The 56,186-nt window shown below is 63.6% G+C and carries 53 protein-coding genes and 1 pseudogene (2 of these 54 only partly in view); 26 read left to right on the top strand and 28 right to left on the bottom strand.

Translation table 11 applies throughout. From position 1 onward, the window contains the following. The 3 genes from AC0NIH_RS01310 to AC0NIH_RS01300 form a co-directional block, all read left to right on the top strand. Positions 1 to 529, top strand: partial view of an SfnB family sulfur acquisition oxidoreductase gene (locus AC0NIH_RS01310; RefSeq protein WP_473466197.1) — the 3' portion only. Its footprint begins 719 nt before the window's first position; only the last 529 of its 1,248 coding nucleotides appear in the window; the start codon falls outside the window, past its left edge; its stop codon occupies positions 527 to 529. Between the two features lie 62 nt (positions 530 to 591). Then, on the top strand, positions 592 to 1,152 hold the full coding sequence (gene msuE / locus AC0NIH_RS01305; RefSeq protein WP_023775863.1) for an FMN reductase: 561 nt from the start codon (positions 592 to 594) through the stop codon (positions 1,150 to 1,152). A 117-nt stretch (positions 1,153 to 1,269) separates the two neighbouring features. After that, positions 1,270 to 1,755 (top strand): hypothetical protein, encoded by a 486-nt coding sequence (locus AC0NIH_RS01300; protein ID WP_473466200.1) that lies wholly within the window; start codon positions 1,270 to 1,272, stop codon positions 1,753 to 1,755. Between the two features lie 106 nt (positions 1,756 to 1,861). On the opposite strand, the pseudogene AC0NIH_RS01295 reads toward AC0NIH_RS01300, so the two are convergent. Together AC0NIH_RS01295 and AC0NIH_RS01290 are read right to left on the bottom strand one after the other, a co-directional pair. Next, a pseudogene (locus tag AC0NIH_RS01295) lies at positions 1,862 to 2,087 on the bottom strand (FAD-dependent oxidoreductase); the annotation flags it as partial. A gap of 92 nt (positions 2,088 to 2,179) precedes the next feature. Continuing rightward, the gene (locus AC0NIH_RS01290) at positions 2,180 to 2,839 is read right to left on the bottom strand and encodes a TetR/AcrR family transcriptional regulator (RefSeq protein ID WP_473466333.1); all 660 of its coding nucleotides are present in this window, start codon (positions 2,837 to 2,839) and stop codon (positions 2,180 to 2,182) included. Positions 2,840 to 3,119: 280 nt separating this feature from the next. On the opposite strand from AC0NIH_RS01290, the gene AC0NIH_RS01285 reads away from it, so the two are divergent. Both AC0NIH_RS01285 and AC0NIH_RS01280 read left to right on the top strand, forming a co-directional pair. Further along, positions 3,120 to 4,559: an aldehyde dehydrogenase family protein gene (locus tag AC0NIH_RS01285; RefSeq protein WP_352702729.1), complete on the top strand. Its 1,440-nt coding sequence runs from the start codon at positions 3,120 to 3,122 to the stop codon at positions 4,557 to 4,559. 78 nt (positions 4,560 to 4,637) lie between these two features. Then, complete coding sequence (locus AC0NIH_RS01280) at positions 4,638 to 5,213, top strand: DUF1349 domain-containing protein (protein ID WP_023775858.1); 576 nt, start codon at positions 4,638 to 4,640, stop codon at positions 5,211 to 5,213. Between the two features lie 69 nt (positions 5,214 to 5,282). On the opposite strand, the gene AC0NIH_RS01275 is transcribed toward AC0NIH_RS01280, so the two are convergent. From AC0NIH_RS01275 to AC0NIH_RS01250, 6 genes are all read right to left on the bottom strand, one after another. Further along, on the bottom strand, positions 5,283 to 6,857 hold the full coding sequence (locus AC0NIH_RS01275; RefSeq protein ID WP_473466204.1) for a glycosyltransferase: 1,575 nt from the start codon (positions 6,855 to 6,857) through the stop codon (positions 5,283 to 5,285). Then, the gene (locus AC0NIH_RS01270) at positions 6,854 to 8,986 is read right to left on the bottom strand and encodes a glycosyltransferase (protein WP_473466207.1); all 2,133 of its coding nucleotides are present in this window, start codon (positions 8,984 to 8,986) and stop codon (positions 6,854 to 6,856) included. Before AC0NIH_RS01270 ends, AC0NIH_RS01275 begins: the two co-directional genes overlap by 4 nt. Further along, positions 8,983 to 9,633 carry a bifunctional DNA primase/polymerase gene (locus AC0NIH_RS01265; RefSeq protein ID WP_473466209.1) on the bottom strand — a complete coding sequence of 217 codons (651 nt, stop codon included), beginning with the start codon at positions 9,631 to 9,633 and terminating at the stop codon, positions 8,983 to 8,985. The genes AC0NIH_RS01270 and AC0NIH_RS01265 overlap by 4 nt, the downstream gene beginning before the upstream one ends. Positions 9,634 to 9,762: 129 nt before the next feature. Beyond that, a complete protein-coding gene (locus AC0NIH_RS01260) occupies positions 9,763 to 11,292 on the bottom strand; it encodes a mercuric reductase (protein WP_473466212.1) in 1,530 nt (509 codons plus the stop codon). After that, positions 11,282 to 12,631, bottom strand: coding sequence for a glucoamylase family protein (locus tag AC0NIH_RS01255; protein WP_473466214.1), 1,350 nt, complete (start codon positions 12,629 to 12,631; stop codon positions 11,282 to 11,284). The genes AC0NIH_RS01260 and AC0NIH_RS01255 overlap by 11 nt, the downstream gene beginning before the upstream one ends. A 235-nt stretch (positions 12,632 to 12,866) precedes the next feature. Then, positions 12,867 to 13,619: an SDR family NAD(P)-dependent oxidoreductase gene (locus tag AC0NIH_RS01250; RefSeq protein ID WP_473466217.1), complete on the bottom strand. Its 753-nt coding sequence runs from the start codon at positions 13,617 to 13,619 to the stop codon at positions 12,867 to 12,869. 348 nt (positions 13,620 to 13,967) lie between these two features. Here AC0NIH_RS01250 and AC0NIH_RS01245 point away from each other — a divergent pair, with 348 nt between their 5' ends. Further along, entirely contained in the window at positions 13,968 to 15,281 is a 1,314-nt protein-coding gene (locus AC0NIH_RS01245; RefSeq protein ID WP_473466219.1) for an O-antigen ligase family protein, read from the top strand. Between the two features lie 279 nt (positions 15,282 to 15,560). Here AC0NIH_RS01245 and AC0NIH_RS01240 read toward each other — a convergent pair whose 3' ends face one another. Then, the gene (locus AC0NIH_RS01240) at positions 15,561 to 16,817 is read right to left on the bottom strand and encodes a polysaccharide biosynthesis/export family protein (protein ID WP_473466221.1); all 1,257 of its coding nucleotides are present in this window, start codon (positions 16,815 to 16,817) and stop codon (positions 15,561 to 15,563) included. 85 nt (positions 16,818 to 16,902) lie between these two features. Then, complete coding sequence (locus AC0NIH_RS01235) at positions 16,903 to 17,580, bottom strand: sugar transferase (RefSeq protein ID WP_023767502.1); 678 nt, start codon at positions 17,578 to 17,580, stop codon at positions 16,903 to 16,905. A gap of 599 nt (positions 17,581 to 18,179) precedes the next feature. On the opposite strand from AC0NIH_RS01235, the gene AC0NIH_RS01230 reads away from it, so the two are divergent. Beyond that, positions 18,180 to 18,452, top strand: coding sequence for a hypothetical protein (locus tag AC0NIH_RS01230; protein WP_031249634.1), 273 nt, complete (start codon positions 18,180 to 18,182; stop codon positions 18,450 to 18,452). A gap of 25 nt (positions 18,453 to 18,477) precedes the next feature. On the opposite strand, the gene AC0NIH_RS01225 is transcribed toward AC0NIH_RS01230, so the two are convergent. The 6 genes from AC0NIH_RS01225 to AC0NIH_RS01200 all read right to left on the bottom strand — a co-directional run bounded on the left by AC0NIH_RS01225 (position 18,478) and on the right by AC0NIH_RS01200 (position 24,348). Beyond that, entirely contained in the window at positions 18,478 to 20,337 is a 1,860-nt protein-coding gene (locus AC0NIH_RS01225; RefSeq protein ID WP_473466225.1) for an ABC transporter ATP-binding protein, read from the bottom strand. Further along, the gene (locus tag AC0NIH_RS01220) at positions 20,330 to 21,307 is read right to left on the bottom strand and encodes a phosphoenolpyruvate carboxykinase (ATP) (protein WP_473466227.1); all 978 of its coding nucleotides are present in this window, start codon (positions 21,305 to 21,307) and stop codon (positions 20,330 to 20,332) included. The genes AC0NIH_RS01225 and AC0NIH_RS01220 overlap by 8 nt, the downstream gene beginning before the upstream one ends. Then, positions 21,304 to 23,244: a lasso peptide isopeptide bond-forming cyclase gene (locus AC0NIH_RS01215; protein ID WP_473466230.1), complete on the bottom strand. Its 1,941-nt coding sequence runs from the start codon at positions 23,242 to 23,244 to the stop codon at positions 21,304 to 21,306. Before AC0NIH_RS01215 ends, AC0NIH_RS01220 begins: the two co-directional genes overlap by 4 nt. Next, a complete protein-coding gene (locus tag AC0NIH_RS01210; RefSeq protein WP_245272619.1) occupies positions 23,241 to 23,594 on the bottom strand; it encodes a lasso peptide biosynthesis B2 protein in 354 nt (117 codons plus the stop codon). The genes AC0NIH_RS01215 and AC0NIH_RS01210 overlap by 4 nt, the downstream gene beginning before the upstream one ends. A 148-nt stretch (positions 23,595 to 23,742) precedes the next feature. Further along, the gene (locus AC0NIH_RS01205; RefSeq protein WP_287272597.1) at positions 23,743 to 24,042 is read right to left on the bottom strand and encodes a PqqD family protein; all 300 of its coding nucleotides are present in this window, start codon (positions 24,040 to 24,042) and stop codon (positions 23,743 to 23,745) included. A gap of 153 nt (positions 24,043 to 24,195) precedes the next feature. Then, positions 24,196 to 24,348, bottom strand: coding sequence for a lasso peptide (locus AC0NIH_RS01200; protein WP_010913078.1), 153 nt, complete (start codon positions 24,346 to 24,348; stop codon positions 24,196 to 24,198). Positions 24,349 to 24,865: 517 nt separating this feature from the next. Here AC0NIH_RS01200 and AC0NIH_RS01195 point away from each other — a divergent pair. From AC0NIH_RS01195 to AC0NIH_RS01160, 8 genes are all read left to right on the top strand, one after another. After that, the gene (locus tag AC0NIH_RS01195) at positions 24,866 to 25,990 is read left to right on the top strand and encodes a nucleotidyltransferase family protein (protein ID WP_473466231.1); all 1,125 of its coding nucleotides are present in this window, start codon (positions 24,866 to 24,868) and stop codon (positions 25,988 to 25,990) included. A 71-nt stretch (positions 25,991 to 26,061) separates the two neighbouring features. Beyond that, complete coding sequence (locus tag AC0NIH_RS01190; RefSeq protein WP_473466233.1) at positions 26,062 to 27,084, top strand: glycosyltransferase family 2 protein; 1,023 nt, start codon at positions 26,062 to 26,064, stop codon at positions 27,082 to 27,084. A gap of 288 nt (positions 27,085 to 27,372) precedes the next feature. Then, entirely contained in the window at positions 27,373 to 27,774 is a 402-nt protein-coding gene (locus AC0NIH_RS01185; protein WP_473466234.1) for a hypothetical protein, read from the top strand. Positions 27,775 to 27,922: 148 nt separating this feature from the next. Then, the gene (gene exoK / locus AC0NIH_RS01180; protein WP_473466236.1) at positions 27,923 to 28,795 is read left to right on the top strand and encodes an endo-1,3-1,4-beta-glycanase ExoK; all 873 of its coding nucleotides are present in this window, start codon (positions 27,923 to 27,925) and stop codon (positions 28,793 to 28,795) included. A 49-nt stretch (positions 28,796 to 28,844) separates the two neighbouring features. Further along, on the top strand, positions 28,845 to 30,176 hold the full coding sequence (locus AC0NIH_RS01175) for a UDP-glucose dehydrogenase family protein (protein WP_023767513.1): 1,332 nt from the start codon (positions 28,845 to 28,847) through the stop codon (positions 30,174 to 30,176). A gap of 76 nt (positions 30,177 to 30,252) precedes the next feature. Further along, entirely contained in the window at positions 30,253 to 31,695 is a 1,443-nt protein-coding gene (locus tag AC0NIH_RS01170; RefSeq protein ID WP_224687780.1) for a GMC oxidoreductase, read from the top strand. 13 nt (positions 31,696 to 31,708) lie between these two features. Further along, a complete protein-coding gene (locus tag AC0NIH_RS01165) occupies positions 31,709 to 32,158 on the top strand; it encodes a hypothetical protein (protein WP_023767515.1) in 450 nt (149 codons plus the stop codon). 66 nt (positions 32,159 to 32,224) lie between these two features. Then, a complete protein-coding gene (locus tag AC0NIH_RS01160; protein WP_473466237.1) occupies positions 32,225 to 33,304 on the top strand; it encodes a glycosyltransferase in 1,080 nt (359 codons plus the stop codon). A gap of 54 nt (positions 33,305 to 33,358) precedes the next feature. Here the strand turns inward: AC0NIH_RS01160 and AC0NIH_RS01155 are convergent, their stop codons facing one another. Together AC0NIH_RS01155 and AC0NIH_RS01150 are read right to left on the bottom strand one after the other, a co-directional pair. After that, complete coding sequence (locus AC0NIH_RS01155; RefSeq protein WP_473466239.1) at positions 33,359 to 34,381, bottom strand: phosphoribosyltransferase family protein; 1,023 nt, start codon at positions 34,379 to 34,381, stop codon at positions 33,359 to 33,361. Between the two features lie 54 nt (positions 34,382 to 34,435). After that, the gene (locus AC0NIH_RS01150; RefSeq protein ID WP_352702564.1) at positions 34,436 to 35,932 is read right to left on the bottom strand and encodes a lipopolysaccharide biosynthesis protein; all 1,497 of its coding nucleotides are present in this window, start codon (positions 35,930 to 35,932) and stop codon (positions 34,436 to 34,438) included. Between the two features lie 184 nt (positions 35,933 to 36,116). On the opposite strand from AC0NIH_RS01150, the gene AC0NIH_RS01145 reads away from it, so the two are divergent. From AC0NIH_RS01145 to AC0NIH_RS01115, 7 genes are all read left to right on the top strand, one after another. Next, positions 36,117 to 37,289 (top strand): glycosyltransferase family protein, encoded by a 1,173-nt coding sequence (locus AC0NIH_RS01145; RefSeq protein ID WP_473466240.1) that lies wholly within the window; start codon positions 36,117 to 36,119, stop codon positions 37,287 to 37,289. 15 nt (positions 37,290 to 37,304) lie between these two features. Further along, on the top strand, positions 37,305 to 38,294 hold the full coding sequence (locus AC0NIH_RS01140) for a glycosyltransferase family 2 protein (protein WP_473466241.1): 990 nt from the start codon (positions 37,305 to 37,307) through the stop codon (positions 38,292 to 38,294). Further along, on the top strand, positions 38,294 to 39,244 hold the full coding sequence (locus AC0NIH_RS01135) for a glycosyltransferase family 2 protein (RefSeq protein ID WP_023775835.1): 951 nt from the start codon (positions 38,294 to 38,296) through the stop codon (positions 39,242 to 39,244). The genes AC0NIH_RS01140 and AC0NIH_RS01135 overlap by 1 nt, the downstream gene beginning before the upstream one ends. Then, complete coding sequence (locus tag AC0NIH_RS01130; protein WP_473466243.1) at positions 39,234 to 40,202, top strand: glycosyltransferase family 2 protein; 969 nt, start codon at positions 39,234 to 39,236, stop codon at positions 40,200 to 40,202. The genes AC0NIH_RS01135 and AC0NIH_RS01130 overlap by 11 nt, the downstream gene beginning before the upstream one ends. Before the next feature lie 74 nt (positions 40,203 to 40,276). Then, the gene (locus AC0NIH_RS01125; RefSeq protein WP_473466244.1) at positions 40,277 to 41,173 is read left to right on the top strand and encodes a UTP--glucose-1-phosphate uridylyltransferase; all 897 of its coding nucleotides are present in this window, start codon (positions 40,277 to 40,279) and stop codon (positions 41,171 to 41,173) included. A 235-nt stretch (positions 41,174 to 41,408) separates the two neighbouring features. Continuing rightward, on the top strand, positions 41,409 to 43,799 hold the full coding sequence (locus tag AC0NIH_RS01120; protein WP_224687772.1) for a polysaccharide biosynthesis tyrosine autokinase: 2,391 nt from the start codon (positions 41,409 to 41,411) through the stop codon (positions 43,797 to 43,799). Positions 43,800 to 43,808: 9 nt separating this feature from the next. Then, positions 43,809 to 44,060 (top strand): hypothetical protein, encoded by a 252-nt coding sequence (locus tag AC0NIH_RS01115; protein WP_224687771.1) that lies wholly within the window; start codon positions 43,809 to 43,811, stop codon positions 44,058 to 44,060. Between the two features lie 193 nt (positions 44,061 to 44,253). Here the strand turns inward: AC0NIH_RS01115 and AC0NIH_RS01110 are convergent, their stop codons facing one another. Together AC0NIH_RS01110 and AC0NIH_RS01105 are read right to left on the bottom strand one after the other, a co-directional pair. Continuing rightward, entirely contained in the window at positions 44,254 to 45,336 is a 1,083-nt protein-coding gene (locus AC0NIH_RS01110) for an acyltransferase family protein (RefSeq protein WP_473466246.1), read from the bottom strand. 134 nt (positions 45,337 to 45,470) lie between these two features. Further along, positions 45,471 to 47,378 carry a propionyl-CoA synthetase gene (locus AC0NIH_RS01105; RefSeq protein ID WP_473466247.1) on the bottom strand — a complete coding sequence of 636 codons (1,908 nt, stop codon included), beginning with the start codon at positions 47,376 to 47,378 and terminating at the stop codon, positions 45,471 to 45,473. Between the two features lie 155 nt (positions 47,379 to 47,533). Between AC0NIH_RS01105 and AC0NIH_RS01100 the strand changes: the two genes are divergently transcribed. From AC0NIH_RS01100 to AC0NIH_RS01085, 4 genes are all read left to right on the top strand, one after another. Further along, entirely contained in the window at positions 47,534 to 48,364 is an 831-nt protein-coding gene (locus AC0NIH_RS01100; protein ID WP_473466249.1) for a DUF2259 domain-containing protein, read from the top strand. A gap of 439 nt (positions 48,365 to 48,803) precedes the next feature. Continuing rightward, positions 48,804 to 49,088: a PqqD family protein gene (locus AC0NIH_RS01095; protein WP_023767531.1), complete on the top strand. Its 285-nt coding sequence runs from the start codon at positions 48,804 to 48,806 to the stop codon at positions 49,086 to 49,088. Positions 49,089 to 49,121: 33 nt separating this feature from the next. Continuing rightward, on the top strand, positions 49,122 to 49,556 hold the full coding sequence (locus tag AC0NIH_RS01090; protein WP_224687766.1) for a lasso peptide biosynthesis B2 protein: 435 nt from the start codon (positions 49,122 to 49,124) through the stop codon (positions 49,554 to 49,556). A gap of 2 nt (positions 49,557 to 49,558) precedes the next feature. Beyond that, positions 49,559 to 50,539, top strand: coding sequence for a serine kinase (locus AC0NIH_RS01085; RefSeq protein WP_473466336.1), 981 nt, complete (start codon positions 49,559 to 49,561; stop codon positions 50,537 to 50,539). Between the two features lie 9 nt (positions 50,540 to 50,548). Here the strand turns inward: AC0NIH_RS01085 and AC0NIH_RS01080 are convergent, their stop codons facing one another. The 8 genes from AC0NIH_RS01080 to AC0NIH_RS01045 all read right to left on the bottom strand — a co-directional run. Next, entirely contained in the window at positions 50,549 to 51,571 is a 1,023-nt protein-coding gene (locus tag AC0NIH_RS01080) for a nucleotidyltransferase family protein (RefSeq protein WP_473466251.1), read from the bottom strand. A gap of 62 nt (positions 51,572 to 51,633) precedes the next feature. Then, positions 51,634 to 52,620 carry a dihydroxyacetone kinase subunit DhaK gene (gene dhaK / locus AC0NIH_RS01075; protein ID WP_473466253.1) on the bottom strand — a complete coding sequence of 329 codons (987 nt, stop codon included), beginning with the start codon at positions 52,618 to 52,620 and terminating at the stop codon, positions 51,634 to 51,636. 31 nt (positions 52,621 to 52,651) lie between these two features. Continuing rightward, positions 52,652 to 53,077: a hypothetical protein gene (locus AC0NIH_RS01070; protein WP_013891462.1), complete on the bottom strand. Its 426-nt coding sequence runs from the start codon at positions 53,075 to 53,077 to the stop codon at positions 52,652 to 52,654. 11 nt (positions 53,078 to 53,088) lie between these two features. Then, complete coding sequence (gene ptsP, locus AC0NIH_RS01065) at positions 53,089 to 54,663, bottom strand: phosphoenolpyruvate--protein phosphotransferase (RefSeq protein WP_473466254.1); 1,575 nt, start codon at positions 54,661 to 54,663, stop codon at positions 53,089 to 53,091. 41 nt (positions 54,664 to 54,704) lie between these two features. After that, on the bottom strand, positions 54,705 to 55,007 hold the full coding sequence (locus tag AC0NIH_RS01060; RefSeq protein WP_023767537.1) for an HPr family phosphocarrier protein: 303 nt from the start codon (positions 55,005 to 55,007) through the stop codon (positions 54,705 to 54,707). A gap of 22 nt (positions 55,008 to 55,029) precedes the next feature. Further along, on the bottom strand, positions 55,030 to 55,419 hold the full coding sequence (dhaM, locus tag AC0NIH_RS01055) for a dihydroxyacetone kinase phosphoryl donor subunit DhaM (RefSeq protein ID WP_352448466.1): 390 nt from the start codon (positions 55,417 to 55,419) through the stop codon (positions 55,030 to 55,032). Next, a complete protein-coding gene (gene dhaL, locus AC0NIH_RS01050) occupies positions 55,416 to 56,018 on the bottom strand; it encodes a dihydroxyacetone kinase subunit DhaL (protein WP_473466257.1) in 603 nt (200 codons plus the stop codon). The genes dhaM and dhaL overlap by 4 nt, the downstream gene beginning before the upstream one ends. A 72-nt stretch (positions 56,019 to 56,090) precedes the next feature. After that, positions 56,091 to 56,186, bottom strand: partial view of a dihydroxyacetone kinase subunit DhaK gene (locus AC0NIH_RS01045; RefSeq protein WP_473466260.1) — the 3' end only. 1,548 nt of this gene lie beyond the right edge of the window; the window shows 96 of its 1,644 coding nt (coding positions 1,549-1,644); its start codon lies beyond the right edge, outside the window; it ends in the stop codon at positions 56,091 to 56,093.

Raw genomic sequence — 56,186 nt, 5'->3', positions numbered from 1 at the left:
CGGCTACAAGGGCTACGACAAGCCGACCGCCGACGGCGCCATCTTCCAGATCATCCAGGTGGCGGTGGACACCGGCATCGCCCAGGCGGCGATCGACGAGACGGTTCACTTCGTCAGGACCAGGAGCCGCGCCTGGATCGACAGCGGCGTCGACAATGCCTGGGACGATCCCTACACTATCCAGGCGATCGGCGACCTGACGCTGCGTCTGCACGCGGCACAGGCGTTGCTCGAAAAAGCCGGCCATGCAATCGACCGGGCCGTGATCGAGCCGACCGCCGAGACGGTCGCGCATGCGCAGATCGTCACCGCCGAGGCCAAGATCCTGTCGACCGAGATCGCCATCGCCGCGACGAACAAGCTGTTCGAACTCGCCGGCACGCGTTCGACGCTGGCCGAGCACAATCTCGACCGGCATTGGCGCAACGCCCGCACGCATACGCTGCACGATCCGGTGCGCTGGAAATATTCGATCCTCGGCAAATATTTTCTCAACGGCGAAAGTCCGCCTCTGCACGCCTGGAGCTGATTTCCATCGGCGGGCGAAAGCTCGCTTTAGTAAAAACTTCGACCATCAAGAGGCCCACCGCCATGTCAAATCCAACAGTCGTCGGCTTTTCCGGCAACATCACCCGGCCGTCAAAGACACGTGCCTTCGTCGATTTCGTCACCAGGGACATTGCCGCGCGCCACGGCCTGTCGGCCAGCACCTATGACATCGAGGATGTCGGCCCATCGCTGGGCACGGCAAGGTGGGCACGCGACCTCGACAGCCAGGCGCAACCGATCCTGGCCCAGATCCTCTCCGCGGATGTGCTGGTGGTCGGTTCGCCGACCTACAAGGGCAGCTATACTGGCCTGTTCAAGCACTTCTTCGACCTCATCGATCCGGCCGCGTTGCGCGGCAAGCCCATCCTTCTGACCGCGACCGGCGGCGGCGAGCGCCACGCCTTGATCGTCGAACACCAGCTGCGGCCGCTGTTCGGCTTCTTCGAGGCCTTCACCCTGCCGACCGCCGTCTACGCCACCGACAAGGATTTCACCGACGGCGTGCTGCGCTCCGAGGCGATCCTGAAGCGCGCCGCGCAGGCCGTGGACGAGATCGGCTTCGTGCTGGCGAACCGGTCGGCGGGCAGGGTCGCCGCCGAATAGCCTCTCGTCATCGGCTTGCGCAGAGGTCGAATCGGCGTCCCGGGTAAGCTCGCTTACCCGCAGTTTACGACCGCCGGCTACAACGTTCCTGTCTGATTCTTCTGGGACAGGAACATCATGAGCAAAGCCCTCATATCCTTCGCGCTGGTCGCTGTGCTGACCGCCTTGCTCATGGCGTTGAGCCTTGCGGTGGCCAGGCACGGCTATCCCTATGGGGCGATCGGCGTCAGGCGCCTCGACGGCATTGCCGATGCCGGGACGTTCATTCCGCTGGCCGCCGTCTACTTCTTCAGCGCGCTGCTGATGATGATCCTGCCGATCCGTGCGGCCAGCATCGTGCTGACCCATGCCGCCGACGCGATCTTCTGGACAGTGATCGTGCTGCTTGCCACCATTGTCGGCGGTCTTCTTGCAAGATGGGCCTTCGGGCAGGGCAGCGCCCCGCTGGCATTATTGAACTGGCGGTTCCTGTTTGCCGTGGTCGTCATCGGCTGTCACTTCGTCATGAACGAGCTGCGCCGCAACGTGCTGCTGCGCAGCCTGTTCTTCGTGGTCTTCGCCGCCGCGACGCTGGCCTGTCTGTTTTGGTCCTTCACGCTGTGAGCGTGATCATGGCTGGCTAGCTTCCGGCCGCGATGTGGCCCGCGGCCTGCTCCATCCACGTCCAGAGGTAGGCGGCAAGACCGCGGTCGACATGGATACGCAGCTTGCTTCGACCGGTGTTGCCGCCGCCGATCCAGCCTTTTTCCAGCACGGCCACTCGGGTGATGTTGTGGTTCTTGGTAATAGGCCGTAGCCAGCCCGTGTCCGCCGCCGCCGATGACGATTGCGTCATAGGCCGGCTTGGGCTCGGGCGAGCGCCAGGCCTGCTTCCAACCGGTCTGGCCGGCCAGACCTTCCTTGAAGAGCGATAATGCGGAATAGCGTCTGGTCATGGTGCTGCGGACAAGCCTGTTGTCTCAGGGAAGCGTATTGGCATTGTACATATATGTCTAGTTCGGTATCACTTTGCGCGCGACGGCTGGTGCTAACCTTTGCGTGCCATCGTCTCCACCACATAGCGCGAGAAATCCTCGACGTCCTTGGTCGTGGGTTCCTGGCCGGTAAAGCTGCGCAGGTACGAAGCGACGTGAGGCAAACGGCTGCTCATCGGCTCGTCGAGTTCGAGCGAGTAATAGCCGATCTGCATGAAGTAGAGGATGCGGGCACGAACGAATGCGTCCTCCTCGTTATAACCATGGCGCATGAACATGTCGCGGATGGCGTTGACGCGTTCTTCGTCGGCTTCGTCGAGCGCGCGCCGGATTGCCGGCGAACGGCGCGCCCAGGCCCGGATCGCGAAATCCAGCCGGGGATCGAACAGCCTTTCGTCGACCCAGCATTCGAAGATGCTCATCACGCCGCGGACCACAGTGTCGGAAGGCCGCCTGGCGCGCTCGACGATGAATTTTGTGTTGGTCTGCCGCCAGTGGTCCAGCAGCTGGTCGAGGAGGTCCTGCCGGCTCCTGAAATACCAGTAGAAGCTCGAGCGCGAGACGTCGAGCTGCTGGCCAAGCGTCAGCACGCGGACGCGCTCGACACCATCCGAGATCAGTGTTTCTAGCGCAAGCTTCAGCCAGTCTTCACGAGTGGCCTTGACGTTGCCGGTGGCGCCGGTGCGCTGGATCGTCGTCTCGATTGCTGCCATCGGCACGACGCATGACACGCCGCATCGGGCAAATCAAGATCGTGGACACTTCTGTACAGAGCCGATTCGTCTTGGCCCGGATGGCGCCCCGCGGATGTTAGCCGTTCGTTGTCGAAAAAGCGCCACACCATCGGCGCAGGCAAGCCTGAGGATTTTTGTCGCGGCGCATCGGCCAGTGCGTGCTTTCCCGCAAGGCAATTGTCTGGCAAATACCAATTCAGACGGATGCCGCCGCGCGGCCAGCAGCCAAGCCAGCAGCCAAGGCAAGGAAGGCAAGATCATGAACGTATTTCGCAAGAACCTCATCGATGGCGAGTGGGTCGGCGACGCCGGTTCCCGCAACATCAACCCCTCGGATACCGGCGACGTCGTCGGCGAATATGCCTCGGCTGGCGTCGAACAGGCCGGCCAGGCAATCGCCGCGGCCAAGGCGGCGTTTCCGGCATGGTCCCGCTCCGGTCCGCTGGCACGCCATGCGGTGCTGAAGAAGACCGCGGACGAGATCATGGTCCGCAAGGACGAGATCGGCCGCAATCTGGCGCGCGAGGAGGGCAAGACGCTGGCCGAAGGCATCGGCGAGACCATTCGCGCCGCCCAGATATTCGATTTCTTCGCCGGCGAGACATTGCGCCTGTCCGGAGAAATGGTGCCAAGCGTGCGCCCGGGCGTCGGCGTCGAGATCACCCGCGAAGCGGTCGGCGTGGTCGGCATCATCACGCCTTGGAATTTCCCGATCGCCATTCCGGCCTGGAAGATCGCGCCCGCTTTGGCCCATGGCAACACCATCGTCTTCAAGCCGGCGGAACTCGTTCCCGAAAGCGCCTGGTCCATCGTCGACATCCTGCATCGCGCCGGCCTGCCCAAGGGCGTGCTCAACCTCGTCATGGGCAAGGGCTCGGTGGTCGGCCAGGCCATGCTCGACAGCCCCGATGTCAACGCCATCACCTTCACCGGCTCGGTCGGCACGGGAAAACGCGTCGCCGCCGCCAGCGTCGAGCACATGCGCAAGTTCCAGCTTGAAATGGGCGGCAAGAACCCGCTGGTCGTGCTCGACGATGCCGATCTCGCGGTCGCCGTCGATTGCGCGCTCAACGGCGCCTTCTTCTCGACCGGCCAGCGCTGCACGGCCTCGTCCAGGCTGATCGTGACCGACGCCATCCACGATCGTTTCGTCGACGCACTCAAGGACCGCATGGGCAAGCTGGTCATCGGCGATGCGCTCGATGCGCAGACCCAGATCGGCCCCGTCGTCGACGCCACTCAGCTGAAGCAGGACGAGGATTACATCGCCATCGGTGTCAGGGAAGGCGCGACCCTCGCCTTCGGCGGCGAACGGCTCGACCGCAAGACGCCGGGCTTCTTCCTGCGCCCGGCGCTGCTGACCGAGGCCACCAATGCCATGCGCTCTTCGCGCGAGGAGATCTTTGGCCCTGTCGCCAGCGTCATCCGCGTCAAGGATTATGACGAGGCGCTTGCCGTCGCCAACGACACGCCTTTCGGGCTGACGTCGGGCATCTGCACGTCGAGCCTGAAGCACGCCACCCACTTCAAGCGCAACTCCGAAGCCGGCATGGTGATGGTCAATCTGCCGACGGCGGGCGTCGACTTCCACGTTCCCTTCGGCGGCCGCAAGGGCTCGAGTTTCGGCCCGCGCGAACAGGGCCGCTATGCCATGGAGTTCTACACCACGGTGAAGACCGCCTACACGTTTGCAGGCTGATCGGGCGCAAGGTGGTCGGCGCCGGCCAGTCGGGCCGCGAGCGGTCACGCAGCTCAAGAAACGGATCGGCGCGTCGCCATGGCATTGCAGGACCTGACCTGGCTCAACCCGCCGCCGCACCACGCCATCGACGGCGATACCGTCCATGCACGCACCGGCAAGGAGACCGATTTCTGGCGTGAGACCTTCTACGGTTTCTGGCGCGACAACGGCCATTTCCTGCATCGGCCGGTCGAGGGCGATTTCACCGCCGAAGTCACCGTCAAGGGCGACTACAAGGTGCTCTACGACCAGGCGGGGCTGATGCTCCGGCTGAGCGAAACGCACTGGATCAAGGCCGGCATCGAATACACGGACGGCCTCGCCTATGTCTCCGTCGTCGTCACCAACGACACGTCGGACTGGTCGCTGGTGGCCATTCATGCCGGCCCGGACGGCGTCAGGATCCGCCTGACCCGCCACGCCGAGGCGATCCGCGTCCAGTATCTCGATGCTTCGGACGGTCACTGGAAGCCGGTGCGGCTCGCCTATTTCCCGGTCTCGAAGACGGTCGATGTCGGCATGATGTGCTGTTCGCCGCAGCGCGAGGGTTTCGAGGTCACATTCTCCGGCTACTCTGTCGGTCCGCCGATATCGCGCGAGTTGCATGACTGACGCCTTGGCGACATCTGCGGCCATCGCCGATCTGGAACCCTTAGGGAAGAAACTTTGGCGGCTGCCGGCTCACCACGGCACGTGCAGTATTTCCAGCTTAGGCAGGCCGACCGGCCTGATGCCGAGATCGTTGGCGAGCACGCCAAAAGCTTCGGTCTCGATCAGGTCGCGGTAGGGATTTTCGGGGAAACGAAGGCCGCCGCGGTGCAAGGCGGCATCGACCAGGAGCATGGTTCCGCCGACCGCATCGAGGCCGATGATGTCGAGATGCCTGACATCGCTGAGATGATACCGGTTTGGTGTTTGCGCGGGAGGCTGGTGGAGACCGCCACGGATGTCGCGGTAGTAGCGATAATCCCTTGTCTGCCGCCTTATGATGAAGCTGTTGAGGTCGAAACTGCCGCCGCCGGCGACCTTCACGCAGTTGGGCACCGCGATGCGATGTCCCGTGGCGATCAGCCGGTTGAGGGCATCGCCGGGAAAGCGCCAGACGTCGATGTCGATCCACAGTGCCCAGTCGTCGTCCTTGCTCAGCCCGTGATCGATCAGGTAATTTCGCACCTTGGCGATCGCGCCCCGCCTCACGCGTTGCATTCTGGGCTTTGCCCGTTTTGCCCGGTCGAGGCTGGTGCCGACCCGCCTTTGCAGCAGGACGATGTCACGATATTTGCCGGCTAATCCCGCCGTCGCGGCCTGCAGCCGCTCCCAGCTCCCATCCAGGCTGTCACCCTCGCAGAAAACCAGCTTGATCCTCTCCTTCGGGTAGTCGAGCCCCTCCAGCGCATCGAGAAATGGCTGGATGAGGTCGGCGGCGTCGCGAAGCGGCACCAGTACGGCGACATTTTTGCCTGAAGGCGGCGGCGCCGACAGGACCGCTTTGTCGACGCCTGCTTTCGCCACGGCCTCATCGAGATACGCGCCACGCGTCAGCTGATACCAAAGCCGGTAGGCTCGATTGCGAAGCTTGGTGGTCCATTTCGGCGGCGGCTCAGGGATCCACCAAGTGCCGGCCCAGTGATGGATCGAAAGCGCTGTCGTGTCGTCGTCGGCCTCGCGCTCGGCGCTGCCGGCCGACGTCACCGGCGTGAACAGGCCGGAGGGATGAATGGCGAAGGCCGACTGATCGCCGTAATTGCGCTGGGCGGAGGTCAGCAGGCAAGGACCCGTGGCGTCGAGCACGTCCTTGGCGCCGGCGAGCCCGGGCATCATCGACAAGAGATGCAGCCAGAACGGATGACCGGGCGGGCTCGCTATCGTCCCGTTGAACAGGAGATAGGGCAGGCCACGAAATTCCATCTGGACGGCCGAATGCGAAGACGGCTCCTTGCACAGCACGATCCGGGTCTCGTTCATGACCGGATCGAAGGGCGCGACGCATTCGCAATCGATGTCGGCGTAGACCCCGCCAAAATGATGCAGAAGCATGTAGCGGGCCGCATCCGACCGCTCCACGCCGTTTGGGTACGTGCAGAACACCGGCAGGAAATCCGGGTAGTGCTCGGCAATGAAGTCGAGCAGCATCCGGTCGCTCCAGAACATCACCGTCCAGTGTGGATTGTGCCGCTTCCAGCTGTCGGCATACGCCTGGAAGCGCGCGGGGACACGGTCGGTCTTCCACGTCTGGTGCAGGATTGCTGGAATCATGCGGCGGGGCCGTTTGGTCCAAGCCCGTCGCGGACGGCGTCGCGGATCGCTTGCAGGCCGAACCTTGCCCATGCCGCCTGATGCGCGCGAAGGCGTTGCCGCGCCCGGCGTTCGGGGTCGAGACAGAGTCCGATGGCCATCTCGGCAAGCGTCTCGTCGGTGTCAGCCAGCAGCACCTCGTCGTTCTCGACCAGGTCCAGGCCCTCGGCCGCGATCGGCGTGGCGATCACCGGCACGCCCGCGGCCATTGCTTCCAGGATCTTGATGCGTGTGCCGCCACCCGCCGTCAGCGGAACGACGGTGAGATGCGCGCTGGACAAGAGTGGCGCCACGTCGGCGGGATCCTCGATGAGCTCCACACCAGGCAATCTGGCCAGTGCCTGCACGGCCGGTCTCGGCGTGCGTCCAGCCAGGACAAGCCTGGCATCCGGCAGGGCGTGTCGGATACGGGGCAATATGACACCGGCCAATCGCTGCGCGGCATCGACGTTTGGCGGGTAGGCGAGATGACCGATGAACACGATCACCGGAAAGCCGTTGCCGGTCGACGGCTCGGCAGCCAGGTGCGTGGGAACATCGCTGGCTTGCGGAATTCCGTTCGGAACCACGTGGATAGGAATCTTGTGCCGGGAAAGCCTCATCAGCTTCTGGCGATCCAGGTTCGAGCAGACCCATACCCTGTCGACAAGGGACAGCGCTTTTCTTTCAAGGAACCTGACGCCGAATGCCGCCGCGGTTCGCTTGGCACTGAGACGCCTGATCTGTGCGGCAAGGTCGGACTCGACATTGTGCATGTCGAGAATGAGCTGCGCCGCCAGCGGGCGCAGCGGCCGCAGCAGCTTGAACAGGCCGACGCCCTCGACAATGATGGTGTCAGGGCGGAATTCACGGGCGAGCGCCTCAAGCCGCGCCAGGGCGGAACGCGGTATGCGATTCTCCGCCCTGGTGCGCCACCACCCGACCGAGGCCGTGCGGGGCTCACCCTCGATCGACAGGGCCTCGACGCGGATCAATGGATCAGCCGCATTCCCCGCGAACTTCGGCTTCACCGAAACCAGGCACACCGGTCCGAACCTGGCGGCTGCGTCGGCATTGCGGTAGTTTCTCAGATCCGAACCTGAAGTTGGCGGAAAGGCCGGGTCGTACGACACGATCAGCGTGCGTCTTTCCCTGTCCCTCCTGGCATCCAACCGATGGCCAGGCCGCTCCACCATGGCCCCGGCATGAATTCGGGTATGATATTGCAATGTCTTCCAACTCCCGCCAAGGGTCTTGTGGGCGCGAACGGCACGCATCATGCGCATCGCAGCCCCGTATCGCTTGTGCTTGAGGAGCTGTCTGGAAATCCGCTGCGCGATCCAGGCTTTCCTCCATTGCAGAACGTCTTTAGCAATGCCTAAACCGGCAAGCTTGTCCAGTTCCAGTGCTATCGCGAGAAATGTAGCTCGGGGGGTCTGGACGAATCGCCGCGCCATTCTCGCTTCGTCATGGTGATAGAGAAGCACCGGTGCGGGGGTCGTCGCCACGTCGGAGCGTGCAAGCAGGGCCGCCCAATAGCAAGTATCCTCATCGAGACCAGCCGTTTCGGGAAAGCTGATGGCGGCCGTCGCCGCAGCTGTGACCAATGCGCTTCCCACGGCGATCGGCCACGCCTCGTTGAGGAGGTAGCGTCGGGCGTTCAGGGCCCGATCGCTTGTATATCCATGTGGAGCCTTGAGCTTATCCGGCCGGCCCGCGGTGCGTCGAATGTTGGATCCGATCGACAGGCCGGCTCCGGGATTGCTCACAAGCGCCTCACGCAACAGCCCCAAGCCTCCCGCGATCACCTCGTCGTCGGCATCGAGGAAGAACAGGAACTTGCCCTTGGCACGCGCCATACCGGCGTTGCGGGCGGCGCCGGCGCTGCCAAGCCGCATGCTGAGGACCTGCAGCGGCAATTCATATTCGCGGGCGCTTTGGATCGAGATAGCCGCGGTCTGATCGTTGGATCCATCGTCGACCAGAAAGATCTCACCGATGAGGTCTCTGTCGGCCACAAGGCTGCGCAGGGTCGCGTCGATCGTCGCGGCCGCATTCCTTGCGGGGATGACGATGCTGATGTCCGGTCGCGCGCCGTCCGGGATACTCATGGGGGCTCGAAGAAGCCACGGTTCAGCATGCGGTCATAGTGGTATTTGAACGGCGAGACTGCGCGAAGCGAGAGACTAGCGAGGCCCTCGATGGGCGACGGATCGACGTCGAATGGTGAATGGTCCTTCAGCCAGCTGTAGGACGAACCATCCTTGAGCATGGACGGGCTGCCAACGACATAGCCCCCAAGCGCCTTCACGTGGCCGATCCGGCGCATGCCGGCATAGAGGCTGGACGAAGCCGTCGGGTCGCGCGTCCTGAGATAGACATGAAACCCGTTCGGCGATCTTGCAATCGGCGTGCGACTTAAAAGGGCCTCGTGCTTGCTCGACCAGCTCAGATAGGTCGCGGCATCATCGAAATCCAAGATAAGAAGGTTGGAGTACCCTCCAAGAATTCCGACATTTCCGGCAAACTTACGAAACCAGCGCCGGATGTCGTCACCGGTTGGCGGCTTCTGCGACAGATGAAAGGCAACCGATTGGAATGCCAACTCTTTCAGGTCCCTTCGACGGGACTGCAAATGTAGGGGATGATACTCCATTGCCTGGAGATCGAGATGCTTGCCCCCGGCACACAACGGCACGCAGATGTAGCCCTTGGCCAAGAGCCGGACTGCATATTCCGTTTCAGCTGCAGGCTGCATCCCCGAGTGTTCCGCGGTCGCACCGTGCGTCCAATCTTCCCTAGTCGTACTGGGTGCCGTCAAGCGCCGGGCGGGATACTTGGTCGTGTTTTTGCGGACATTTCAGAGAAAAGCATGCTTCATGCGCTGTCATCGCCTCGACCAGGCCAGCCAGCGCGCCGCCAGACGCCTGCGCAAGGTTGTGAACCGCGTTCGCCGGTAGGCGTCGCCCGCCATCTTGATGCCTTGGGCCTGCGTCGGGAAGGGGTGGATCACGTCGGCCAGTGCATGCAATCCCATGCCCGACCGGATGGCGAGCGTCACCGCGTTGATCATCTCGCCGGCGTGGGCGGCGACCACCGTCGCGCCGAGGATGCGGTCGGACCCCTCCCTGACATGGATCTTGACGAATCCCTCTTCCTCGCCGTCCATCACGGCACGGGCGACATCGTGCATCAGCACCGTATAGGTCTTGACCGGAATGCCGTTCCGGCGGGCCTCCACCGGATAGAGACCGACATGGGCGATCTCCGGATCGGTATAGGTGCACCAGGGAACGACAAGGTCGCTGAGCCTTTCGCGGCCGCGAAACAGCGCATTGCGCACGACAATGCGGGCGGTCGCTTCGGCGGTATGGGTGAACTTGTATTCGAGGCACACATCGCCCGCCGCGTAGATGTGCGGATTTGTCGTTCTCAGGTGATCGTCCACCTTGATGCCGTTGACGTCATACACCACGCCGGCATTTTCCAGGTCGAGATCGTCGACATTGGGCGAACGGCCGACGCCGGTGATGATCTCGTCGACGGAAATGGTCGTCACGTCGCCGTCCCGCATCAGGTCGGCGAGCTTCTGGCCGCCCTTTGTCCGCACCGCCACCACTTCGGTGTTCAGCCGGACCTCGATCCCCTCGCGCGCCAGCGCATCCGAAAGGATTTGCGCGGCGTCGCGTTCCTCGCCCGGCAGGAACATCGGATCGCTCTGCGCCAGGATGACCTTGGCACCGAGCAGGCAGAAGGCCTGCGCCGTCTCGCAGCCGAGCGGCCCGCCGCCGATGACCAGGAGCCGTGGCGGGCACTTCGTGAGATCGAACATGGTTTCGTTGTTGAGATAGCCGGCCTCGGCAAGCCCCGGAATCGCCGGCCCGCTTGGATGCGCACCTGTCGCGATCAAAGCCTTTCTGAACCGCAGCGTCTTGCCGGCGACCATCACCGTGTCCGTGCCGGCGAAGCGTGCCTCACCGAAATAGAGGTCGATGCCTTGCGAAACGATGGCAGCGGCCGCATCGGCGCGGCTGATCCGCTCCCGGATCTGCCGCATCCGCATCATGGCGCGTTCGAAGTCGACGTGCAGACGCTCCGGCGTGTCGCCGCCGAAATTCTCGGCGTCGCGCATGTCGGCATAGAGCCTGGCCGTGCGGATGATCGACTTCGACGGCACCCCGCCGACATTGACGCACGCACCGCCGATCAGCCCGCGCTCGATCAGCGCAACCTTGGCGCCAAGGCTCGCGGCGTCGCGCGCGGCGGTCAGTCCGGCAGGCCCGGCGCCGATGACGACGAGATTGTACGGACCGTCCGGCTCCGGGTTCTTCCAGCGCGGCGGATGCGCGCCCCGGATCAGCTCGACATCGTTGCGGTCGACCGGGAAAGCGGCGGCTTTGGTCCGTTCATGCGACATCGCGGCCCCCAGGCTCGGGGCTTGCGAGCTGCGACAGCCATCCGCCGGTGAAACCGGCCTTGTCCAGGCCGCGACGGATGTGAGGATTGGACCGCATCAACTCCCAGATCAGGCGCGAGCGGTGGTTCTCGATCATCATGACCACGATGCCCTGGTCCAGCCCATAATGGCCTTCCGAGATCCAACCGTCGCGGCCGAATTTTCGCCGGCTGGCCAATGTCGGATTGAAGCCGCTCGGCAGCCGGAAATTGTCGATCACCTGCGGATAGCGGTCGCCGAGATGGCGCAAGGCAGCCAGGCAAATGTCAGGCGCGAAGGGCAGCGACGCCGGATAGGACCATGGCGCGATCGTCCCGTCATCCGGCCCGAAAGGCGCCCCACGCGCGGCATATCCGGAAAACCGATGACGCCGTCGCTCCACGCTGGCGCGGAAGCCGCCCGGTCCATCCCCGGCCGACAGTCCCCACAGGTTCTCGCCATAGCCGTCGAAGCCATAGGGGTTGTGCCGGGCATAGTCGCGGTGAAGGTAGGTCGAACGGCGGCTGTTCTCGAAATAGTCGGAATTCTTCTCGCGCATGAAGGCATCGCGGATGCCGGCGAAATCGATCCAGGCATGCGAGAACTGATGCATGAACAGCGGTCCGCCATAGAGCACGTCATGGCCATAGATGTTTTCCCACTGGTAGGTCGCCGTCCAGCCTTCGTAGCAGTCGTCGGACGTCGGGCTGTCCGGCGAGGCCATCGACAGCACATAGAGGATCGTCGCCTCGTTGTAGCCTTCCCAGCCATAGTGCAGAAAGCCGCTCCTGGGCTTCCAGCCTTGCCGCAAGGTCGGACTGCTGCCTTGCGCCCAGCGCCAGTCGACGCGCCGGTAGAGCGCCTCGGCCAGCTGGCGGATTTCGGTTTCCTTCTCATCCCTGCCGGCGAAATAGGCGCTCGCCACCAGGAAGCCGGCGATCAGCAAGGCGGTGTCGACCATCGACAGCTCGCAGCGCCACACGCGCAGCCCGGTCCGCATGTCGAGGAAGTGGTAGTAAAAGCCCTTGTGGCCGGTGACCTCGTCGCCGCCGCCCTGCGGGCTGGCCGAGAAGAAACGCAGCGCGGCGAGGGTAAGCTCCACCGCCGCCTCGCGCGTCATCCAGCCGCGCTCGACGCCGATCGGATAGCAGGACAGCGCGAAACCGACGACCGCGATGCTGGCCGGCGAATTCGGCCGTGACGTGTCGGCAACCAGCCCGTTGTCGGGGTTCACATTCTCCAGGAAATAGCCGAAGGCGGCGCGCTGATAGCGATCCAGTAGTTCGTCATCGGACAGCGTGGCGGGATATGCTTCAGGCAAACGATGCAAACTCCGGCCAGATGGTCGTGACTCCCACCGATCGCGCTTCATCGGCACGGCGGCCGTGGGTCATCGCCCCTGTCGGGCTGTCTCGTCGCATCATGGCTTCCCGCAACCCTGTTATGTCATCACCGTCCATCCGGACCTCAGCCACTATACGCCTGTCCAGCTCCGTTCGTTGCTCCGTCACGCGGAATTGTAGTTGGACCTGGCAGAGGCAGGAGCCCCCGGCTGGTCAATAGGTAGCGCGGCCGCCGGACACGTCGAACACCGCGGCCGTCGTGAACGAGCACTCCTCCGAGGCGATCCAGCAGATCAGTGCCGCCACTTCCTCGACCTCGCCGAAGCGCGCCATCGGTATCTTGGACAGCATGAAATCGATGTGCTCCTGGCTCATCTGCTTGAAGATCGCGGTGCGCACGGCCGCCGGCGTCACGCAATTGACCGTTATCTTGGTCTTGGCCAATTCCTTGCCGAGCGACTTGGTCAAGCCGATCACCGCTGCTTTCGACGTGCTGTAGGCGGAGGCGTTGGGATTGCCTTCCTTGCCGGCGATCGAGGCGATGTTGACGATGCGGCCATAGTCGCGTTCGAGCATGTGCGCGACGAGCGCCTTGTTGCAGTAGAAGACACCGTTGATGTTGATGTCGATGACCTTCTGCCAATCCTCCGTCGAATAGGACCAGGTCGTCATGTTGGGTCCGGTGATGGCCGCGCTGGTGACCAGGATGTCGACGCCGCCAAGGGCTTCGATCGTCCGCGCTGTGGCGGCCTCAACACCCTGCGCATCGGCAACGTCCAACGTCACGCCGTGCAGGCCGGCAACAACGGCTTTGGCCTGATCGATCTGGGCCGGATCGCGATCCCAGACGCTGACGCGCCCGCCTTCGCCGACGATCCTTTGCGCCACCGCCAGGCCGATGCCCGAAGCCCCGCCGGTGATGACCGCCGACCGGCCGGCGAAACGTCCCGCAAAATGGATAGGCATCTGATTTTCCTTTGTCAGTGACCGACGCAACCGGCCGCCTCACCCTAGGTGGACTGTGAAGTCGCCGGCAGGCAAGTTCAAGCCGGCATGTGGGGCGATCGTCTAGGCCAATCCCGGAGCTGCGCCGACCCGTCGATCTCTCGGCAATCGCCCGGCTGTAAGACAAGGTGACCGGATTTGCCCCGGATTTGCCATTGAGCAAGGGGTGCGATAGGTTATATTGCACTGCACAATGGAGACGCTGTTTATTGTACGCCCCTGTTTGCGGATATGCCGGCCGGTTTTCGGCCTGCCGGCCTTGGTCGTCTCTGGCTTGCCGGTCTTGGGTCGCGTCGACGGGACTCTGAGATGAAGATTCCCAAATCCTTGCTGGTCGATCCCGAAAAGAACTCCGCCTATGGCGCCTTTGCCGTTGCCGTCTCGATCTGGGCGTTCTCCTATTCCGTCATATTCGGCCAGGTGCTGATCCTGGCCTACTACGCCGTCTGGCTTCCGCTCATCCTGGTCGACTACCGGCGCTTCCTGCGGCAGCTGTCCAGCGCCTGGCTGCCGCTGCTGTTCGCGGCCTATGTCTGCTTCTCCGTCTTCTGGTCGCAGGCGCCCGGCACCACCGCAAGGACGGCGATCCAGTACCTTTCCCACATTGCCTGCGCCTATGTCGCGGCGCGCGCCGTCAGCGCGCGCACCCTGACGCTGGGCGCCCTGATCGGGATATTCTTCGTCCTGCTCTATTCACTCAAGGTCGGGGGCTATTCCGAGGACGTCCTCGACGGCACCTACAATTTCGTCGGCGCCTTCGCGTCCAAGAACCAGATCGGTTTTGTCGGCTCGCTCGGCATCTATTTCTCCGTTGTGTTCCTCGCCTTCCTGCGGCGTGGCCGGCTCAGCTTCATCCTGACGGTGCCGGTCGTGTTGTTGTCGGCCTATGTGCTGGTCGTCTCGCATTCCGCCACCTCGATGGCCTCGATACCGGCGGTCCTGGCGCTGATTGCACTGCTTGCCATGAGCAAACTCTTGTCGCGGCGCTATCGCCGCGTGATCTTCCTGGTCGGTGCCGGCATGATCGTCGTGGTGGCTGTGGTGGCGCTCAATCTGGGGCTCATGGACTTCGTACTTGGCATCTTCGGCAAGGATTCGACGCTCACCGGGCGGACCTATCTCTGGGAACAGGGCTGGGATGCCGCTCAGCGGTCGCCGATCCTCGGCGTCGGTTATGCCGCCTATTGGGTGCAGGGATTTGCCGAGGCCGAACGGCTGTGGAACGAATTCTACATCACCACCCGTACCGGCTTCCATTTCCACAGCACCTATATCGAGGCGCTTGTCGAACTCGGCTTCACCGGTGCGACGATGGTGTCGCTGATCTTGCTGCGCACGCTTTACGGCCACGTCTCGATGGTGATCTTCAAGGCATGGCAGGCCGAATCGGTGGTTCTCTTCGGCGTGATGGTGCTGCTGCTGATCCGCTCCTTCGTCGAGGTCGAGATCCTCAACCCCTACATCATGGGCTCCTTCCTGATGTATTTCAGCTATTTCAAGCTGGCACGGCTGCCCGTTACCGGCACGCGGCGGTCGCCGGCCTTCGAGCCGGCGGATGCGAACAGGGGCGAGGCCGAATGGCCGCGGCACGCCGGCCGTCCGGCGACTGCCGACCCTTCGTGAGCCAACGCACCTTGCCCAAAAGGGCGTAGCGATTTTGGGCAACGATGCATCGAACAAAAAGACAAAAGCGCGTCGCGTGATTTCCTTCGGCTTGATCGTCTCGCCGCCTGAAGATCTCACGGCCCCGAAAATCTGAAGGTCTTGAAAATCTCACGGCCTGGAAATCGCGCTACCAAAGAAAATCGCACCAACAAAAACCTCCGCCAGGCAGGCCTGACGGAGGTTGGATGTCTTTGCGATTGGGGATCGAAGGCGCTGGACGCGCCAAAGGCGGCGTGTCTATTGGCTGGCCAGCGGCGCCAGCTTGACCTTGATCACATCGCCGGGCAGCACTTGCGTTTCTTCCTTCGCCGCGATCTCGCTGGTCTTGCCCTCGACATTGCGCACCAGTGAATAGAGCAGGGTGGGCTGCTGGTCGTTGGTGATGGCCGCCGTCATCGCTGGATCGGTGGCCTGGGCTATCAGGCCTTTCTGCATATTCACCTTCAGCGCGGCCTCGTTCAGGTCGGCTTCGGTCTGCTGCCGGTCGGCGGCGAGGCTCGAACTCAACGTGTTCTGGGCATCGATGGCGTCCTGCGTCGCCTTGCTGATTGCCTGCTTGGCGGTGAGGATGGCTGTCTCGTAGTCGAGGATCTTGCCCTGCAGGTCGGTGACGGACTGCTGCGAATCCAGAAGTCTCGCATTGGCGACCAAGCCCTTCTGGGCCAATGGACCGATGCTGGCGAGCTGCTGCTGCGCAAGGTCGACCTGCTTCTGCTGGTTGACGATCTTCTTTTGCAGCGATTCGATTTCGGCCTGCAGGACACCCTTGAGATCGTCGAGCGCCTCGAGCTTCAGCTTCAGCGCCTTCTGGTCGGCCGTCAGGATCGTCATCTCGTCGGCGACGATGGTCGGCAGCCGTGGATCACCCTCGACCTCCTTCGGTGCCTCGAAGCTCGTCTTGCCCGCAAGGTCGGCATCGATACGGGCGCGCCGGACGAGCAGCCGGACACGCTGGTCGTCGGAGATGTCGAAGTTGCCCTTGGCGGTGACCAGGTCCTTGCCGAGCTGCGGGCCGTAGTCCGCGTTGCGCCGGATGCCGCCGGCGACGCTGATCGCTTTCAGCACCGTCAGATCGGGCACGTAGGGAAACTGACCGGGGTTCTGCACTTCGCCCGAAATGTAGAACGGCCGGAACTGCGCCATTTCGACCGAGGCTTCGGGCTTGTCCGACAGAGCGAGCTTACGCTGCAGCGCCTCGCCGATAGCCGTCGCGACTTCCGCCGTGGTCTTGCCGGCCGCCGGCAATTCGCCGACGAAAGGCACCGACAGCGTGCCGCTCGGGCCGACCGTGTATTGGCCATTGACCGCCGTCCAGTCCCTGAACGTGCCTTCGACGGTCTGCCACTCCGCGATGCGGATGGTGAGCTTGTCCTGGGAGCCGAGATGATATTCGTCGGCGGTTGCGAGTTGGGGAAAAGCGAGCGACAACGCAAGGCATGTGGCCATGAGCCGCGAGCGGCCGAAGAGTGGGCCGCTGCTTAAGGCTTCGAACATGTCTGTCTTCAAGTGAACGTTCCGATCCGTTTTAGCCCCATCGCCCGATGAGCTTGCCGCCGGATGTTTGGTATCGGCCGGCCGGTCAGTAAGAACCGCGTGACATCCAAACGGCCGGCACGGTCCTGATGATGATGCGAACGTCTTCGAACAGCGACCAATTCTCGACATAGTGACGATCGAACGCGACGCGGCTGTCATAGGAGACGTCGTTGCGGCCGCTGACCTGCCACAGGCCGGTCAGGCCGGGCCGCGACTTCAGATAATAAACGGCGGCGCTGCCGTAGATTTCCAGCTCGTCGCGCACAACGGGGCGGGGTCCGACAAGGCTCATGTCGCCCTGCAGGATGTTGATGATCTGCGGCAATTCATCGAGGCTGAGTTTCCTCAACACCGCTCCGACGCGGGTGACGCGCGGATCGTTCTTCAGCTTACGGGTCGCAATCCATTCCGCGTTGGCTTCCGGATTGGTGGCCAGATAGGCGGTCAGCACCTTGTCGCCATCCGGAACCATGGTGCGGAACTTCAGGCACGGGAAAACCCGGCCGCCGCGGCCGATTCGCCGGTGACCGTAGAAAACCGATCCGCCGTCGGATAATTTGACGAGCAGCGCTATCATGACGAACAGCGGGCTGAGAGCGATTAGTCCCGCCAGCGAACCGATAATATCGAAACTTCGCTTCATGAGGCCGCCGATCGGCGGCGGAAAATCGGTGTCAGCCTGCGAAAAGTCCGCCGTGGCCGACTTGGCAATATCCCTCATGCCGTAACTCCATGCGTTGAACGAATGGTTCACCACACGATACCAAAAAAATGTTGCAGCGCAACACACAATTTCCCAGCCCATTGAAATAGTCACGTCATGAATTGACCAAATAATAAGCTCGCAATGCACATTTTTCAGGATGCATAGCACATTTGTGACAATAAATGGGCAAGTGGAAAAAATGCCGACGTTTTTGAGGCGAATTTTGGGCAGGACGTTCTCCGCGGTCCAGAGTGATGCACATGAGTGCTTTAGAAGGCCCCGAAGATCACGACTATTAACATAAAATACTACTTAATATTACGGATTGTACTAAAAAACGTCAACCGCCTCTGGTTGAGTAAAGTGCGATCGTGTGCGTTGCAGCATGGCAGAGTCGAACGCGAAAGCTCAATGAAAAATATGTGCGGTTGCCCTTGCCGCCTTCTGCTCGCCTTAATAGAATTGCAAATTATACCTGTCAGAGTAGCGACAGGTTGAAAGGCCGGAAGCAACCGGTCGACGGCGGGTGGTTTAACAAGCCCGCATAACAAGGGACGGCGCTCGGGTGGGGCAATTGTTGGATATAACCCGAGCCGGTTTATGGGCTGTTGGGTATGTCGCTTCCAAAATTCATCGTTGGGATGATTTTCGCACTTGCGATCGTCGTCGGCTGGTCCTGGATTGACGGCGTTTCGCTGGGCACGACCCTGCTGCGCGTCATCATTTGCGCCGTGGTCATCCAGGCCGGGTATTTCGCCATCATTTATGTCATGGTTGCCAGGAGCGCGCCGACGCCGGCCGACAGGCTACGCGAAGCCGAAAGAAAGCTGAACTCGCCCGAAGTAGAAGGCGAGAAGCTGGGCAGTGCCCGGCGAGGCCTGCATTAATTCCAACGCGCGGCATCGCCCGGCCTCAAGCCACATGGGCCGGTTCGGTCTCCGACTGCTCTCCCGAGAGCATCCTGGACAAACGGCTCGCCGGGTTCGCCTTCAGGCGCTGATACTGCCCGACTTCCACGACACGGCCGTCTTCCAGCGCCACTACCCAGTCGGCGAAGGCGATCATCGACGGCCGGTGGGCGATGGTCAGGATCGTCATCGCGCCGCGCAACCCGTCGATCGACCTGGCGATCAGCGACTGGTTCTGCCAGTCGAGCGCGCTGGTCGCCTCGTCGAGGATGAGCAGTGACGGCTTGCGCAGCAGCGCCCGCGCCAGTGCGATGCGCTGGCGCTCGCCGCCCGAAAGCCGCACGCCCCGGTCGCCGACTACCGTATCAAGCCCATGGTCGAGCCGCTCGACGAACTCGCCGGCATGCGCGGCGCGCAGCGCGGTCCACAGATCGTCGTCGCTGGCCTGCGGCGCGGCAAGACGCAGGTTCGCCGCGATCGTATCGTGCAGCAGGAAAACGTCCTGCGGCACATAAGCCACCTGATCGCGCCATCGGCGTCGATTGGCGGCGTCGATCTCGACGCCGTCGACCAGGATCTTGCCGGCGGTCGGTTCGAGCAGGCCAAGCAGCATGTCGGCGATCGTGCTCTTGCCTGATCCGGAAGGGCCGATCAGGGCGGTGACCTTGCCGGCCGGAAGGCCGAAGGTGATGTCGCTTACCACCGCCTTGCCGGCGCCGTCGTCATAGGCGCCGTCGTCATAGGCGAAGGAAACGCCACGGATGTTCAGCCCCGTATCGAGTGCCAGCTTGCTTGCATCTTCGACCTCGGCATGGCCCGGTTCGCGCTCGGCATCGAAACGTGCCTGCAGGCTGCGCATTGCCGTGTAGGCGGGCAGATTGATCAGCACTTGCTGGGCCTGCGTCTGCATGTCCATGAAGCGTGGCGCGATGCGCATGAAAACCAGCAGCAGCACGACGATCTCGGCGAGCGAGAGGTTGAAGCGGACCAGCGCCACGTAGATGAACAGGCTCAAGCCGACGACGCTCGCCACTTGGAATACGGCGGTGCCGATCGAGCTGTTGCGGACATAGTCGATGTTGTCGGCCTTCATCTTTTCGAGCGTTGCCTGCAGCTGCGCAAAATAGCTGGCTTCGACGTTCAAGCTCTTGGCCACCTTGATGCCGCCGAGGAATTCCGAGACCGTCCGGTACTGATCCTGGCGATTGCTTGTCAGCACGCGCCCAAAGGCGGTGGCGCGCGAGCGAAACGGCTGCAACGCCACGAACATCACGATACCGATAGCGATCGCAAACGCCGTCATGACCGGCGAGATGAACATGGAGATCACGAGGTAGCCCACCAGCAGCACGGCGATCTGCACCAGCATCAGCAGCGAGAAAGCGGCCCCCTGGACACGGTCGATGTCGCCGGTCAGGGCGTGGTCGAGATCTGAGCCGCGCATGCGCGAAAACACGCCCCAGCGCGCCTTGCCGATGCTCTCGAACAGGTTCATGCGCAAGCGGTTGATGAAATCGAACAGAAGCCTGGCCATGTAGACCGACTTGAAGCGGTTGAACACCGCCTGCGCGGCAACAAGCCCGACCAGCGCAACCAGCACCGTCGTCAGCTGCAACGTCCCGCCTGGCACCAGCCAGCGCACGAAATCGATGTTCGGCAACCGCACCGCGAAATCCTGGTCGGCCCGCCCGACCAGATGCAGCAGCGGCACAAGCAGCAGGATGGAGATGCCTTCGGTCAGGCTGCCGAGCACCAGGAACAGCAGCGCCGTCCAGGTCCGCCGTCCGCCGATCTGCGCGATCACGGCGCCGAAGGCGGCGACGTCGCGAAACAGCGACAGACGAAAGACCGATGACCTAGACATCTTCAGCCAGTTCTCTCTCAAGCAGCGCCACAGCCTCGCCGATCCTGTCGAGACCGGCCGGAACTTCCAGCCGGCACACGCCAACATGGTTAGCGATTGCTGAACATTGGCGAAGATGCAGCGCCGCGAAATCCCCGGACAGGGCCGCGCGCCCAAACCGGGTGACGTAGGAGAATTTGATGATGGCCGGCAAGGCGGCGATGGCGGGCAAGGGCGTCATCGCGGCCCTTTGGCCGCGCTCGAGGACATAGATCCCGGCCGCCGGCACCATGCTGCCGGAAAAGGCGCCGTGCAGGCGATGTTGCATCTTGTCGATCGCCGGATGGACTTGCGGCCGCACCTCGGCTTGCCCAAGCGGGATCGCGGCCGCGGCGTCGGCCGCCAGCTTGATCTGCGGAAAGCCCGGCACGATCATCGGCTGCCCCGGGTTGGTGAGGTCGAGCGCCACGACGTCATCGGTAAGCAGTTCATGACCCGCGCGGATCAGCGCGCTTGCCGTCGTCGATTTGCCGGCGCCCTTGTCGCCCATGAAGATGGCGCCCTTGCCGGCCACCGCGATGGCGCTGGCATGCAGGACGAGCAGGCCGCGCCGATGCAGCAGCAGCGCCATCACCGGCCCGAGCAGCGGGAAGGCAAGCAGCGCGTCGTCGACGCCAGGCGCCGGTTCGACATCGATGCGGCGGCCGCCGCTGATCAGGAACGCGCCGACGGCATGCCATGCCAGATATTGCCGGTCCGGCTCGAAGCGGAAGGTGGTCGCGGCCTGCGGCGAAGGCATTGGCATATCGATTGCGCCGACGGCGATCATTATGTCCGCCGCGGCCGGCTCCACCGGCTCCAGTTCGGGCAACGCCACGTCGGACGCGACCGTCAGCCCATAGGCTCGGTAGAAGTGGCGTTGCCTCTCCGGCATGCCCGCTACGGCGGGATAGTATGGGGCGAGGGGAAGTGGCCCTTTGCGAGGCATCATGCCGCACTCCCGCCCTGTTGCACCTGCCGCAGCCACAGCGACAGCGACGCCGAGCGCCAGACATACTGGACGTCGAGCGGTGCCGCCTGATCCGGCTGGCGCAGCAGCCGCGCATAGGCGGCACTCACCTGGGGCAGGTTGACGTAGGGTGCGATGCGATCCGTGTCCGAAACCAGCAACTGCTCCAGGAGATCACGGTGGTTGCGCACCATGCCGTTGACCAGATTGGCGGTGAAATCGATCTTGTCGCGCCGCCACTGGACCGCCGGCGGCAGGATCCCTTCCATGGCGCGGCGCAGCACGGAGCGGCCAAAGCCGTGGCTGAGCTTCTCCTCGCCAGGCAGCCCCAGGCAGAACTCGACCAGCGGCTTGTCCCAGAACGGATAGCGCGGCTCGACGCCGAAATTGGCGGCGGCTTTGTCGAGAACCTCGAAGGAATGCGGGACGTAGCCGTTCGACAGGATCCAGCGGTGGCTCAAGGCGTCGCTGGCCTGGACGCCGCGCGGCATGTACCCGGCCCGGTGAAAACGGTCGATGAGTTCGGTCCGCCGGGCCAAGTCCGGATTGACCAGGTCGCGCCAGCTTCGGCCACGCGTTGGCCTCGGCCGGCGTATATTGTTCAGGGTCCGGTTTGCCAGCTGTCTCAGTTTGGCGATCCGCCAGGCCGGCCCATAGAGGGTCAGGAACTGGAAATACAGGCCGAGCGTGCTATCGCCATAGGTGTTGGAAGCGCTGCGGATCTCGCGCCACAGCTCCAGCCATCTGCCGCCATTGGCCAGCTCGTGCAGGTGGCCATGGCCCTGCGACACGACCTCGTCGCCGCCATGGCCGTCGAGCAGCACCTTGATGCCCTTGGCGCCAGCCGTCCTGTAGATCCCGCGGGTCAGCGTCAGCCCCGGCGCCAGGAAGGTGCCTTCCTGCTCCTCCAGCACCCGTTCGAATTCAGCGAAGGGCGCATAGTCGCCGACCGCGATCAGCGTCGGGTCGACCTTTTGCTGGTCGAGCACGGCGTCGATGAAGGGGCGTTCGTCCATCGACGACCCTTTCTCGAAGAGCAGCGAGAAGGTCGGCAGCCTTGGCTTGCGTTCGGCGGCGTTCCGCAGGCCGGCCACGCAGGCGATCGACGAGGAATCGAGGCCGCCGCTCAGCATCGCGCCGATCGACGATGTCCCCCGCATGCGGTTGCGCACCGATTGCGAGAACAGATGGGCGAATTCCTCCGCCGCATCCGACCGCGGCGGCCGCGAAGACGGCTCGATCTGCCAGTATCGGCGTAGCACCACCTGCCGAGCGCTGACGGTGAGGCTGTGACGGGCCGGCAGGCTGAAAATATCGCTGTAGGGCGTCGACTGTGGGTCGTCGGGAAGCCCGGCCAGGAACCCCGAAATCCGGTGTTCGCTGATGCGCGCGCCGACCTCGTCCAGGCCAAGCATCGGCCCGATCTCGGAGGCAAAGGCAAAGCGCCGGTCCGCCGCGTGGTAGTAGAATGGCTTGACCCCGAAATGGTCACGCGCGCAAAACAACAGCTGCCGTTCGGCATCCCAGATGGCAAAGGCGAAGTCGCCTTGCAGATGCTGGGGGCAGGCTTCGCCCCAGCGCAGGTAGGCCCGCATCAGCAATACAGCGTCGGCGACCAAGCTGTCCCGTATGCCGAGCCTGGCGAGCAACTCGTCGCGGTTGTCCAGCCGGCAATCGGCGGTGATGGCCAGCTTGCCGCCAGCCATGGTCAGCGGGCCGGGGCCGGCTTCATCCAATGTGTTGAGCCAGGCGTGGCCAAGGGCAATGCCGGCGTCCAGCCACCACGAGCTGCCGTCGGGGCCGCGATGGCGCATGCGTGCCAGCATCTGCTGGATGTCGGTCGCCGCGTCCGCCGGCGCGGATCCGCGGGCCGCGAGTGCGTGTTCCTGTCGCAGCAGGATTCCGGCCACGCCGCTCATCGGCTGCCGTGATCGACCAGATGGGCGAAACCATCGACGGATCCGCCGAGCACGATATGGTTGTCGCTGATCAGCCAAGCATGCGCTTTCAACTGCTCGCCCGTGCCGCGTTCGACGCCGATGCGGATATTCGAGGCATTGCCTTGGCGCGCGAGAATGTATTGGCCCGAAAGCGCCTGGGTAAGGCACGTGGCGCGCGGCACGAACCGTGCCGCCGCGGCAACCCCCCAGGCGACGAGCCGCAACTCGCCCATGCTGGCGCACTGGTGCGCGTTGAGCCGGGTCACCATGGCGCGAACGCGGTTGTACGAGAACAATGTCAGCCCCAGCCGGACAACCGCGACCACCACCAGGCATTGGCAAAGGAAAAGCGCTTCCGAGCCGCTCAGTGAGAGAATTCTGGCTAGGCTCCGCCGGCCTGGCCGACTTTTCGCCTGCCTGGGGCTCTTTTCCGTCGCAGGTCTTTGCCGCGAAACCATGGCCTTTTGCGAAACCTGCCTAGACAAGTGCCTCATGCTGCAGCCTCGCAAGCCCGTTTTCGGCCAGCCCCTTCAGCAATGCGTCGACGTCGGCCTTGCAGCGCTCGGCGTCGACATTATAGGACGCAAGCACGGCGCTACGGATATCGGCGATCGACTTCGGCTCCTGGATCAACTCCCAGATGAACGCGCCGACGCCGTTGAGGCTGTAATAAATATTGGATTTCAGATTGAGAAGCGCGAGGCCGTCGCCGAATTCGCAAGCCACGGCATCTTTGGCGGCACTTATGCAATCGTGGTCTGATGGGTTCCAGTTCATCCTAAAACCTCGTTTGCAACACACGGTCTACACATCGTCGCTTCAAAAGCCGAAAGGCTTCAAAAGCGGAAAGTCGGGGATTTTCATCCCCGGCTCCATTTATGGTCTCGAATCCCAGAGGCCCAACGTAACTCCTCCAGGATCAGCCTAGTCTCACGAGAACGTCAGGTCGCCGATCGGGGTGTGCGCGGGAAACGATGCGTCGATCGCCGTGCTGCCCCCGCCGCCCTGAGTGATGGTTTCAATCGAACCATGCACCGTCAAGCTTGGCGTTTCATACTCATGCTTTTCAACATTCTGTTCCATTTTACTCTCCAATGAGGACTGGAAACGGCCTGTCGAGTGCCGTCAGCACTTGCATGCTGCGATGCAATAGCTGCATAGCAACATTTATGAGTCAAGCCTGATTTACCTCTGATTAATCAATTACGGGTTGCGGACGTCACCATGTATGTGTGGGATGCTCAAAATCTCGCCGCATTCGGGGTAAAATCAAGTGCGGTCTGGTCTTGTTGCTGACGATTCTTTAAGCAATTGATTTTGCTTGTATAAAACATCTACGCTGCCGCTGCTTTTTTAGGCGGCGCTAAAAGATGAATTTAATTTAGCCGATCCAGGTTGATGTCGGCTGGAATGCTTAGGCATGAGCGGAATTCCAACCGGGTATTTCCACCATTTTCGCGGGACGCCGGTAAACGTTCTGGTTGCAAAATTCCGCACTGCGAAAGGAAAGACTTTACGGCGCCGAGGTTTTTGAGGATGCTTTGCTTCGCACCTGCAGCATACCTATCGCGCGAACCGCTTTTTGGAGACTGTGCGCTCAATGGCCTTGCCGGAAAGCTCTTATGAACGACTGCGCGCCGCCGATTGCGCCGACGAGGTCGCCTATGTGCAGGCCTGCCTGCGGTTGTATTTCGCGAGGCCGGCCGCCGGCAAAGTCTCGACGCCCGGTCTTTCAGATGCCGTCGTCGCCGACATCGCTAGGCTGAACAAGGTTGCCATCTTTGTCCTGAAGGCGCTGTCGCGTGCGCCGGCCGGCGAAAGGCCGGCTGAGCTCTTCCAGTGGCTCGACACCTATCGCAGGCGCACGGTCTCGATGAACGCCGCCTGCCTGATGGACTCGATGACGATCCATGAGGCGCTGCGCGACAGGCAGATCGATTTCGTCTTTCTGAAGGGGCCGTTCCAGCAGCATCTGCTCTACGACGACCATTTCATGAAGCCTTCGGGCGATGTCGACATCCTGGTTTCTCCCGCCGGCTTTTTTAGGGCGCGCGACGCACTGCGCTCGATCGGCTACGAGGTGTCGGGCAAGTCCCGCTCGGTCTGGTGGGTGCGTTTCCTCGGCGAACAGCACATGATTCGCGGCAACGGGCCAAAATCGTCCACGGTCGACCTTCACTATCGCGTGCAGCAGCCCGGTTCGCCCAGTCCACGCGACGCCGACGGGTTCCTGCGGCGCAAACGGCTGGTCGAGATTGGCGGCACTGAGGTGCCGTTCACATCGGTCGCCGACACGCTGATGCTGTCCTGCATCAGCGTCGCCAAGGCCCTGTTCAACCGCGAACCCTGCGCTGGCTATGTCTGCGATATCAGGGCCAGCGCCAATCGTCTCGACGAGGCCGATCAGCAGCGTCTGCTCGACGCGGCGGTGAGCCAGGGGCTGGACGATACGCTGCTGCTCGGCCTGCGCGCCGCCGACGTTCTGCTGGGCGGCACCGGCACGCTTTTGTCGGAGCGCGCCAAGCCGATCCTGTCGCGCATCGGCAATGAGGCTCTGCTCAGCATGGTCATCGCGCCATGGCTGTCGTCGCTGCGATGGCCGCAACGGCGAACGGTGTTGTGGGAATTATGCGGCCGTGCTCCCGTCCGCTACCTGGCCGAGGCCGGCTGGGCGGCGTCGGCGGACATCAGTCGCCGCATCTTCGAACGGCCGGCCAGTCCGTGATGGTGGTGCTGTCGGAAATCGAATGCGTACAGGGCGAGGGCAGATCGGAACCTGTGCAAGAGGCTAAACCCATGTCGATGACGAAATCCGAGGTCTGCGTGATCATCGCGGCCAAAAATGCGGCACGCACGATCGCGGTCGCCATCGCGTCCGCGTTGCGCGAACCGGAAGTGGTGGAGGTCGTCGTCGTCGACGACGGCTCCACCGACAACACGGCCGAGGTCGCCGTGTCCGCCGATGACGGCAGCGGCCGGCTCATGGTGATGCGCCTCGACGTCAATAGGGGCCCTTCCTTTGCCCGCAACGCCGCGATCGCCGGCTCGAAAGCGCCGTTCATCGCCGTTCTGGACGCCGACGACTTCTTCCTGGAGGGCCGGTTCCGCAACCTGTTTGCCGGCGCCGACTGGGATTTCGCGGCCGACAACATCATGCTGATCAGGGATGACGCGACGAAGGATGCGACGACAATTGTCGCGCCGGATTTCGCGGCGGAGCCGGAATTCCTCGATTTCGAGCGCTTCGTCGAGGGCAACATCTCCAGGCGCCGCGTTCAAAGAGGTGAACTGGGCTTCCTCAAGCCGGTGATCAGCCGTGCCTTCCTCGACCGCCACGGGTTGCGCTATGACGAAACCCTGCGCCTGGGCGAGGACTACGAGCTCTACGCGCGCGCGGTCGCTCACGGCGCACGGTTCAAGGTCATCCGCTCCTGCGGCTACGGCGCCATCGTGCGCGCCGATTCGCTCAGCGGCCGCCACAAGACGCAGGACCTGAAGCGGCTGGCCGACGCCGATCTGGCGTTGCTGGCTATCGACAGCCTGCCGGAAGGCGCCAAAGCGGTGCTGCGGCGGCATGAGCGGCACGTGCGCGACAAATACCGGCTGCGCAATTTCCTCGACGTGAAGGCCGAGCGTGGGCTGGCTTCGGCCGCGGCCTATGCCTTCGCGAGTCAATCCAACCTCGTTCCCATCGTCCAGGGCGTGGCGTCCGACAAGCTCGAGGCGCTGTTTCGCCGCGTCGGCCTCATGTCCGGCCAAAGGCATATGCCGCCGCTGCGTTTCCTGATGGCCGGAACCAGCACGGGCAAGGCGCGGTAAGGTGCGGGAATGTCCGGATTATCCATGGACAGCGGTCTCGTCACGCGAACCATTTCCTTCGGATTTATGAGTTTACGAATTGGGTGGTTGCCTCGCGGCTCCGGGAATGGCAGTCTATGTTGCGCTGCAGCAAATTGGACGACCAGCCGAACTGGCCCCCGATCGGATTGGTCTGAAGTCTCTCTCCTCAGAGGAGCAGGACGATACGGTACGAGTTTTTTTCAGCCCCGGCGCGGCGGATCGGCCAAGAGCCCGACCCGAAAGCCGGCGATGACAGGAATTTAGTTCATGGCCTCGATATTCGGCTTCAGATCAAGGGATCCGGCCCGAGACCGGCAGACCGACATCGCGCGCCTCGATCGCCTGGCGAAACTGTTCGAGCAGATCGCCGCCGAGATCGAGGCCGAGAGGACCGGCCTGGAGATCCGCTATCGCAAGACATCGACCAATGCGACCTTCCTTGTTGAAGCCATGGAGAACGATCCCGCTTCCGATCGTCGCTCCTCCGAAGTCAGCGCGCTGACGACGTCGATCCTGAATTGCGAGCGCCGCATCGCGGCGCTGTCGCGCCAGGACGGCATGATGAAGGATCTCCGCCATGCGCTGGATATGGTTTTCGACGAAAATGGCGCGCCCGATCCGGCCGCCATGGTCGAATTCACCAAGCCGGCGGGCGCCGGCCGAGGGTGAAGGTGAAGGTGCGGGACTATTGCGGAAGACGTGATTCGAGACGGCAAAAGGAGTTGGAGAGGGTCAAGAAGGCCGAGGTTGGCCCGTTTGGAAGTGGTTCGAACGTCGACTTTGGGTTGGGGACGCACAGCACAAAGGTGAGTTTGGTATGAATTCGGATCCGAAGACTACGTCCAAGGCGGCAATTGGTGCGCATCAGGCAGAGCAAGGCGGCTGGGGGCGAATGGCTTGGCTCGGTGCTTCTTTGCTGCTGGTTGCTCTTGGCAGCTTGTCGACAGTTCCTTCCCACGCGCAGGACATCCAGTCCTCGCCGTCGTTCGTCGACGATTTCAAGAGTTTAGATCGCTCGCGCTGGTACGTGTCCGACGGCTGGACGAACGGCAGCCATCAGAATTGCACCTGGTCGAAGGGGCAGGTCAGCCTGTCGGAGGGAACGCTGTCGCTGGGCTTCGAGAAGCAGAAGACCAAGGATCGCGAATTCGCCTGCGGCGAGATCCAGACCAAGCAGCGCTTCGGCTATGGCACCTATGAGGCGCGCATGAAGACCGACGCCGGTCCCGGCCTCAACGCGGCTTTCTTTTCCTATATCGGCCCGTCCGACAAGCAGCCCTGGGACGAGATCGATTTCGAGATCCTGACCAAGGACACCTCCAAGGTGCAGGTCAACGCCTATATCGCCGGCAAGGGCAAGAACGAGAAGCTGGTCGAGGTGCCCGGCGGCACCGACAAGGCTTTCAACGATTACGCCTTCGTCTGGGAGAAGGATAGTTTGCGCTGGTACGTCAACGGCCAGCTGGTGAACACCATCACCGATCCGGCGAAGCTGCCCTCCCACGCGCAGAAGATCTTCTTCAGCCTTTGGGGCAGCGATACCATGAAGGGCTGGATGGGCGCGTTCGCGGATCCTGGCCGTAAACTTTCGCTGCAGATCGAGCGGGTTGCCTTCACCGCGCTCGGCGAACCCTGCCAGTTTCCGGAATCGCTCGTATGCAGCGTAAAAGAGTTGGGAAAGACGAATTGAACCGGCCGGATCGAAAACAGTCCGCCGCCATGGACAGGAATGAAACCGAATGAATTTGACGGTGTTTGGAATTGGCTATGTCGGCCTGGTGCAGGCGGCGGTGCTTGCCGAGGTCGGGCACCAGGTGGTTTGCGTCGACGTCGACGCAAACAAGGTCGAGCGGCTCAACCAGGGCCTGGTCCCGATCTTCGAGCCGGGCCTCGAAAGCATCGTCAAGGAAAACCACGCAGCCGGCCGCATCAAATTCACCACCGATGCCGCCGCCGCCGTCAGGCATGGTGAAATCCAGATGATCGCGGTCGGCACGCCGCCCGGCGAGGATGGCTCGGCCGACCTCAAATATGTGCTGGCGGTCGCCGAGACCATCGGCCGTGAAATGGAGACGCCCAAGATCGTCGTCGGCAAATCGACGGTGCCGGTCGGCACCTGCGAAAAGGTCAAGGCCAGGATCGCCGAGACGCTGAAGAAAAGGGGCCGCGAGGACCTGGCGTTCGACGTCGCTTCCAACCCGGAATTCCTCAAGGAGGGCTCCGCCGTCGCCGACTGCATGAAGCCCGACCGCATCATCGTCGGCACCAATAGCGAGGCCACCGAGGCGGTGATGCGCGAGCTCTACGCACCGTTCAACCGCAACCACGAGAAGATGATCGTGATGGACGTGCGCAGCGCCGAATTCACGAAATACGCCGCCAACTGCATGCTGGCGACCAAGATCAGCTTCATGAACGAGATGGCCAATCTGGCCGAGCAGCTGGGCGCCGACATCGAGGAGGTGCGCAAGGGCATCGGCAGCGATCCGCGCATCGGCTACCACTTCATCTATCCGGGCCTCGGCTATGGCGGCTCGTGTTTCCCCAAGGACGTCCGCGCCCTGATCAAGACCGCCGAAGGCGTCAAGTTCGACGCCAAGCTGCTGCGCGCCGTCGAGGAGCGCAACAACGATCAGAAGTCCGTGCTGTTCGACAAGGTGAACCGCTACTTCAAGGGCAATCTCAAGGGCAAGACCTTTGCCTTGTGGGGCCTGGCCTTCAAGCCCAACACCGACGACATGCGCGAGGCGCCGGCCCGCACGTTGATGGAAGCGCTGTGGCAGGCCGGCGCCAGCGTGCAGGCCTACGACCCGGAAGCGATGCAGGAATGCCAGGCCATCTACGGGCTGCGCGATGATTTGCTTTTGTGCGGTACCAAGGAGGCGGCACTGCGCGGCGCCGATGCGCTCTTGATCGCGACCGAATGGAAGAGTTTTCGCGCGCCGTCCTTCGACGCGGTCAAGGATGCGCTGACCACGCCGGTCATTTTCGACGGCCGCAACCTCTATGACCCCAAGGTCATCGCGCGCCACGGCATCGAATATCACTCGATCGGCAGAATGGCGGCGTGAGAGCGGGCACCGGCAAGCCCGAAACGGATGGGATGGCCATGACGAACGCGACGGACGCGGAAAGGATGAACAGCTGATGGTGCTGGACGTAAAGCCGGAGCAAATCACCAAGGACCATTTCGATCTTGTCGCGATCGGTTCCGGCTTCGGTTCGGCCTTCTTCCTGCATGAGTTCGCCAAGCGCCGCAAGGCACGCATCCTGGTGCTGGAATGGGGCCGCCACAACACTCATGAGTGGCAGCTCAATCAGAACGCCAACACCGACATCGATGACGAGACGACCTACAAGACCAACTCGGACAAGCCGTGGAACTACACCATCGGGCTGGGTGGCGGCACCAACTGCTGGTTCGCGCAGACGCCAAGGTTCCATCCCAACGACTTCAGGCTGAAAAGCACCTACGGCATCGGCAACGACTGGCCGATCAGCTATGACGACGTCGAGCCGTTCTATTGCGACGCCGAAGACATCATGTCGATCTCGGGTGATCCAGACATGGCGGCGATGCTGCCGCGTTCGAAGCCGTTTCCGCAGCCGCCGCATCGCATGTCGACGCCGGACAAGATGATGAAGGCGGCCCAGCCCGGCCAGCACTTCGTCATGCCCACCGCCCGCGCCCGGGTGCCGACGTCGCAACGCACCTCGTGCTGCGCCAATTTGCGCTGCTGGCTGTGCCCGGTCGACGCCAAGTTCACCGCCAACAACGGCCTGATGCATGTCTTCGAGCATCCCGACATTTCGGTCTGCCTCGGCTCCGAGGTGCGCCGGCTCGACCATGTCGGCGGCACGGTCCGTTCGGTGACCTTCGTTCAGGACGGCAAGGAATACCAGGTCAGCGGCGACCTTTTCATTCTCGGCGCCAATGCCATCCAGAGTGCGGCGATCATGCTTCGATCCGGCCTCGGAGACGAATTCGTCGGGCGCGGCCTGCACGAATCCTATGGCTGGAACTTCGAGGTCTATCTCGACGGCGTCGACAATTTCGACGGCAGCACTATCACCACCGGCCTGAATTTCGGCCTCTATGATGGCCCGCACCGATCCGAGCACGCGGCGGCGCTGGTCTATTTCGAGAACCGCTGGCAGCACGGGATGCGCGCCGAAAAGGGGCGGCTGCGGCAGGCGCTGCCACTTGTCGTGGTCACCGAGAACCTGCTCGATCACGAGAATTTCGTCACGCTCGACGAGGACGACAATGCCTTCGTAAGCTTCAAGGCACCGTCGGATTATGCGGTCAAGGGCATGGCGCGGGCGCTGGAGAAATTGCCGGGGCTGCTTGCCCCGCTGCCCGTCGAAGGGCTCTTCGACCGCGGCATCCGGCCGACCGAATCGCATGTCCAGGGCACGTTGAGGATGGGCACCGGCCCGGCCGATTCGGTTGTCGATAGCGGCATGATCCATCACCGGCTGCGGAACCTGGTTGTCGTCGGCACCAGCACCTATCCGAGCTGTTCCTGCGCCAACCCGAGCCTGACCGCGGCGGCGCTGTCCTTGCGGGCGGCGGGCCGGATCGCGTGAGAGGAGCGATCAGATGATTGAAGTATCACGACGTTCGGCGCTGGCAATCATGGCCGGGGGCGTGGTGTCGACAGGTGTCGCCTATGCCGCCGTCTCCTCGTTCTCCGACGAGGACCTGGTTCGTGTCACGCTCGAGAAATACCTCGGCCGGCTGAACATGCGCATCGAACATCTGCAGCAGTTCGCGCTGGAGTTTCGCAACCGCAACCCGTGGATATTCCCGAGTTCGAAGCTCAGTGACGCGGTCACGCTGGTCGAGGAGCTCAAATTGGGTGCCGTCCGCCGCCTGCTGCCCCAGGAGAAGCGGGAAGATCTGACACATTTCGACCGCTGGGTCGTCGCCGAATTCCATATGCTGACAGACTACGCATGGCGCAGTTCGCCTGACGATCCGATCCGGTTTACCGGCTGGCAATCCTGCACCAATCCGTTCGCGAACCTGGAGCCACCGAAGCTTGCATGACGTCGAATGCGAGGCGCCGTCGGTTGCCTCGGAACGAAATACGAAATGCGACAAGGAGCCGATCCCATGAAAGTCCTTTTTGCAGGCGGCAATGGCTACACCCCCGAATTCAGCGGTGGCGTCCAGTCGAGCACGCATCATCTGGCTGAACAGCTGATCGAGAACGGGCACGAGGCCTCGGTGCTTGCCGCACTGTTCGGCGACGGCGTCTTTGGCTTCAAGGCGCGCGCCAAGATGAAGCTCTTGCGCCAGCCCGCCGTCGTCGACAGCTTCCCCGGCTACCCGGTGGTCCGGGCCTGGTTCCCCTGGGAGGCGGCAAGCTTTGCCGTCGACCGGATGAAGCCGGATGTGGCGGTGGTCCAGTGTCACAAGTCGGTGCCGATCGGCAAGGCGCTGCAGGCCAAGGGGGTGCCGCTGGTCGTCTATCTCCGCAATGTCGAGTTCCACGAGCTGGGCGGCGACCTGCGCGAATTGCGCTCCGCGCTCTACATCGCCAATTCCGAATTCACCGCGCGCACCTACCGCAGGGAGTTCGGCATCGAGACGACGGTGATCCCGCCAACCATCAACCCGACGCACTACAGCACGCCGACGACGGGCCAGTTCGTGACCCTGATCAACCCCTATGAGGAAAAGGGGTTCGAGCTTGCGGTGCGTCTTGCCGGCGCTTGCCCCGAAATCCCTTTCCTGTTCGTCGAAAGCTGGAAGCTGGATGATGACCATCGGGTGCGCATCGAAGAGACGATCGCGCCGCTCGGCAACGTCACGCTGGAGAGCCGCACCAGCGACATGAAGACGGTCTATGGCCGCACCCGAATCCTGCTGGCGCCCAGCAAATGGGAAGAGGCCTGGGGTCGCGTCGCCTCGGAGGCCCATTGCAGCGGCATCCCGGTCGTCGGCTCGCGGCGCGGCGGCCTGCCTGAGGCGATCGGACCTGGCGGCGTGGTGCTCGACTACGACTCTCCGCTCGTCGACTGGGTCGCGGCCGTCAGGCGGTTGTGGAACGACAACCAGGAATATGAGCGGGTCTCCAGTCTCGCGCGCAGTTTCGCGGCGCGCCCGGAACTCGATCCCGATCGCCAGTTCGTCACCTTCTTTTCGATATTGGACAAGGCGATCCAGCAGCGCGCGCTCCAAGCCGCCTGACTAAATTAGGCCGCCTGAAAAGGCACTCCGCCGCGCACCAGATGGCGATGCCGGTCAGGCCGGACGCTTGACCCGGCTCTTCAGCGTCTCGTAGCCGCGGGCGCCAAGCAGGGCGCGGGCGAGGGCCTTGGCGACGCCCTTGCGGCCTTCCTGCGAATTGACCTGCCGCAGCCTCGCCGGCAGGTTGCGCGCCGCCTGGCCGAGCGCCGGCAGCGACAGCGTATCGGGAAAGCTCACAATGTGCGTTTCGACGCACAATACCGGCTTGCCTGACAGCTCCGTGATCTTCAGCGCCTGCGCATGCTCGCTTTCGATGAACAGCATGGCGTCGGATTTGCGATAGAAATCGGCCTTGAAACTGCCATGCGCGCCAAGCCGTTGCCGCTCTGCCTTGCTCGGCAGATCGAGCATGATCAACTGGTCGTACTGAATACCGTTCTTCGCCAGCCATGCCTCGGTCAGCGCGCGGTATTTCTCCAGCCGGCTGGTGACCAGCCAGCCGATCCTGTGGGTCGGGGCATGAAGCGGCCGTGCCTCGCTGAGGAATTTCTCGTAGGCCGGCCCGTCGTCGTTTTCCGCTTCCGTCGGGTCGAGGCACAGAACCCCGTCTATGTCGACGCAGCATTGCGCCAGGAATTTGTGGTGCATGAAGTTCCACTGGAACATGCGCGGATGCGGCACCACCTCCAAGACGATATCCGTCTCCTGATGCTGTGGTTGCAGGCCGAACACGGCGGCAAAGGTGTAGTCCGCCTCGATGCCGGCGGCCTGAATACGGGCGCGGGCGTCGCGCATGGCATTGCCGCCGGAAACGCTGTCGTCGATCACCAGCACCTTGCGCATGTCCGAGACCTTGCGGTCGAGCGCGGCGCGGCGCTTGGTGATGCCCGACGTGTAGACGCGGCCGTCCAGAAAGGAATCCAGATCGGTCATAGGAATGTTCGCCGCAAGGCTGACCAGCGTCGCCGCCAGCACGCCGCTTCTTGGAACGCCGACCACCAGGTCGATGTCGCGCGGCAGCCGGTGAAGGTTGCTGACGATGGCGTCGTTCATGTCGGAGATCGAACGGTAGTGCATGGATCGGACCTGATGCTTGGGTGGATATGGAGATAGCGGTCGAAAGCGCCGAAATTATTGCGCTTGGCGTGGCGCCGCCGCTGGCGGCCTTGCCGGCAGCATTTTCACGGCTTCGCGCAAGGCCTCGCGACCGGCTGCGAACGCCAGGGCGACGACGATGGTGATGGCGTAGGCGAGGATGGCGCCGCCGGCCAGGGCAACGACAGGCTGCTGCGGCAGCAGCGGCTTGGCCAGCCAGACCGCCGCCAGCGCCAGATGCGCGCCGAGTACGAAGGGCGTTGCCGCGCGCAGCACATGGCTGGCCCGCAACGGCCCGCTCCTGCCGACATAGAGCCACAGGAACGGCGTGCGCAGATATTCGCTGGCCGCATAGGCGATAGCCACGCCGAGCGCGCCGTAGGGCAGGCCGAGCGCGAAGGCGAGCACCGACGTCACCGCCGTGATGATGCCCCAGCGCATGAAGTCGCCGGAGCGGCCCTGGCTGACGAAAAGCCATCCCGCCGGGTTGTTGAGCGGCTGCAGCAGGCCGGCAAAGCCGAGCGCCAGGAAGATCGAGGCGCTCGCCCGCCACTGCTCGCCGAGCACGAAGGGGATCAGCACGTCAGACATCGCGGTGGCGAAGGCGACGCCGGGCAGCGCCACCAAAAGGATCAGCGGCATGACGCGCAGATAGGCGCTGCGGTAGCGGTCGGGTTCGTCCTTCAGCCTGGAGAGCGCCGGCACCATGACCTTGGACAGCGGATTGGTGATCTGGCTGAGCGGGAACAAAAGCAGCTTGTAGGCGCGGTCGTAAAGGCCGAGCTGGGCCTCGCCCCAGTATTTGCCGATCAGCACGTTGTCGAGGTTGCGGGCGAAGAAATTGGCGAAGTTGAAGCCGGTGATGCCGGCGCCGAAATTGATCAGTTCGCCGATGCCGGCGACCTTGCGCGGCAGGCCCGGCCGCCAGCGTGAGCTTGCCCAATAGCACAGCGTCGGCAGCACGGCGCCGGTCAGCGTGCCGGCAAACAGCGCCCAGTAGGAGCGGTCGATGAAGGTCCAGGCGATCGATACCGCCAGACCCGCGACGGCGCTGGCGACATCGATGATCGCCAGGCGTCCGAACTGCATGCGCCGCGTCAGAAGCGCCAGATGCTGGGCGCCGAGCCCATAGGCCATGATCTGCAGGCCGAGGGCGGCAACCAGGCCAGTCACGCGCGGCTCGCCGTAGAAGGCGGCGACCAGCGGTGCGGCGCCCGCGAGCACGCAGGCCAGGATGGCGCTGACGGCGACGTTGATCCAGAAGAGGTAGTTCACCTCCTCATGCCGGATGCCCGACTTCTGGATCGTCGCCTGGGTCAGGCCGAAATCCTGGAACAGTGCGATGAAGGCCAGCACCGGCGCGCACATCGCCACGACGCCGAAATCCTGCGGCGACAGGAGCCGCGACAGCACGATGACGGATATGATCTGTGTCGCGACCCGCACCGATTGCGACATGGCGGTCACGACCGCGCCACGGCCGACCGATTTGCGCAACGAGCCTTCTGGCGGGTCGAATGGATTGGCTTCCAAATTCAGGATTCCTGATCTTTGCGCGGATTCCGGAGCCCGAAATCCACAACCGCCGCCGACCCCAAACTACGGCAATAATTTTGCAGTGCAACAGAAAATGTCCATCTCCGCGCCAAAAATGTTGCGATGCAGCAAGAGCTGTACTAGCATTCCCTTGGGTGGGTCAAACAGCGGTCGAGTTTTCATGCTGCATGTCTTGTACCTGGTGCACGATGTTTCCGATCCGGCGGTCCGCCGACGGATCACGATGCTCCGGACAGGCGGCGCCCGGGTCACTTTGGCGGGTTTCCGCCGCACCACGACCCCGATCGCCGACATCGAAGGATTGCGGCCAATCGACCTTGGCGCGACGCGCGACGGCCGATTCGCCCAGCGCCTGGCAGCGGTGGCGAAAGCGGCGGTTTCTCTTCGGGCGAAGCTGAGCGGCACGCCGAGACCCGATCTGATCATCGCGCGCAACCTGGAAATGCTGGCGCTTGCCGGCCGTGCCAGATCGGCCTTCGGTGCCACGGTCCCGATCGTCTATGAATGCCTCGACATCCATCGCCTGGTGCTTCGCAACGATGTCCTGGGCAAGGCGTTGCGCGCCACGGAGCGCCATCTGGCGCGGGACGTGAAGCTGCTGGTGACCAGTTCGCCGGCCTTCATCGCCAATTACTTCAAGCCCTTCCGCCAGGTCGCCGCACCTGTCGAACTGGTCGAAAACAAGTATTTCGAGACGGCGGCGATTTTGCCCGGCGCACACCAGGTGGCGGAAACGCCTGCCGCGCCGCCATGGCGAATCGGCTGGTTCGGAGCGCTGCGCTGCCGCCGCTCGCTCGAACTGCTGGCCGATTTCACGCGCCGTATGGACGGACGCTTCGAGGTCGTGCTGCGCGGCCGCCCGGCTCTGTCCGAATTCCCGGATTTCCATGCCTTCGTCGAAGCCGAACCGTATCTGTCGTTTCGCGGGCCTTACCGCAATCCGGAGGACATGGCGTCGATCTACCAGGACGTCCATTTCTCCTGGGCGATCGATTTCTTCGAAGAGGGGCAGAATTCGGAATGGCTGCTGCCCAACCGCCTCTATGAAGGCTGCCGCTTCGGCGCGGTGCCGATTTCGATGGGCCATACCGAAACGGGACGATTCCTCAGCCAGCAAGACATCGGTATCCTTTTGCCGCAAGCCACGCCCGATGCGCTCGAAAGCGCCCTCGGCAAGATGGAGGAGCACCGCTTCGACAGGCTGAAAGCCCGCGTGCTGTCCCAAAATCCGAGGATGTGGAGCTACGATCGCAGCGACTGCAGGGCACTGGTCGAAAAACTGCGCCGCCTGACCATCGTGCGCGAACCCCTCGCGGCCGAAGCCCTGGCATAGGATGGACCTCGCCCGATGACGCAAGCGCTTCCTTCCAGCCTGATCGTGATCCCCTGCCTGAACGAGGCGGCCCATATCGGCGCGCTGCTCGACCAGTTGCGGCCCTCGGCCGAAAGGCTGGGCGCCAGGATTGTCGTTGCCGATGGCGGCAGCACCGATGGCACGCTGGCCATCGTCGAGGATGTCGCCGCCAGGGATGCGCGCGTCATCCTGCTGCACAACCAGCGGCGCATACAGAGCGCGGCGATCAATCTCGCCGTCGGCACTTACGGCGAGGGTGCCCAGTATCTGATCCGGATCGACGCTCATGGCGGCTATCCCGACGATTATTGCGACCGGCTGGTCGAGGAGGCACTGGCCACGGGCGCTGATTCGGTGGTGGTTTCCATGCTGACCAGCGGCAGCGGCCCCGTGCAGATGGCGGCGGCGGCGGCGCAAAATTCAAAACTCGGCACCGGCGGTTCCAAGCACCGCCACCTCTCCGCCGGAGAGTGGATCGACCATGGCCACCATGCGCTGATGCGGATTTCGGCCTTCGGCGCTGTCGGCGGCTATGACGAGACATTCAGCCACAATGAGGACGCCGAACTCGACTACCGGCTGCGGCAAGCCGGCTACAAGATCTGGATGAGCGGCAGGACGCAGATGGTCTACTACCCGCGCACCTCGCTGAAGGGTCTCTATTTCCAGTATCTCGGCTATGGCCGCGGCCGCGCCAAGAACGTGCTGAAGCACCGTGTCATCCCGAAGGTCCGGCAGATGGTGCCGCTGGCGGTCTTCCCGGTGGTTCTTCTCGCGGCCTTCTCGTTCGTGCACTGGATCGCGGCGGTGCCGCTGCTGGTTTGGGCGTCGGTGTGCCTGGGTTATGGCCTGGTGGCGGCCATTCGCCAACGCAAGGCCGATGTCGCGCTGGCCGGGGTCTCGGCGATGGTCATGCATCTCGGCTGGTCCGTCGGTTTCTGGCTGCAGCTTCTCGGCCTCGGCTCGCGGCGCGGGGTGGCTTGATGGCTGTTCAGGCCAAGAACCGCAGCATCGACATTGGCGTGTGCACGTTCCGGCGGCCGGAACTGGCCGACACGCTGCGCTCGCTTGCCGCCATGGATATGCCCGGGGGTTTCGATGTCGGCATCATCGTCGCCGACAATGACGACACGCCGAGCGCCAGGGAATTGGTGATGGCGCTGTCGCGGGAACTGGCGGTGCCGGTCCGCTATCGTCATTGCCCGGCGCGCAACATCTCGATCGCCCGCAACGCTTGCCTCGACGCCAGCGAGGCGGATTTTCTCGCCTTCATCGACGATGACGAGACGGCGACTGCCCGCTGGCTCGCGGAACTGGTCACGACGGCTGAAACGAGCGGTGCCGCCGCCGTGCTCGGCCCGGTGCGGGCGCTTTACCGCCCGGATGCGCCGGACTGGATGCGGCGCGGCGATTTTCACTCCACCTTGCCCGTTTGGGTGCAGGGCGAGATCCGCACCGGCTACACCTGCAACGTGCTGCTGCGCGTGGGAGCGGACAGCCTGCGCGGCCGTCGCTTCAGCCTGGCGCGCGGCCAGACCGGCGGCGAGGACACCGAGTACTTCGACCAGATGCACAAGGCGGGAGGCCGTATCGCTTTTTCCCCAGACGCCTGGGTAAACGAGGTGGTGCCGCGAACCAGGGCTGCGTTCGACTGGCTGGGCCGCCGGCGCTTCCGGGTCGGCCAGACGCACGGCCACCTCCTGGGCCACAACGCCGGTGGCATCGGCCTGGTCAAACAGATCGGCCTGGCTTCGGTAAAGGCGCTTTATTGCTTCGCCGCGGCGCTTCCCGTCGTCGCCAGCCCGGTGCGCCGGAACCGAAGCGTGCTGCGCGGCATTATGCATGTCGGGGTCGTCAGCGGTCTCGTCGGCATTCGAGAGATCCGCCTCTACGGCCAGCCCTCGCCACGGGAAGGAGGCAAGCGTGCAGCCTGACGTTTCCTCCGTCCCCGATGTCTCCTTCATCATTGCCGCCTACAATGCCGAGGCAACGCTCGACCGGGCGATCGCCAGCGCCATCGCCCAGAAGGGTGTCAGCGTCGAAATCATCGTCGTCGACGACAGGTCGCGCGACGCGACGCTCGATGTGGCAAGGGCGTATCCGCAGGACATCGTGCGCGTCGTTGCGCTCCCGCAAAACAGGGGTCCCGGCGGGGCCAGGAATGCCGGGCTCGACGTCGCCCGCGGCAGGTGGGTCGCGGTGCTGGATTCCGACGACGCGGTCTTTCCAGGCCGCATGGCAGCCATGATTGCCCGCGCCGAGAGGGCGGATGCCCAGATCGCCGTCGACAATCTCCAGGTCGTCCGCGAGGACGGTGTCGTCGAGGACGCGATGTTCCCGCGGCAGTATCTGGAGCGCCTGGGCGAGATTTCGCTGGCCACCTACATCGCCGGCAACGTCGTTTTCGAATCGAAGTTCAACCTCGGCTACCTCAAGCCGATCTTCCAGCGCCGGTTCCTGGATGAAAACCGGCTTCGCTATGACGAGAAACTGAGGATCGGCGAGGATTACATCCTGTTTGCCGACGCCCTGGCCAAGGGCGGCAGATGCGTGGTCGAGCCTGATATCGGCTATGCCTACCACATTCTCAGCGGCTCCATCTCGCGTGTGCTCGAGCTTCACCATGTCGAGGCGATGCGCGAGGCGGATGCCAAATTCGCTCAAACCCATCGGATGGATGAGGCGGCCCTGGCCGCCTTCGCCCGGCGCGGCCGCAGCTTGCGCAAGGCGGCCTCCTTCCTGGCGATGGTCCAGCACATCAAGGCGCGGTCCCCGTTCAAGGCGATCCGGACGGCGCTCAGTGACCCGGCGGCGGTCAGGCATATGGGCATGCCGATCGCCGTGCGGTTGCGAAGAGTAGCGGCACAGTTTGCCGTGGGGGTGGGGAGGTGAAGATGCAGGCACATGAAGGGATTTCTCGTGGCCTGTGAATGGACTGAAGTCGATCTCCTCAGAAGGAATTTGCGATGAAGAAAATCAGGAAGGCCGTGATACCGGTGGCGGGGCTTGGAACACGGTTCCTGCCGGCGACCAAGTCGATGCCGAAGGAAATGCTGCCGGTGGTCGACAGGCCGGTCGTGCAATATGCGGTGGACGAGGCCTTCGAGGCCGGCATCGAGCACATCGTGTTCGTGACCGGCCGCAACAAGGCGGTCATCGAGGACTATTTCGACCTGCATCCGGAATTGATCGGAACTCTGGAGCAGACCGGCAAGAAGACCCAGCTGGAGGCGCTCGAAAGCATGCTTCCCGTGGCCGGCGCCACCTCCTTCATCCGCCAGCAGTCGCCGCAGGGCCTCGGCCATGCCGTCTGGTGCGCCCGCGAGGTCATCGGCAACGAGCCCTTCGCCCTGCTTTTGCCCGACATGGTTTCCTTCGGTCGCCGCGGATGTCTCGCCGAAACGGTCGACCTTTATGAGCGCACCGGCGGCAACGTCATCGCCGTCGAGCGCTGCGATCCGAGCGAGACCAACAAATATGGCATCGTCGGCCGCGGTGCCGACATCGGCGGCGGTTTCGAGGTCTCGGCCATGGTCGAGAAGCCGGCCCCGGCCACCGCGCCGTCGAACTTCTACATCAACGGCCGCTACATCCTGCAGCCCGAGATCTTCGCGCTTCTGGGCAATCAGCAGCGCGGCGCCGGCAACGAGATCCAGCTGACGGACGCCATGGTCCGGCTGTCGAAGGATCAGCCGTTCTTCGCCCAGCCTTTCCTCGGCCGCATGTTCGATTGCGGTTCCAAGGAAGGCTTCATCCAGGCCAACATCGCCTTCGCTCTGGCGCGAGACGACATGAAGGGCCCGGTCTTCGAGATGCTTCAGGAGTTCGTCCAGTCGCATGAACGTCAGGAAGAAGCCGCATAATGCCCATCTTTCGGGAGTATTGCCGGATGTCCGGCGGCGAGGGCCGACAGGCCCCCGCCGTCTGGCATGAAGCTTGCGTTGCCTGTGGGCGATGCTTCCGATCTTCGAGGCGCCTGACAGCCAAGGCATGATCCCGGAATGTGGGTTCCGGTTTTCGGAAAAGATCATGCTCAAACAGAGAGATAGAGCCCAGCCCAATGATCGGGATGGAACAGGCTCTGGAATTGGACCGACGATGAATTATGCCAACTTTCCTCTCGACAAGAGGATGCCATTGCCGAATTCGGATGCAGGAGACGGCGAAGACTTCATCGACATCGAGCGGCTGCTTGGCATGGCCGCACGGCAGGCCAAGGTGGTCGCCGTGTGTGCCGTCATCGGCCTTTTTTTGGGCTTGCTCTATATCCAGACCACGCCGCCCAAATATGTGTCGGTCGCCAGCGTGCTGATCGACGAGGGTCTGAACAAGATCGTCGACGACATTTCGGCGGCGTCCACAACCATGCAGACCGATAGCGCCATTCTGAGCCAGATCGAGATCCTGACCTCGACACGGCTTGCCGCGGTGGTCGTCGACAAGCTCAAGCTGGACCAGAACGATGCGTTCATGAACCCGCCCCAGTCGGCGCTTGCCCAGGGCGTCGGCCTCATCCGCGGGCTGATCCAGTATGTCCGCCCCAGCCCGGTCATGCCGGGCGTCGGCGACGTCAGCCAGCTCTCCCCCGCCGCTCGCGATGCGCTGATTGCCACGTCGCGGCGCGACTATGCAATCCTCAAGCTGCAGAATGAAATCCAGGCGGACCGTGTCGGGCGAAGCTACGTCATCGCGCTTGGCTACCAGGCGACGGATCCGGGGCTGGCGACCGCGATCACCAAGGCCTATGCCGACGCCTATCTTGCCGATCAGCTCGATGCCAGCTTCGACGCCACCGAGCGCGCGGCGGTTTGGCTGCAGGGCCGGCTGACGGAACTGCGCGAAAGTTCGCAACAGGCATCGCTCGCGGTCGAAAAATTCAGGGCCGAGCACGGCCTGTCGGCCAACAGCGATGGCCAGTTGATGAGCGACAAGCAACTCGCCGACCTCAACGCCCAGCTCATCGTGGCCCAGGCCGACACGGCGCGCGCCAGCGCCCGCTACCAGCAGTACAAGTCGATCGTCGACAGCGGCTCCGAAAACGCCTTCAAGGATGCCGCCATATCGTCCGACCAGCCAAGCGGTGCGCTCATCTCGGCACTCAAGACCCGCTATCTCGCGGTCTCCAAGCGGCAGCAGGATGTCGAGGCGAATTTCGGCGCCCAGCACCCGCAAGCGGTGGCGCTCGCCAAGGAAAAGGCCGACATCTCGGCGCAGATCTTCGGCGAGCTGAAGCAGCTGACCCAAAACTATCGCAACGAATATGAGGTTGCGCAGGCGCGCGAGACCGCGCTCAGGGCCAACGTCGCGGCAGCACAGGGCAAGAGTTCCATCGACAACCAGTCGCAGGTCAAACTGCGCGACCTCGACCAGAAGGCGACGGCGCTCTCGACGCTCTACCAGACCTTTCTTGGCCGTTACGAGGAAGCCGCGCAGCAGCAATCCTTCCCGGTCGGCAAGATCCGCATCATCTCGGACGCGTCGACGCCGCTCTCCGCCTCGAGCCCACGCACCATCATCGTGCTTGGACTTTCGCTCGTGCTCGGCATGCTGATGGGCGCCGGTTTCGGCGGTCTCAACGAATTCAACGAGCGGTTCTTCCGGACCGGCGAGGAAGTGCGCGACCGCGTCGGCCTCAAGTTCCTCGGCTACCTGCCGACCATCGGCAGCAAGGCCGTCGCCAAGGAGGACAAGGCGGTCGACGGTCAATTGGATGCCAAGGTCGCCAGATCGCCGGCCGCCATCGAAAGGCGCGCGCGCATGCGGGTGAGCATCGATGCTCCGGCATCGATGTTCTCCGAAACGCTGCGCAGCGCCAAGATCGCGTTCGATGTCGTGATGGAAGGGCAAGGCAGCCGCGTCATCGGCGTCATCTCGGTGCTTCCCGGCGAAGGCAAGTCGACGGTCGCGGCCAATCTCGCCGGGCTTCTTGCCGCCAATGGCGCCAAGACATTGCTGGTCGACGGGGATCTGCGCAATCCGGGCCTCAGCCGCAGCCTCGGCATGGAGGCCGAGCAGGGCTTGATGGAAGCGGTGGTGAATGGCCAGACCTGGCAGTCCGTCGGCAAGATCGACCGGCAGACCAAGCTGGCGATCATCCCGGCCGTATCGCGCGGGCATTTCTCGCACACTAGCGAGCTGCTCTCCTCGGCGGGAATGCGGCGCTTCATCGAGAACGCCAAGGAGACCTTCGAATACATCGTCGTCGACCTGCCCCCGCTCGGGCCGGTGGTCGATGCCAAGGCCTTCGCGCCGCTTGTCGATGGCTTCGTGCTGGTCACCGAATGGGGCCGCACGCCGCGCGCCATGGTGCGATCGATGCTGGAATCCGAACCCTATGTCGCCAACAAGATCGTCGGCGCGGTGCTGAACAAGGTCGACCTGAAGAAGCTGGCCAAATACGGATCGTTCGGGGCGTCGGAAAAATTCTTCGACAAGTACTCGGCCTACTATCTCGACAAGTCGGAAGTGCGCAGCAAGGCGCGGGTCTGAGGTAGGCCATTGCTTGAAGCCAGCATGTTCGCCGAGCATCGAGTATGCCAGGAACGTTTTGGTGGACAAGCGAAGGAACTCGTCGGCGGCAAGTTGATGGAGCGTGCGGGAGGCGCGACGGTAGCTCGTCGCCTTCAATCAATCGAAGATGGTTTCCATCTCGACCTCAAAACCCTGACCGGTGCGATCCTTCGCGGACGGATTGCTGGCCGGTTTCAAAGGCTTTCTGGAGAGCCGCGCGCTCATCCCATTCTGGGTTGACGATCAATTTATAGCGTTCTGCCGTCGGCGGGTGCGTCGGTCCGTGACGGAAGCGATGCTGGGCGCGGGCGAGCGTGAGCGCAAAGCTGCGTTTGGATTCGAAGCTTTGCCAGTGACGCTGCCCGACGCCATCATTGATTTCTTAAGCAGTGGCGGCAGGGCCGAGCATTATGCCCCGCCGTTGTGCCGGTGCCTACGCGGCCCTGATCCGGTAGCGGAAAACAGTGTGGTCGAGCAGCAGCCTCACACGCGGCTCCGCCTCGGTCGCCACCAGCCAGCTTGCCGCGATCATGGTCGCGGCGACCGCCGCCATCGACAGGAGATAGGGCAATCCGGCGCGCACCATGGCGCCAAGCATCGCCGCGCCGATGACATCGTGGATCAGATAGAGCGGATAGGTCATCAGGCCGATGCGGCGCCAGCCACTCCAGGAGAGCTGAAGCCGCAGCGACAGCGCCATCAGGGCGATGGCGACAAGGAAGATCAGGATCGGTGGCGCATAGGGCATCACGGCCCCGACCTTGATGCTGTGAACGTCGACCGAACTGGCGATCTGCAGCACGCCGCCGCCAAGGAACAGCAGGCAGAAGCCAAGGCGCGACGGCGTCAGCGCCTTGAACCGCATCAGCCAGAGCAGCACGCCGACCGCGAAGAAGCAGCCATGATGCACCAGGACGAGCTGCAGCCAGCGCGTTTCGGCGAAGTCGGACCAGCCGAGCGGGTAGTAGAGGCACCAGAACAGCGTGCTGACAAGGCCGATGGCGACGGCGACCGCCTCCATAAGGTGGAAGCGGCCGAGCCGCAGCAGCACCCAGACGATGGCGTAGAAGGCGATCTCGATGCCGAGCGTCCAGTAGACGCTGTCCACCCACGGGCCATAAGGCGCGAACAGGCCGGTGCGGACCAGCCTGACCACCGCATCGGTTGGCCAGCTCAGGCCGATGGCGAGCAGCAGCACGGCGGTGATCGGCGCGCAGATCCAGACCGCCGGCGCCAGCCTTTTGACCCTTGCCTCGAAGAACCGCAGCGGCGTCGAATTCTCCGCGCTGAAGGCGATGACGAAGCCGCTGATGACGAAGAATATCTCGACGCCGACCCAGCCGGACTCGACCCAGGCGCCTATTGCCGGCTGCTGGGGAACGCCGCCCGTGGCCTGCGCCGAGATGCCGTCGGGATAGGCCCACACCCAGAAGCCATAGTGGTAGACCATGACCAGCACGGCGGCGAGAAACCGCAGGATGTCGACGCCGCCAAATGTAATTTTCTGCTGAGCCATACCGAACCGCCGGATGGCCCCCCATTTGCCACTGTAGGGAGGGTTGCTGCATTGCACAATAAAAGTATTGCTTGCCGATCGGCATAGGCTTGTTGGCAAGCAAGGCTGCGCGGGATCGCTCCCGGCCGGCGGCCTCAGACCCCGATCCCGCGCTCCTTCATGGCGGCGGCGATCTCGTCGAGGATGACCGGGTCGTCGATGGTCGCCGGCATGGTCCATTCCTCCTTGTCGGCGATCTTCTGCATTGTGCCGCGCAGGATCTTGCCTGACCGCGTCTTGGGCAAGCGCTTGATCGTTACCACGGTCTTGAAGGCGGCGACCGGGCCGATGCGCTCGCGCACCAGCGCGACGACCTCCTTCTCGATGGTGCCGCCATCCCGCGCGACACCGGCATTCAGCACCACGAAGCCGAGCGGAATTTGGCCCTTCATCGCGTCGGCAATGCCGACGACAGCGCATTCGGCGACATCGGGATGGGCGGCCAGCACCTCTTCCATGGCGCCGGTCGATAGCCTGTGGCCGGCGACATTGATGATGTCGTCGGTGCGGGCCATGACATAGAGATAGCCGTCCTCGTCGATCATGCCGGCATCGGCCGTCTTGTAGAAGCCGGGGAATTCGTCGAGATAGGCTTGGCGGAACCGCTGGTCGGCGTGCCACAGTGTCGGCAGGCAGCCCGCCGGCAGCGGCAGCTTGACCACCACATTGCCCAGCGTGCCGCGCGCCACCTCGTGGCCGGCATCGTCGAGCACGCGTATGTCATAGCCGGGCATCGGCACGCCGGGCGAGCCGTATTTCACCGGCAGCAGCCCGAGGCCTGCCGGGTTCATCGTCATTGGCGAGCCGGTCTCGGTCTGCCACCAATGGTCGACCACCGGCACGTTGAGCTTTTGCTCCGCCCATTTGATGGTTTCGGGGTCGGCGCGCTCGCCCGCGAGGAACAGCGTGCGGAATTTGGAGAGGTCGTATTTGGCAACGAACTCGCCCTTGGGATCCTGGCCCTTGATCGCCCGAAAGGCGGTCGGCGCGGTGAACAGCGCCACCACGCCGTGTTCCGCGATCACCCGCCAATAGGTGCCGGCATCGGGCGTGCCGATCGGCTTGCCTTCGAACAGGATGCTGGTGCAGCCATGCAGCAGCGGTCCGTAGACGATGTAGGAATGGCCGACGACCCAGCCGACATCGGATGCCGCCCAGAACACTTCGCCCGGCTTGACGCCGAACTCGTTTTCCATCGTCCATTTCAGTGCGACCATGTGGCCGCCATTGTCGCGCACGATGCCCTTGGGTTGGCCGGTCGTGCCGGACGTGTAGATGATGTAGAGCGGGTCGGTGGCGAGCACCGCCACGCAGTCGACATTGGCGCCGGCCGCCCGCTCGCGGGCAACGGCATCGGCATAGTCGATATCGAAATGGTCCTTCAGTTCGCAACGCAACTGGTCGCGCTGCAGGATCAGGCAGGCGTCCGGCTTGTGGCGGGACATCTCGATCGCCTTGTCGAGCAGCGGCTTGTAGGCGACGATGCGGCCCGGCTCCAGCCCGCAAGAGGCCGATATGATCAGTTTGGGCCTGGCGTCGTCGATGCGGGTCGCCAATTCATGCGAGGCAAAGCCGCCGAACACGACCGAATGCACCGCGCCGATCCGGGCGCAGGCGAGCATGGCGATGGCCGCCTCCGCCACCATCGGCATGTAGATGATGACGCGGTCGCCCTTGCCGACGCCACGGTTCTTCAGCACCGAGGTCAGCGCAACCACTTCGCGCTTCAGCTCGGCATAGGTGAATTTTTTCACCGTTCCGGTGATGGCGCTGTCGTGGATCAGCGCGATCTGGTCGGCGCGCCCGCCGGCGACATGCCGGTCGATGGCGTTGTAGCACGTGTTGCAGGTCGCGCCGGTGAACCAGCGGCCGTAGACGCCTGCGCTGGCATCGAACACCTTGTCCCAAGGCGAATACCAGTCGATGGCGCCGGCCGCGTCCGCCCAGAATTTTTCCGGATCGCGTCTCCAACCCTCATAGACCTCGTGATAGCGTGAAGCCATCCGTACCTCCCCAGGAACGATTTGCCGTCTTTGCATACAGCCTATGCTGTTTTTTCCGGCGCTGTCTTCCCTGATTTTCGTCTGAGACGTTCCCTGGCTTGACCAGGGAGGCGCGGTGTCGTGAACTGCCGTATCGGCGGGGAGGATGCGAACGAATGCGCCATTGGTGGTCGATCGCGGGCTGGCCGCTGGTTACGCTGGCGGTCGGTACGGCGATCGTTGTCTCGGCCGGTGTCGCCCGCGCCGGGGATGCCGCGGCACGGCGCATCATCGGCTTCTCGGCCGATGGCGCCTATTTCGCCTTCGAGCAGTATGGAACGCTCGACGCCGGCGCGTCGGATTCAGGCTACTCGGAGATCGACATCATCGACACCCGCACCGATCAGTTCGTTGGCGGCAAGCCCATTCTCGTCGTCGACGAAACCGAGGAGTCGACACTGACCCTGAAACAGGCCAGGGCGCAAGCGGCTGCCAAGGCGGCGCCGATCCTGGCGAAGTACGCCATTGCATCGCGGGGCACGCAAACAGCGTCCGACAGGTTCACCTTTCCCGGCGAGATCGTCGGCTACAACGACATTTCGCGTCTTGAGCAGGCGTCGCAGAAATGGCTTTCGCCGCTCTATGACGAGACCGAGGTTTCAACCATCCGGCTCGATGAGATCCTGGCCGACAGTGCGATCGATTGCTCAGCGAGTTTCAATGACATCCAGCAGGGTGACCAGGCGCTACAAGGCGACAAACCAGGCAAGGCGCTCGGCTTCCGGCTGACCTTGCAAGGCCAGGACGGCAAGCCGTTCAAGACCCTGCACGAAGACAAGGCCGTGCCCGGGTCGAGGAACTGCCCGACCTCCTACAGCCTGTCGGAATCCTATGAATTCACCCCTGTCGGCAAACCGGCGGTGATCGTTGTGCTCGTGCAGCGCTTCAGTCAGGGCTTTGAAGGGCGCGACCGCCGTTTCATTGCCGTGACCGGGCAGCCTCGCTGAAGATCGGTGGGTAGCACCTTACACCAGAATTCATTGGACAAATGCCGATTGCGCTAGATCGGCAGGGCCACAAGCATGAGGCCTACGCCGCCGAAGATCAAAATGGCCGCTGCCATCGCTTTTCGATGACGTTCGAAAGTCGTCGGAGCCCGCTCCCAGTTGTAACGCATACGCTATCTCCCCAAAACCCCGGGAGTCCTTACCTTACTCTGGGGAAGAAAAGCAACGGCCCCGTCGGCCAACTCCCTTGTCTGCGGCGTCGCGCCGACGACCATTTCTGGGATGATTTCGGCTGGACAGGTGGTGGAGGCATTTTGCAGCCGGCACGGGATCTGTCGCGGACGCAAGGCGCACGAGCCCATCCCCCGCCGGCCGATAGACAGCGCTCCACCGCCGCGCTATCTCATTTCGGGGTTCTTATGGCTTGGTGGGGTTGGTTATGGAAATTGCCTCTGGAACGGTTCTGCGGCTGGCCGACGACGCTTCGGTCCAGCATGTCGGCGACGGTGCCGTCGTGCTTCTGGCGCGCAGCGGCCAGCTCTATACATGCAACGGCACGACCGAAGCCTTTCTCGACAAGGTGGACGGCGCGCGCAGTCTCGATCAGATCGTCGGCCTGCTTTGCGAGGAGTTCGAGGTCGACAAGGGCACGCTGGATGAAGACATGGCGGCGCTGGCCACCGAACTGATCTCGGAAGGCATCCTTGCCGCCTCCGGTGCGTGATGGAGGTAGGTGCGTGATGGAGCTAGGTGCGTGATGGCCGACGGTCCGCTCCTGCGTGCCCTGTTTCGATGCCATCTCTGGGCAAGCGCGCGGCTGATGCCGGTCCTCATCGCAAACCGCAGCTTCGAGCAGGTGCTGAAATGGGCGCCGCTGGCCTCGTCGACACCCTATCGCGGTCTGCCGGCTGCCTACATCGTCGCCAGAGTCAACCGCACCGTCCGCCATCCCTGGCTGATGCGCGACCGCAGATGCCTGCGCGAGGGGCTGCTCGGCCATCGCTTCCTGCGTCTCGCCGGTTTCGATCCGGAGCTGCGCTTCGGCGTTGATCCGAAGTCGCTGCAGGCACCGCATCTGTCGGCGCATTGCTGGGTTTGTCTTGATGGCAGGCCGGTGGTCAGCGATCGCCTTCCGGGCATGGTGGAGATCTATCGTCACCATGCCGACCCCACAAAGGTGCGCCCCGCTTGACCATGCGCTCTGCCTGCTATGGCCTCAACGGCCAGATCCTCGGCATATCGGCCGAACGCCCCGACCTATGGGAGGATTTCGACAGGATGCTGGGCGTCCTGCGCATCACGGATCCCGTCGAGCCGGGCTTTCGTCTGGATATCACCGAGGCGGACGTTCTGCACGAGACCCCCGGCGGTTCGCTCGTCTTCGACGGCGAGATACCGGAGGACGGCCACTGCCGGATGATCGCCGATGGCGCCACGATCCACCTCGTCTTTCCCGGTCGCCAGACCGTAGCCATCAATGACGAGGAGGCTTGGGCCAAACTCCGGGTTCGGCCCGGCACGAAAGCCGCCTGGACGCCATCGATGCTGGTGCTGGACGCCGCCCTCGACGCCGGCGGCCAGCATATGCTGCATACGGCTGGCCTGACATTGCCGGGCCGTGATGCCCTCGTGCTGATCCATGCGCCGAGCGGCACCGGCAAGACCACCACGTCGCTGGCGCTGGCGACGCAAGGCTTTGGCCTCTGTTCCGACGACGCCATGATCCTGGATCTGACTTCGGGCAAGCCTGTGGCTTGGGGTCTGCCGCGGCACGTCAAGATCCACCAGATAACCGCCGAAATGATCCCGCAGGTGGCGCCATGCCTTGGCCCCTCCTGGGACCGCAATGGCGAACAGGCCGTCTCGCTGGAGCGGTTGAGCGAGATCGTGCGGATCGAAAGCCCGGTGGCCCGACCCGTGGCCGCCCTCCTGCACCTGGCGCGCTCCGCCGACAGTCAGACGCGGCTCGTCGCCATGGCCCGCACCGACGCGATGGTGGCGCTGGCGATGGACAACGTCCGCACCGGCATGACCGGCCTGCTGCCGCTGCAGAAACGCCGGCTGGCGACGATCGGCAAGCTGGTCTCGTCGGTGCCGACCTTCACGCTGGAAGTCGGTGCCCACCCGGCCGACGCCGCGGCGCTGATAAATGCCACATTGGCCAGGCAGGACTGAGCCGGAGCTTCAGGCTGGGTATGGCCTGGCCTTGGCCAGCCGCTGGATCCAGCGGAAGGCATCACGCCGCAGGCGTGAGCCGATCTTTTCCCTGGAATTGACCCTGAGCAGGGTGTTCGTGGTGATCAGCCGTTTGGCCAGCCTTATCGAAAGATCGGGCTTGATGCGGCCGGCGAGTTCAAGCGCACGGCGCTCGCCGAACAGCTCGCCGGTCACATTGAGCACGATCGCCAGTTCGAGTTCGATGCCGGTCATGCGGGCCGCGTCGAGCAGTCTGGCTTCCGCTTCGGGGGACTGCAGTGCCCGCACGCCTTGCAGCACATCGACGCAAAGCTGCAGCCGATGAAATTTGTGGCCGCCGGCGGCATGCACGATGGCGATCGTCAGCAGGGCTGCCGGCGTGTTGGTAGCATCGCCGTCGATGGCGCGCAATTCGCGGAAGCCGAGCGACAGGCGTCGGCGCATGCCCGTGTCGTGCACGAGGTCGCCATGCAGTTCCACCAGCAGGCTCGAATTCCCCTTTTCCAGCCATTTGAATTCCTGCAGCTGGTAGGATTCGGCTTCATTGCTGCCAAGCTCGAAGCCGCATGAAGCGATCGCCCGGTTTGCCCGTGCAAGGTTGGCCGGCTCGACGAGGATGTCGATGTCGGTGAACGGCCTGTCGGTGACGTGGCGATAGAGCTTTCCCGCAAAGACCGGGCCCTTGACGATCCGTGCCGGAATGCCCTCGGCGGTGAGCTCCTTCATGATGCGGCCGCCATGGTAATTCAGCAGCATCGATTGGCCGGTGGCGATCGGCGCTTTCTGGCGCAGTTCGTGAAGTTTGCTCTGCACGTTCGCATCCGATGTCAGATGCGCGTTGCCACGTTCATGGAGCTTGCGCAGCATGATCGGCAGAACGCCATGAAACTCCGCGTTGTCGAGCAGTGCCGACAAAGCCTCTGCCGACAAATCGTCCTCGACTGCCGCGGCCTCCGGATCGGCGAAGCGCAGCAGCAGTTTTTCTTCGGCGGAGTTGAGGAATGGCAGCATCAGCCCCGGGCGCCAAGTGGACGGCCCAGGATGGTTGCAGAAAAGCGCTGTGGAAGCCAGCGCTACATGCCCCACCGCAGTGCTGCCGTGTGGACGGGCGCATCCCACCAGCCGGTCATTTCATCGTCGAGCATGGTCAGCGTGACAGAGCAGCCGGCCATGTCGAGCGAGGTGACATAGGTGCCGACCAGCGAGCGGGCAATCGTCACGCCATGCCTCTCGAAGATACGACGCGCGCTGTTGTACATCAAGTAGAGCTCCATCAGCGGCGTGCCGCCGAAGCCATTGACGAACAGCAGCGCCGGGCCTTCCGCCTTGTCACCGAGATCGCCCAGGATCGCGGCGCAGATTTCCTCGGCGATGGCGTCAGCGCCCTTCAACGTATCGCGCCGGCGGCCGGGTTCTCCATGGATGCCGACGCCAAACTCCATCTCGCCGTCGCCGATGTCGAAGGTCGGCTTGCCGGCCGCCGGCACCGTGCCGCTGGTCAGCGCCACGCCCATCGAGCGAGTGGCGGCATTGACCCGGTCGCCCAGCGCCTTCAACGCCGGCAACGCCATGCCTTGTTCGGACGCCGCGCCGACGATCTTTTCCACCACCAGCGTGCCGGCGACGCCGCGCCGGCCGGTCGTGTAGGACGAATTCTCGACGGCGACGTCGTCATTGGTCACCACCTGCAGGATGCCGTCTGACATTTCCGCCGCCATGTCGAAGTTCATCACGTCGCCCTCATAATTCTTGACGATGAACAGGCAACCGGCACCGGTGTCGACTGCCTGCGCCGCCGCCAGCATCTGGTCAGGCGTTGGCGAGGTGAACACCTGGCCGGGGCAGGCGGCATCCAGCATGCCATGGCCGACAAAGCCGCCATGCAGCGGCTCGTGGCCGGAGCCGCCGCCGGAGATCAGCGCCACCTTGCCTGGCCGCAGGGTTCTGCGACGGATGAATTTATGCTCCTCGCCAAGCGCCAGGATACCGGCATGGGCGGCGACGAAACCATCGAGGCTCTCGGTCAGCACCGTGTCCACCGAATTCATAAATTTCTTCATGGCGTCCTCCCAAACAGTCCGGCAAGAATGGTCAGCCGCCACCCTTGCCGGTGATGCTGGTGATCTTCTGGATGAAGTCGTTGACCGCCCTGTCGAGCGCGGCATTCTGCTTGTCGTCGCCGAAATCCGGCACGACAAGCGAAACATGCCGCGTCTTGCGCATGCCAGCCGCGACCGACATCTTTCCCGGATGCGCCTGGTGGTAGGCGGCGAGGAACTGATCGCGTTCGGCCGGGCTGAAATGGCAGACGGAGAAAATTGCCGGCAAATGTTTTGACGGAATCGGGATCGAGTAGGTCGGACTGGAGATTTGCGTGACGAAGCTGCGGTGCTTGCCGAGCGCGTCGGCGAGACGCTGACGCATGCCGGACGGCCGCTGGTCGATGACATGCGACAGGATCGTCTTGTAGGCTCGGATCGCTTCTTCGGAACCGGGTTCGGGCGTCTTGTCGACCATGCCTGCCACGCCTACACCGAAATGTCCGCGATGGCCGCCTTGGCCATGGCGAGTTGCGCCGGCGGCACGGAGAGATCGCGCAAGCCGGCCTCGAGCAGCGCCGGGATCGAGGCGGGATCGCCGCCGGCATCGCCGCACAGGCTGACGGGAATACCATTGTCCCGTCCGAAGGCGGTGACCGAGCCGATCAGCCGCAGCACCGCGGGATGGCGGACCGAATTGAGATGCGCGACCGCGGCGTTGTCGCGCGCCGCCGCCATCACATATTGCGTCAGGTCGTTGGAGCCGATCGAGAAGAAGGCCGCGCCGGCCAAGACCTCCGGCGCGATGGCCACCGACGGCACTTCGACCATGATGCCGAGCGGCGGCATCCGCTGCGCTGTGCCGCGCGCGGTAAGGGCTGCCTGTTCGTCAGCGAACAAGCCGGCTGCGCGCTCATACTCCTCGGCCGTGGCGATCATTGGAAACATGACCCTGAGATTGCCGTGTGGCGCGGCGCGCAGCAATGCCCTGATCTGAACACGGAAGATATCGAGCCGCGCCAGCGACAGCCTGATCCCGCGCAGGCCGAGGAATGGGTTGCCTTCCTCGACGGTGAAGCCCGGCACCGGCTTGTCGCCGCCGGCATCGACGGTGCGGATCGTCACCGGCTTGTCGCCGGCCCATTCCAGCACCTTGCGATAGGCGCGATACTGGGTCTCCTCGTCCGGCAATGTCTTGCCGAACAGGAATTCCGTGCGCATCAGCCCGACACCGTCGCAGGTCGCGATGTCGATGGCGTCGACATCAGATGGGTCGGCGATGTTGACCTGGATGCGCACCGCCGTGCCGGCTTTGGTCAGCGCCGGCCTTGCCAGAAAGGTCTGCGCCTTGCCCTGGCGGGCCGCGAAGGAAGAGGACGACTGCCGGAAAGAGCCGATCTCGGCCGGCGAGGGCGCCAGCACGATATTGCCGTGCTCGGCGTCGAGCAGCGCCATGCCGGCCAGACCGGCGGGTGGTTCGCGTAGGCTCACGACCATCGGTACGCCGCGTGAGCGCGCCAGCATGGCGACATGGCTGGCGGTGCTGCCCGCCTTCAGCGCGATGCCGCCGCCGCTGCTCCAATCGGTTTCGAGAAAACGCGTCGGCGCGATGTCCTCGCCATAGAGAATGGCGCCGGCCGGGGCTGTGCTGGCACCGTCATCGGTCAGGGCATGCAGCACCTGGTCTCTGATATCGCGCAGGTCTCCGGCACGGGCGCGAAAATAATCCTGGTCGGAGGCTTCATAGCCGGCGATCTCGCCGTCGAGTGCCTGCCGCCAGGCCGCGTCGGCGGTCCGTCCGGAATCGATCGACGCGAAGGCTGGTCCGCTCAGCGCATCGTCTTCCAGCATGGCGATGTGGAATTCGAGTATGCCGGCGGCGTCGCTGTCGGCGGTTTCGACCATGGTCATGAGCCGGCTCACCGCCTTGCCGATCGCCGCCCTCAGTGATGCCTTCTCCTCCTCGGGAGTGGCCTTGCTGGTGTAGACTGCCGGCGGCCGGTCGAGCTCGAACAGCGGCCCCTCGGCATAGCCGGCCGAGGCCGGTACACCCTCAATCCGCATGGCCCGCATCCCCCGCGGGTCGATGCAGACGTGGGCCGGCCTCACGCCGACCGGACATGACCGGCACCCTCGTCGAAATCGCGCCGCACCAGTTCGACCAGCGCGTCGACGGCATCATTGGCGCCGTCGCCGCTGGCCCTGATGTGCAGCACCGTGCCCTTCGGCGCCTTGGCCGCCATCACCTTGACGATGCTCTTGGCGTCGAACCACGGCCCGTTGGCGGCAAGCGCTATTTCCACGTCGGCGGCAAAGGTCTTGGCGAGCTTGGTGAATTTCACCGAAGGACGCGCATGCAGGCCCACATCATGGGTGATCAGGACGGTCGCTTCGGCGGCTGCGGACATGTCTTTCAAAATTCCCGTTTACTCACGACGGCGACAATTCATGCGCCGTCGCCACCACTTCCCGAAGAGAGGCGCCGCCGGATGCCTCGGTCGCCGCCATCACCGCGCCTTCGACGATCGGCGCGTTGCAGACGATGATCTTCTGCGCGCGGGGTTCGCCGATCATCTCCACCGCCATTTCCGAGTTGGTCTCGGCGCCACCGAGATCGACCAGTATGGCGACGCCGGCTTCCGACCAGGCCTTGTCGATGGCGCCCATGATCGCCTCGACATTGGTGCCGAGCCCGCCATGGCCGTTTCCGCCGCACCATGCAAGCGGCACTTCGTTGCCCACCATCTGGCGCACCATGTCGGCCGTGCCTTCCGCGACCAGCGGCGAATGCGACACGATCACGATCCCGACATTGCTCATGCGCTTTCCCCGATCGCTTGTCCCACCGTGCGCACCAGCAGTGCCGTCGAGCGCGCGCCGGGATCCATGTGGCCGATCGAGCGGTCGCCGAGGAACGAGGCGCGGCCACGCTGAGCCTTCATCGGCACGGTCGCCTCGGCCGCAGCGTCGGCGATGTCGGCTATCTCGGCCGCGGTCTTTCCCCCGGCCAATGCGTCATGCACCGGCTGCAGCACATCGAGCATGGTTTTTTGGCCAACCTGCGACTTGCCGCGCGCCGCCACCGCTTCGATCGCCTTGCCGAAGGCAGCCGTCAGATTGGCGCGATCGGGCTCCGCCGAAATCTCCTTGCCGAGCGCCATGAACAATGTGCCGAACAACGGACCGGAAGCGCCGCCCACCGTCATCACCAGCTTGGTCCCGATCGCCTTCAAGGCCTCGGGCAGCGGCTTTGCCGCGAACGCATCCGCCTCGGCCCGCACGGCCTCGAAGCCGCGCTTCATGTTCAGCCCATGGTCGCCATCGCCGATCGCCTGGTCGAGCGCCGTCAATTCCTCGGCGTGGGCAGCGATCGTATCCGCCGCGGCCGCGACCAGACTGGCAAGGTTCAACATCGCCATGTCGCCCAGACTCCCGGTTTCCACCTTGCCGGCAGTAGCGAAAGAACGGTCATTCGGCAACGGGTGCATGGGTCAGGCCGCGACAAGCAGCGTGGCGGCCGCCGCGAACACCTCGGCCACGGCATGGGCGCCGGGATCGGCCACGCCCTGCAACTGGCTGCCGACATA

The sequence above is a fragment of the Mesorhizobium sp. WSM1386 genome, assembly GCF_055901595.1.
Note: the sequence above shows the minus strand (reverse complement) of the source record. Positions and strands in the feature narration are given on the sequence as shown.

Bases quoted from the DNA above. Each gene is read 5' to 3' on its own strand.
- msuE (WP_023775863.1), top strand. From the start codon at position 592: ATGTCAAATCCAACAGTCGTCGGCTTTTCCGGCAACATCACCCGGCCG.
- AC0NIH_RS01300 (WP_473466200.1), top strand. From the start codon at position 1,270: ATGAGCAAAGCCCTCATATCCTTCGCGCTGGTCGCTGTGCTGACCGCC.
- AC0NIH_RS01290 (WP_473466333.1), bottom strand. From the start codon at position 2,839: ATGGCAGCAATCGAGACGACGATCCAGCGCACCGGCGCCACCGGCAAC.
- AC0NIH_RS01285 (WP_352702729.1), top strand. From the start codon at position 3,120: ATGAACGTATTTCGCAAGAACCTCATCGATGGCGAGTGGGTCGGCGAC.
- AC0NIH_RS01280 (WP_023775858.1), top strand. From the start codon at position 4,638: ATGGCATTGCAGGACCTGACCTGGCTCAACCCGCCGCCGCACCACGCC.
- AC0NIH_RS01275 (WP_473466204.1), bottom strand. From the start codon at position 6,857: ATGATTCCAGCAATCCTGCACCAGACGTGGAAGACCGACCGTGTCCCC.
- AC0NIH_RS01270 (WP_473466207.1), bottom strand. From the start codon at position 8,986: ATGAGTATCCCGGACGGCGCGCGACCGGACATCAGCATCGTCATCCCC.
- AC0NIH_RS01265 (WP_473466209.1), bottom strand. From the start codon at position 9,633: ATGCAGCCTGCAGCTGAAACGGAATATGCAGTCCGGCTCTTGGCCAAG.
- AC0NIH_RS01260 (WP_473466212.1), bottom strand. From the start codon at position 11,292: ATGTCGCATGAACGGACCAAAGCCGCCGCTTTCCCGGTCGACCGCAAC.
- AC0NIH_RS01250 (WP_473466217.1), bottom strand. From the start codon at position 13,619: ATGCCTATCCATTTTGCGGGACGTTTCGCCGGCCGGTCGGCGGTCATC.
- AC0NIH_RS01245 (WP_473466219.1), top strand. From the start codon at position 13,968: ATGAAGATTCCCAAATCCTTGCTGGTCGATCCCGAAAAGAACTCCGCC.
- AC0NIH_RS01240 (WP_473466221.1), bottom strand. From the start codon at position 16,817: ATGTTCGAAGCCTTAAGCAGCGGCCCACTCTTCGGCCGCTCGCGGCTC.
- AC0NIH_RS01235 (WP_023767502.1), bottom strand. From the start codon at position 17,580: ATGAGGGATATTGCCAAGTCGGCCACGGCGGACTTTTCGCAGGCTGAC.
- AC0NIH_RS01230 (WP_031249634.1), top strand. From the start codon at position 18,180: ATGTCGCTTCCAAAATTCATCGTTGGGATGATTTTCGCACTTGCGATC.
- AC0NIH_RS01225 (WP_473466225.1), bottom strand. From the start codon at position 20,337: ATGTCTAGGTCATCGGTCTTTCGTCTGTCGCTGTTTCGCGACGTCGCC.
- AC0NIH_RS01220 (WP_473466227.1), bottom strand. From the start codon at position 21,307: ATGATGCCTCGCAAAGGGCCACTTCCCCTCGCCCCATACTATCCCGCC.
- AC0NIH_RS01215 (WP_473466230.1), bottom strand. From the start codon at position 23,244: ATGAGCGGCGTGGCCGGAATCCTGCTGCGACAGGAACACGCACTCGCG.
- AC0NIH_RS01205 (WP_287272597.1), bottom strand. From the start codon at position 24,042: ATGAACTGGAACCCATCAGACCACGATTGCATAAGTGCCGCCAAAGAT.
- AC0NIH_RS01200 (WP_010913078.1), bottom strand. From the start codon at position 24,348: ATGGAACAGAATGTTGAAAAGCATGAGTATGAAACGCCAAGCTTGACG.
- AC0NIH_RS01195 (WP_473466231.1), top strand. From the start codon at position 24,866: ATGGCCTTGCCGGAAAGCTCTTATGAACGACTGCGCGCCGCCGATTGC.
- AC0NIH_RS01190 (WP_473466233.1), top strand. From the start codon at position 26,062: ATGTCGATGACGAAATCCGAGGTCTGCGTGATCATCGCGGCCAAAAAT.
- AC0NIH_RS01185 (WP_473466234.1), top strand. From the start codon at position 27,373: ATGGCCTCGATATTCGGCTTCAGATCAAGGGATCCGGCCCGAGACCGG.
- exoK (WP_473466236.1), top strand. From the start codon at position 27,923: ATGAATTCGGATCCGAAGACTACGTCCAAGGCGGCAATTGGTGCGCAT.
- AC0NIH_RS01175 (WP_023767513.1), top strand. From the start codon at position 28,845: ATGAATTTGACGGTGTTTGGAATTGGCTATGTCGGCCTGGTGCAGGCG.
- AC0NIH_RS01170 (WP_224687780.1), top strand. From the start codon at position 30,253: ATGGTGCTGGACGTAAAGCCGGAGCAAATCACCAAGGACCATTTCGAT.
- AC0NIH_RS01165 (WP_023767515.1), top strand. From the start codon at position 31,709: ATGATTGAAGTATCACGACGTTCGGCGCTGGCAATCATGGCCGGGGGC.
- AC0NIH_RS01160 (WP_473466237.1), top strand. From the start codon at position 32,225: ATGAAAGTCCTTTTTGCAGGCGGCAATGGCTACACCCCCGAATTCAGC.
- AC0NIH_RS01155 (WP_473466239.1), bottom strand. From the start codon at position 34,381: ATGCACTACCGTTCGATCTCCGACATGAACGACGCCATCGTCAGCAAC.
- AC0NIH_RS01145 (WP_473466240.1), top strand. From the start codon at position 36,117: ATGCTGCATGTCTTGTACCTGGTGCACGATGTTTCCGATCCGGCGGTC.
- AC0NIH_RS01140 (WP_473466241.1), top strand. From the start codon at position 37,305: ATGACGCAAGCGCTTCCTTCCAGCCTGATCGTGATCCCCTGCCTGAAC.
- AC0NIH_RS01135 (WP_023775835.1), top strand. From the start codon at position 38,294: ATGGCTGTTCAGGCCAAGAACCGCAGCATCGACATTGGCGTGTGCACG.
- AC0NIH_RS01125 (WP_473466244.1), top strand. From the start codon at position 40,277: ATGAAGAAAATCAGGAAGGCCGTGATACCGGTGGCGGGGCTTGGAACA.
- AC0NIH_RS01120 (WP_224687772.1), top strand. From the start codon at position 41,409: ATGAATTATGCCAACTTTCCTCTCGACAAGAGGATGCCATTGCCGAAT.
- AC0NIH_RS01110 (WP_473466246.1), bottom strand. From the start codon at position 45,336: ATGGCTCAGCAGAAAATTACATTTGGCGGCGTCGACATCCTGCGGTTT.
- AC0NIH_RS01105 (WP_473466247.1), bottom strand. From the start codon at position 47,378: ATGGCTTCACGCTATCACGAGGTCTATGAGGGTTGGAGACGCGATCCG.
- AC0NIH_RS01100 (WP_473466249.1), top strand. From the start codon at position 47,534: ATGCGCCATTGGTGGTCGATCGCGGGCTGGCCGCTGGTTACGCTGGCG.
- AC0NIH_RS01095 (WP_023767531.1), top strand. From the start codon at position 48,804: ATGGAAATTGCCTCTGGAACGGTTCTGCGGCTGGCCGACGACGCTTCG.
- AC0NIH_RS01090 (WP_224687766.1), top strand. From the start codon at position 49,122: ATGGCCGACGGTCCGCTCCTGCGTGCCCTGTTTCGATGCCATCTCTGG.
- AC0NIH_RS01085 (WP_473466336.1), top strand. From the start codon at position 49,559: ATGCGCTCTGCCTGCTATGGCCTCAACGGCCAGATCCTCGGCATATCG.
- AC0NIH_RS01080 (WP_473466251.1), bottom strand. From the start codon at position 51,571: ATGCTGCCATTCCTCAACTCCGCCGAAGAAAAACTGCTGCTGCGCTTC.
- dhaK (WP_473466253.1), bottom strand. From the start codon at position 52,620: ATGAAGAAATTTATGAATTCGGTGGACACGGTGCTGACCGAGAGCCTC.
- AC0NIH_RS01070 (WP_013891462.1), bottom strand. From the start codon at position 53,077: ATGGTCGACAAGACGCCCGAACCCGGTTCCGAAGAAGCGATCCGAGCC.
- ptsP (WP_473466254.1), bottom strand. From the start codon at position 54,663: ATGCGGATTGAGGGTGTACCGGCCTCGGCCGGCTATGCCGAGGGGCCG.
- AC0NIH_RS01060 (WP_023767537.1), bottom strand. From the start codon at position 55,007: ATGTCCGCAGCCGCCGAAGCGACCGTCCTGATCACCCATGATGTGGGC.
- dhaM (WP_352448466.1), bottom strand. From the start codon at position 55,419: ATGAGCAATGTCGGGATCGTGATCGTGTCGCATTCGCCGCTGGTCGCG.
- dhaL (WP_473466257.1), bottom strand. From the start codon at position 56,018: ATGGCGATGTTGAACCTTGCCAGTCTGGTCGCGGCCGCGGCGGATACG.